Here is a 56,094-nt window from a genome sequence, read left to right as displayed (position 1 = left end):
ACGACGTGGGCGCCGATGCGCTCGTACAGGGCGCGGCGCCAGGCGGAGGAGAGCTGCAGGGCGCGCAACTCCTTGTCGTAGTGGGCGTACCAGCCCACGGCGACGGCGCCGGCGAGCGGCAGGAGCCACCAACCAGCCTCGCCGGTACGGCCGTTGAGCAGGGTGGACAGGAGCGGCACGAGCAATCCGAAGGCGGCGCCCTCGCTGATCGCGTAGAGGGCGGTGGCCAGCAGGAAGCGGATCAGCAGCGGACGCCCGGCGCCGCCGACGATCCGCAGGAGCGCAGTGGTCATGCGTGGCTGCTTCCGTGTTGGGCGCGCCACATGCGCGCGTAGGTTCCGTCGGCGGCGAGCAGTTCCTCGTGCCGCCCGCGTTCGGCGATCCGTCCGTCGTCCAGGACCAGGATCTGGTCGGCGGCGGCGACGGTCCGCAGCCGGTGCGCGATGACCAACAGCGTGCGCCCGCCCGCGAGTTCGGCGAGAGCGTCCTGCACGGCGGCCTCGGACTCGGGGTCCGCGAACGCGGTCGCCTCGTCGAGCACCACGATCGGCGTGTCGGCGAGCAGGGTGCGCGCGATGCTCACGCGCTGCGCCTCGCCGCCTGACAGCCGCGCGTCCTCGCCGACGACCGAGTCGTAGCCGCGGGGGAGTGCGGTGATCCGGTCGTGGACGGCGGCGGCCTTCGCCGCGGCCTGTACGGTCTCCTCGCTCGCGTCGGGCCGGGACAGCGCGATGTTGTCGCGGACGGAACGCCGCAGCAGGACGACGTCCTGGAAGAGGAAGCCGATCGCGCGGTACAGCTCGTCGCGGTCCAACTCCCGTATGTCGACGCCGTCGAGGCGGATCGCGCCGTCGGTGACGTCGTAGAAGCGGGCGAGCAGCATGCCGAGCGTGGACTTGCCCGCGCCGGACGGCCCGACCAGCGCGGTGACCGTGCCGGGGGCGAAGCGGGCCTCCAGTCCGTGCAGCACTTCGCGGTCGCGGCCGGTGGAGGGGTAGCCGAAGCGGACACCGTCCAGCTCCAGCAGCGGGGCAGTACCCGGCGCGCGCGGTGGCAGGGCCGTCGGCCGGGACGCGGCCTCCTGGACAGGCTCGCGCAGCAGGGCGCCGACGCGGTGTGCCGCGCCCAGGGCCGTACGACGCAGACCGCGCGCCGCGTAGATGGGGGTGATCTGCTCGAACAGCCCCAGCCCGAGCAGGGTGAACGCCAGGATGTCGACCGGGTCCGTCCAGCCGAGGGCGACCAGTCCCACCCCGCAGCCGGTGATCAGCAGCAGGATCGTGGCCGGCGCCACCGTGGCCCGCGTAAGACTGCGCTGGCGGATGAAGAGGCGCTGCGCCTCGTCGTTGACGTCCGCGTAGGCGGCGGCCGCCTCGCTGAAGCGCTGCGGCGTCCGGCCTCCGCCGAAGGCCTTGGCGACGCTGATCCCGCGCACCAACTCGATGGAGGCGGCAGTGAGTTCGAGCTGCGCGGCGGCGATGCGCCGCACCGGCTCGGCGGACCGGGCGGCCATCCGCATCCGCACGCTCTGGGCGCCGGCGATGACGACGAAGGTGAGCAGGGCCAGGCGCCAGTCGGCCCACAGCAGGTAGACGCCGATGACCGCGGGCCCGGCCACGGCGGCGGCGAGATCACCGCGGGCGTGCGCGACGGCGTGGTGCAGCGCGCCCACGTCGTCCTGCACGGTCGTCTTCACCTTCGCCGAGACGCCCCCGGCGAACCAGCCCAGCGGCAGCACCGCGAGATGATCCGCCAGCCTCCGCCGCAGCCCCAGGGCGAGGTCGGCGTCGGCGAGATGACTGAGGGTGCCCGCGAACAGATAGAGCAGAAGACGTACGGCGAGCAGGGCCACGGCGGTCCAGGCGATGGCCCACAAGTGGTCGTCGCGACCGTCGAGGAGGCGGCGGCCGATCTCCACGACGGCGACCATGGGCGCGATGGACAGGGCTGCCGCGAAGGCTTGGAGAGCGGCGGCGGTCGTGACCCGGCCGAGGACAGGAGCCTGCAACTCGGCGAGATCGCGGGCGTCCTCGTCCTGCCCGGTACGCGGTTCAGGCATTGCGCTTCGCCGCCTCGGAGAGCTCGGGCACGACCGCGTCGAGGCCGTACGGGAGACTCAGCACCGACGGAAACCCGAGGGCGATCGCGGTGGCCATGTCGAGCCCGATGTAGGACCCGCGCCGAACGGCCTTGAGCTCCTTGAAGAGCGGTTGTGCCTCGAACTCCTCGCGCCCCTGAGGGGTGTCGAAGGCGAGGATGACCACGTCGGCGTCGAGGAGATCGAGCCGTTCCTTCGCGACGGCGGCGCGGCCCGCGGTGGCGCTGTCCTCCAGCGAGGTGACCTTCGGGGACAGGGTCATGCCCAACTGGCCGAAGAACTGGGCGCCGGCGTCGTCGGCGCTCTTGATGGTGAACACGTCGCCGCCGACCACGGGCCCGAACGTGAAGGTCCTGCCGCGGAGTTCGGGGTGTTGCTCGCGGACATCCGTGATCTTCTCGCGCACGTCCGCGACCAGGGCGTCGGCCTGCTCCCGCCGGCCGAGAGTGTCACCCGCACGCCGGGCCATCTCGTCCCAGCTGTCCTGCCCGACACCCTTGCGGTAGCTGAGGGTGGGCGCCAGATGCGCGAACTTCGCGTAGTGGTCGTGGAGTTGGTAGTCGTCGCCGGCGAGGATGAGGTCGGGTCGGGCGGCGGCGATCTTCTCGAACGGCATACCCGCCGCCGTACCCACGAGCACCGGCTGTGACGCGGGCTTCTGCCAAGGTGCCAGACCGCTGGGGAAGACGGCGTTCTTGGTGGCGAGGACGAGCGGGGCGCCGAGGGCGAGAGCGAGGTCGGTGTCGCGGAGATAGCCGCAGGCGGCGACCCGCTTGGGCGGCGAAGTGACCTTGGCGGCGCCCTCCTTGCCGCTCACGGTGACGGGAAAGCTCGCGGCCGCGGCCTGCGCCGTCCTGCCGGAGCCACCGCTCTTCCCGTCACCACTACTGGCGCCGCCATCGCCCGACGAGCAGCCACTGAGCGCCAGAGCGGCACCCACCGCTCCGAACATAAAGCCGCGCCGCCCGAGCGTTGGGCTGTCGGCGGCGGAACGCATGCGTGGAGTCACGGGGTTGGGCCTCTCCGGACGTGATGCCTGTACGTTCCAGCAGTGTAGGTAAGGTAAGGCTAACCATGGAACCCGGCCCACCGGTCCCGTCAGTCCGCCTGCGTCGCACCGCCGGAAGTGCCGGCGCGCTCCGCGGTGCGCGCGATCGAGCGGGCCATGCCGTTGAACACGGTGGCGTGGAAGGGTGCCACGCTCCACCAGTAGAGGTGTCCCGCCAGTCCGCGGGGATGGAAGAGCGCACGCTGCCGGTAGCGCACGCCGTCGTCGTCCCGTTCCGCGCGCATCTCCAGCCAGGCGAGTCCGGGCAGGCGCATCTCCGCGCGCAGTCTGAGCAGTTGGCCTCGCTCGATCTCCTCGACGCGCCAGAAGTCCAGCGCGTCACCGACCCGCAGCCGGTTCGCGTCACGGCGGCCGCGACGCAGGCCCACCCCGCCCACGAGCCGGTCGAGCCAGCCGCGTACGGCCCATGCGAGCGGGAAGGAGTACCAGCCGTTCTCGCCGCCGATTCCCTCGATCACCCGCCACAGCGCGTCGAGATCGGCATGGACGTCCTGTGTCCGTTCGTCCGTGTAGAGGCTGCCGCCCGCCCAGTCGGGGTCGGTGGGGAGCGGGTCGCTGGGGGCTCCGGGCAGTGACGCCGAGGACCAGCGAGTGGTGACCTGGGTCTGACGCACGCGCTGGAGAGCCAGAGTGAGAGCCCGGTCGAAGGGCAGCGGGGTCCCGGGCGGGTCGGGTACGTGGTCGGAGATGTCGTGCTCGGCGCACACCACCTCGTGGCGCAGGGACTCGGCCAGCGGCCGCGCGAGCGCGGCGGGCACGGGGGTGACCAACCCGATCCAGTGGCTGGACAGCCGTGGCGTGAGCATGGGCACGGGCACGATCAGGCGCCGGGGCAACCCGGCGACCAGCGCGTACCGCTCCATCATCTGCCGGTAGGTGAGGACGTCGGGGCCGCCGATGTCGAAGGTACGGTTCACGTCCTCGGGCATGCGGGCGCTGCCCACGAGATAGCGCAGTACGTCGCGGACGGCGATGGGCTGGACATGGGTGCCGACCCAGCTGGGAGTCACCATGACGGGCAGACGTTCGGTGAGATAGCGCAGCATCTCGAAAGACGCCGAGCCCGACCCGATCACGACGGCGGCGCGCAGCACGGTCGTGGGGACGCCCGAGGCCAGCAGGATGCGACCGACCTCGGCGCGGGAGCGAAGGTGCGGGGAGAGCTCGTGCTCCGGGACGTCGGCCGGGTTGAGGCCCCCGAGATAGACGATTCGGCGCACTCCGGCCTTGCGGCACTCCGTGGCGAAGGTCTCGGCGGCGAGACGGTCCTTCTTCTCGAAATCCCGCCCGGCGTTCATGGAGTGCACCAGGTAGTAGGCCACCTGGACGTCCCGCAGCGCGGTACGCAGGCTCCCGGCATCGGTGACGTCCGCGCGGACCACCTCCACCCGGTCCGCCCACGGATAGTCGCGCAGATTGGCCGGGGTGCGGGCCAGACACCGGACGGTGTATCCGGCGTCCAGCAGCTCCGGCACGAGCCTTCCGCCGATGTAACCGCCGGGACCGGTGACCAGACACCGCACACCGGCCTCGGCGGTACTTCCGTCACTGTCCATGGAATGCCACTCCGATGCCCGACGGATGGTGCGTGCGAGTGCCCAGAAGGAACACGATCATCCACCATTCTGGCATTACGGGTGAATCGGATGCGCTCGGCCGGAGCGCCACGGGGCCGGCTGCCCGGCCGTCAGACGACCGGATCGGGCCGTTCGCAGGTGGTGGTGACCGCGAGGGTCCGCCCCTGGTGTGCCGCGTCCAGCAGCGTGAGCATCACGTCCAGGACGTGCTCGGCGAGTTCGGCGGAGGCCAGGTGGGGACGGCCGGCGGCCAGCGCGACGGCGAGGTCCGCCAGGCCGATCCCGCGTCCGGCGCGGGGGTGACCGGCGGACACGGGAAGCGGCCGCCAGCCGTCGGAGCGGGCCCGCCACACCTCCACCGGGCCGTCGAAGTGATTGGGGTCGGGCAGCGACAACGACCCCTCCGTGCCGTGCACTTCGATCCTGGGCAGGCGGGCGCCGTGGATGTCGAAGCTCATCAGCAGCGTGGACAGTGCGCCGCTCGTGTGATGCAGCACCCCGGTGACGTGTGTGTCCACCTCGACGGCGAAGCGCTGTCCGGCACGGGGACCGGTGGCGATCTCGCGCTCGGCGCGGGGTGCGGAGACCGCGCCGGTGACCGCGGCCACCGGACCGAGCAGGTGGATCAGCGCCGAGACGTAGTAGGGGCCCATGTCGAGCAGCGGTCCGCCGCCGGGGCGGTAGTAGAACTCCGGATCGGGGTGCCACGCCTCGTGGCCGGGGGTGGTCATGAAGGCGGTCGCGGCGACGGGCGTACCGATCAGCCCGTCGTCCACGGCCTTGCGTCCGGTCTGGACGCCGGTGCCGAGGACGGTGTCGGGGGCGCAGCCGACCCGCACTCCCGCGGCGCGAGCGGCGGCCAGCACGGTGGCGGCCTCCTCGCGGGTGGTGGCGAGCGGCTTCTCCCCGTACACGTGCTTGCCGGCCGCGAACGCGGCCAGCGCCACATCGGCGTGTACGGCGGGAATGGTCAGGTTGAGCACGACGTCCACGTCGTCGCGCCCCAGCAGGCCGGCCAGGTCGGCGACGGCCCGTGCGCCGGACGCGGCGGCCGCCTCCTTCGCCCGGGCGCTGTCCAGGTCGGTGACCGCGGTCAGCCGCAGGACATCGGTCGTGGCCAGCGTCGACAGATACTGGCCGCTGATTTTGCCTGCGCCGGCCATGCCGACCCGCAGCGGTGTCACCTGCTCGCCCACAGCAGCCCCCGTTCGGTGAGCGTACGGACCTCGGGTATGTCGAAGTCGTCGGGTTTGTGGCCGATGGCCGACACGAAGACCTTCCCGGCACCGTGTGTCCTGGTCCATACGGTGGGCATGACGACGGGGTGATCCCGCTCCTCGTCGGCCGGGAAGGTGGTCGTGGCGAGCACATCGATGTCGGGGTCGGTCGCGACCCAGTACTGCTCCGTGTGGACGGTGAAGTCGGCCAGGCCCTCGATGACCGGGTGGCTCGCGCGTTCGGGCACGAGCCGGACCGTGTAGTCCAGGAAGTCGGCCGGATGCCACAGGAACTGGCCACCGGTCAGCAGGTGGTAGTCGAGGTCGCCGCGGAAGGAGTCGATGACACCGCCGTGCCAGCCGGCGAACCCGGTGCCCGCCCGCACCGCAGCCGCCAGCGTGCGGGAGAGTTCGGGGGCGATCGTGTCCATGGTCCAGCACTGGACGACGAGGTCGGTGGCGGCGAGCCGGTCCGCGTCACCGTAGACGTCGAGGGACTCGGCGGTCTCGACCGTGAATCCGTGTTCCTTCAGGAAGGGCACGAACCGTTCGGTGATCTCCACCGGTGAATGGCCTTCCCAGCCACCGCGCACAATGAGGGCCCTCCGCCCGGGAGTTGAAGAGGGGTTGGTCATGGACCGTGCACACTCCTGTCCGTGTCGCGGGTGAAGCATTTCCTGTCGAGTACGGCGAACAGCGGCCCGGGCATGACGATGTCAGGTCATGACCAGCCACAAGCAGCGCATGTACCCCATACACTGCCGCTGCGTGTCCGTTGCACACAATCATGTCGGGGGAGAGTTCAGAGATGAGTGCCTGGAATCCGCAGGGTCCACCGCAGCAGCCGCATCACCCGCAGGGCCCTCCGGGTCCTCTTGTCCCGCCGCAGCCGCAGCCCTATCCGTACAACGTCCCACCGCACCAGGGCGGTTATCCGCCCCAGCCCTACCCGTACCCCTACCCGCCGGGTTATCCGCAGCCGGCGCCGCGCGTCGGGGTGTTCCGCAGAATGTGGCGGGCCGGCGGTCCGATCGCCATCGCGCGCAGGGTGTTCAGGCCCTCGCGCCCGGACCGGGTGGAGGACGCGGTGGTCGCCCGGATCCAGAAGATCCGGACGTACGTGGGTCTGGGCGCGGTGCTCTGGGTGACGTACTCCTACAAGCTGGTCGACTCGGCGAGCGGCGCCGCCAGCGATCGGCTCAACGACTCCTGGATCACCATCCTGGTCCTCGCCGTGACCTTCCCGGTCTTCATCGGCTGGTTCGTCCTGCTGGCGCGTCCGCCGGCCCGGCGGCAGTTGCTGCGACGCGCGGCGAAGCCGTCCGGCGCGGTGTTGGCGATCATCGGCGGTGTCGCCGTGTTTCCCGCCGCTGTCCTCTCCGGTCTCGCCGACGGAAAGCTGGCCGTCAATCCCGTGATGGCCGTGGTCAGTTGGCTGCTCACGGTGGCGACTCTGGTGTGGGTCCTGCCGTTCATCATCTACGGCATGGGGTTGTCCCTGCTCCACGTCTTCCGTACCGCGGACATCCACGAGACCGTGCCGCCCGTGCTGACCCTGACCCTGGTGTGGGAGATGGCCCTGGTGAACGTGTTCACCGGCTCCTACACGGGTGTGCCGCTGGGCGTGCGGATCGCCCTCCTCCTCGGCGGCCCGCTGTCGGTCACCGCGGTCTCCTACTGGGAACTGCGCCGACTGCGTACCAACCACGGCCTGACGCTGCGCGGCGCGCTGATGCGCTGAAGCCGTCGGAGGGTGGCGCGGAAGGGGTGGCAGGTACGTGCCCTGCGGCTCACCGCGTCCCCGGGGGACCGCACCGAGCTACTGCGTGCCCCGCGGGTGCCCACGCTGGTCGTTCAGCCGACCTGCGACGGCATCACCACCGGCACGGGCCGCAGTGGCGGACGCACCTGGGTGAAGACCTTCGCCGCCGCCAAGGGGCTCGACGACGGGGGCACCCTCAACGCGGGCCGCAACTACGTCTTCTGCAAGGTCTGGGGGGACGGCGCTCGTTTCCGGGCAGCGCGGCCGGTCGTGCGTGCTCCGGGAGAGGTCACGCGTCGGGCGGCGTGCACTCGATGTCGGCTACCGCCGTGGGCGCCGAGGACGCCCGGCCGGATGCCGAGGCGGGGTCCTCATCGGTGCCGCGGGCGGCGTGGATCCGCAGGAGTCCGTCGATGCCCCGCAGCAGGGTCTCGCCGGCCAGGACGGGGTCGCCGAGGTAGCCGCCGCTCATCGCGCCGTCGCGGACCATGACGAAGTGCCGCCCCGCGTGCTCGGACTCGGCGACCGTGATCTCGGCGAACAGCCCGGTGATCGTCTGCAGGAACCAGGCGCGGTGTTCCACGACGGCACGGTGGACCGGGTGGCCGGGGTCGGGGAATTCGGCCGCCGCGTTGAGGAAGGCGCATCCGCGGTAGCCGGGCGAGCGGATCTGCTCGACCAGGGACGCGCCGATGCCCCGCAGGACGGCGTCCGGCGGCGCGTCCGTGGCCGTCAATGAGTCGATCTGGGTGCGGATCGCCTGGTCGACGCTCGCGATGTAGGCGACGGCAAGCTCTTCCTTGCTGCGGAAATGCCGGTAGAAGGTGGCGTTGGTGACCTTCGACTCGGCGACCAGACGGTCGACGCCCACCGTGTGGATGCCCTCCGCGTAGAAGAGCTGCCCGGCGGTCCTCAGGAGCCGCTCCCGGGCCTCGGAGACTCTCCTGCCGGTGCCTGTGCCTGCTTCCGTCTGTGTCATGACACCCATCGTAGCGGGTAGAACGCTCTCTCTTGTTTTGGCGGGAGTGGTGTGTCAGGCTGCGCGGTAGAGAGACCGTTCTCTCTGTCTCGCCTCCCCGTCCCGTAGTCCCTGGAGAACCTCATGGCATCCGCCACTTCCACCGCGCACGTCGGCACCACGCCCGCCCTGCGCCGGCTGTACGTCATCCGCTTCGTCTTCGCCGCCGCCTGGGCGGTGCTCCTGCTGCTGGCCGGCTCGGACCTCACGGTCGCGGCCAGGGTGCTGCTGTTCCTCTATCCGGCGTTCGACGTGGTCGCGGCTGTCGTCGATGCCAGGTCGGCGCGCGCCGAGGGGCCGGTCAAGGGCCTGTACGTCAACATCGCCGTCAGCTCGCTGGCCGCCGTCGGTGTCGCGGTCGCCGGTGCCTCGGGCGTCGCCGACGTGCTGCGCGTCTGGGGTGCGTGGGCGGTCGTGTCCGGGCTGGTGCAACTCCTGGTGGGCGTCGCCCGCCGGCCGATGGGCGGCCAGTGGGCCATGATCGTCAGCGGCGGCATCTCGGTGCTGGCGGGTGCGAGCTTCATCCGGAGCGCCTCGCAGGACGACCCCTCGCTGTCCGCCCTCGCCGGCTACGCCACCCTCGGAGGGATCTTCTTCCTCGTGTCGGCCATCCGCCTGAGCCGCTCCACTCGCAGGGGCTGACCAGGATCACTCCCTGCCAGGGTCGCTTTCCGTGGGAGCTGCCCTGTTAAGCTCCTCTCAATCAAATCGATTTATTATCGGGATGAGGGAGGGGCTGTGCCAGAAAGCCCGAGCGGGGAAACACCCATCCACATCGACACCGACACGGCAGCGGCGGGCGAGCCGCTCGCCCCCTTCTGGCGCCGGGTCGTCGGCGCCGGTCGTGCCAACGAGGGACTGCGCGCGGACTGGCAGCGCCAACTCGTCGCTGCCCGACGCGACTGCGGGTTCGAGTACATCCGCTTCCACGGCCTCTTCCACGACGACATGTTCGTCCACACGGAGCGTGCGGACGGCACGCCGGTCCACAACTTCCAGTACGTCGACGCCCTGTTCGACTTTCTGCTGGACACCGGCGTGCGCCCCTTCGTCGAGTTCGGCTTCAGCCCGCGCGCCCTGGCCCGTGAGACCGGCACCGTCTTCTGGTGGGGAGCCCATGGCTCACCCCCTGTCGACCTCGACAAATGGTCCGGCCTGATCGACGCCACCGTCCGTCACTGGGTGGGGCGTTACGGCATCGAGGAAGTGCGCCGCTGGTACTTCGAGGTGTGGAACGAGGCGAACCTCGACGGCTTCTTCCGCGGTACGCGCTCGGAGTACTTCGAGCTCTACAAGGTCACCGCGCGTGCCGTGAAGGCGGTCGACGCTCAGCTGCGGGTGGGCGGCCCCGCCACCTCCAACTTCGTGCCCGACGACCGGTTCTCGGGCGAGCGCGAGAACGTGGACCTGCGGATCGTCGCGGGCCGCGACGACATCGACGAGCTGGAGTGGCGGCCGGTGTGGGTGGAGGACTTCCTCTCCTACTGCGCGGCCGAGGAACTGCCCGTCGACTTCGTCTCGACCCACCCGTACCCGACCGACTGGGCGTTGGACGAGCACGGCCAGGGCGAGAAGCTGACCCGTGGCAAGAACGCCACGCCCACCGATCTGCGGCTGCTGCGCGACCTGGTCGCCAAGAGCCCCTTCCCCGAGGCCGAGATCCACCTCACGGAGTGGTCGTCGTCGTCCTCGCCGCGCGACCACACCCACGACACCGTGCCCGCGGCCACCTACGTCGTCCGGTCCGTGCTGCACTCCATAGGGACCGTCGACTCCCTCGCCTACTGGACCTTCACCGACGTCTTCGAGGAGGGCGGTGCGGGGGACGAGCTGTTCCACGGCGGGTTCGGCATGCTCACCCTGCCCGGGATCCCCAAGCCGACCTACCACGCCTACCGCATGCTCGGCGCGCTCGGCGACCGGCTCCTCGACCTCGGTGAGGACCACGTCGTCACCAGGGACAACGGCACGGGCCGGATCGTCGTACTGATCCACCACTACCCGCAGGAGGAGCCGAAGTCGGTCCCGGCCTCCTTCGACGACCGGGCGCTCGCCGAGGCCACCCAGGCCAAGGGGCGCCCGCGCCCCCTCCGGGTGCGCCTGACCGGACTGCCGCCCGGGGCCTGTTTCGAGGTGGAGAGCCTCGAACCGGGACACGGGGACGCCCTGGGCGCCTGGCGGGATCTCGGTTCGCCCGGAGCACCCACCCGCGAGCAGCTCGCCCACCTGGACCGGCGCGCGCACGCGACCCGCCTGGAGGCCGTGTGCGCCGACACGGACGGCGTGGTGGACTACAGCGCCCGGGTGCGGCCCTGGTCCGTCATCATGGTCCGGCAGGTGTCGTGATGGCCGCCTGTCGAGCGGGTGTGCGGGGGAGCGCGGGGCTTGAACGGCCGTCGAGTGCCGCGTGCCGCTGTGCGGCGGGCGCGCACCGTCGTGAGGGGGACAGGTAAGACGTGAGCACGAGGAACACGGCGATCCGGCGGGGCACGAACCTGCCGCGCATGGGCGACTTCAACGAGTCCGTCATCCTGGACGCCATCCGCCGCCATCCCGAGGGGCTCAGCCGCGTCGAACTCGCCCAGGCGACCGGCCTGTCCGCGCAGACGGTGTCCAACATCTGCCGTCGGCTGATCGACCAGGGCCTGGCCGAGGAGTCGGGCAAGCAGTGGAGCGGCGGAGGCGGCAAGCCGCGTACTCTCCTGCGGGTCGTGCCCGGGGCCTGCTACGCGCTCGGCGTCCACCTCGATCCGGCCGTCATCACCTACGTCCTGCTCGACCTGCTGGGCACGGTGGTGGCCCAGCACGGCGAGCCCACCCCCCTCGGCGTCGACACCGACCAGGTCATGACCGAGATGGCACGGTCGGTGACGGCGCTGGCGGAGGGTTCGGGCGTCGACCGCGACCGGATTCTGGGGCTCGGCATCGCGGCTCCAGGCCCACTCGACGCGCAGCACGGGTACGTCGTCGATCCGCCCGAACTGCCCGACTGGGGCAGCGTTCCGCTGCGCGAGCGGCTCGCCGCCGAGACCGGGTTCCCCACGCTGCTGGACAAGGACGTGATCGCCGCGGCGGTGGCCGAGCGGTGGGTCGGCGCGGCCAGCCAGACCCGCGACTTCCTGTTCTTCTATCTGGGCACCGGCTCCGGCATGGGCCTGGTGGTGGAGGACTCGGTGCTGCGCGGTGTGTCCGGCAACGCGGGCGAGGTCGGCGGCCTCGGTGCCGCCTGTTCCACCAAGGCCCTGGTCGACGAGGCCATCAAAGAGGGAGCGCTGGGCCACGAGTTCACCCCCATCGGCCCGCAGGACGCCCGCCGCAGCCTCGACGAGCTGGCCCGCCGCGCCAGGGCGGGGGAGGAGCCGGCCGCGAGCGTCGTGCGGCGCTGGGCGATCCGGATCGGGCGGGGCGTGTGCGCGGCCGCGACCCTCGTGGACAGCGACACGATCGTCTTCGGCGGTCCGCTGTGGCCGCAGATGTCCGGGCCGTTCCTGGAGGTCATCGAGCCGATGGTCGCCTCGTCGCCGTTCGTGAAGGCCGTGCACCCGACCGTCGTGACCACCACGACGATCGGTGAGCACGTGGCCGCCGTCGGGGCGGCCTGTCTCGTACTCGACCAGAGCCTTTCCGCGCAGCCGAAGAGCCTGCTTCTGCGCTGACCCGCCGGGAGTCGGGGAGGGACACCCCGGCGGGCGGCAGGTCAGGGGCGATGCGCGCTGCCGTCGGTGGCGCGCAGCAGGGCCCAGCGGTCGTGCTGGAGCGGTGCGGTGACGGGATGGCGGGCGGCCGCCTTCTCGTCGAAGTCCACGCCGAGTCCGGGCGCGCTCCAGCCGTACAAGGCGCCTGACCGGGGCACGGGGGTGCCCGGGAAGACCTCACGGGTGGCCTCGGCGAAGGTGGCCGCTTCCTGCACGCCGAACGCGGGGGAGCTGAGGTCGAGCGCCAGGTTGGCGGCCATGCCGACGGGGCTGACGTCACCGGGGCCGTGCGGTGCCGTACGTACCCCGAACAGCTCGCAGGCGGCGACCAGTTTGCGGGTCGGGGTGAGGCCGCCCAGGGTGGGGATCCTGATCCGGGCGAAGTCGATGAGGCGGTCGGTGAGCAGCGGGAGGTAGGCCTGCGGCTCGCTGTAGAGCTCGCCGACCGCCAGCGGCACGGTGCCGGCCGCACGCAGCTGGGCGAAGTGCGCCGCGTCCTCCGGGGCGAGCGCGTCCTCCAGGAAGAACAGCTGCGCGTCCTCGACGGCTCGGACCAACTCCCGTGCCTGTGAAGGCGTGAGGCGCTCGTGGGCGTCGTGGAGCAGTTCCACACCGGTGCCCACTCGCTCGCGTATGTCCCTGAGCACGGGCGGGACCTGCCGCAGATAGCTCAGCGAGTCCCAGGTGCCCGCGCGCAGTTCACGTCGGCGCGCCTCGACCGGGTCGCCGGGCGCGGTGCCGTAGGTGTCGGTGCCGGGCACCGCGACCTGTACGCGCACGTGTCGCCAGCCCTCCTCCGTCGCGGCCAGGACCCGGTCGGCGATCTCGCCCGCCTCCTGTCCGTCCACGTGGGTGTAGGCGTCGGCGGCGTCGCGGACCTGCCCGCCGAGCAGCGAGTACAGCGGCAGCCCCGCCGTCTTGCCCTTGAGGTCCCACAGGGCGACGTCGATGCCGGCCAGGGCGTTGTGGGCGATCGAACCTCCGCGCCAGTAGCCGCTGTTGAGCAGCAGCCGGTGCAGGTCCTCGATGTCGCCCGGGTCGCGGCCCAGCAGCATGGGGCCCAGGTAGTCGTCGACCACGGCGCGGATCGCCGTGGTGCGCTGCGGATCGCTGGCGCAGCCCAGCCCGTACAGGCCCGGCTGGTTGGTCTCCACCCGGACGATCACGTACGGGCAGCCCTGCGGGGCGCAGGTGAAGGTGCGTACGGCGGTGACGCGCACTCCGTCCGCCGCGGTGGCCGACCAGGGAGCCGGAGCGAGCACGGGTTGCGGTGGGGCGGAAGCCGGAGAAGGAGACACGAGCGAAGTCCTGTTCAGTCGTGGCGGCCGCGGCGGACGGGGACCGTGCGCGGATTCTCAGGTTGTTACAGGCGTTGACACCGTACATCAACTCGATTTAGATACCCGTGGCTGAGCCGCCCCGCCCCTTTGTGCGCAGAGGGCCCAGGCAGAGGGCCCAGCACACTCCGGCACGTCAGCGGGCAGCGATTCGCCAGCGCGGACCGCGAGCCCCCTCGAGAAAGGGCCGCTTGCGTGAGTCACAGCCCTCCCTTCCGGCGCGACCGCCGCCGTCTCCTCGCCCTCGCGCCGGCCCTCGCCCTGGCCGCCGCGGGCTGCGGGCGCGGCCAGGGAGCCGGGGACGGCAACTCCCTGACGATGTGGACCTTCAAGCAGTCCCACGTCAAGGCGCTCCAGAACGCCGCCACCCGCTTCACCGCCGCCACCGGCACCAAGGTCAGCGTGCAGGCCATCACCCCCGACGACGCGTTCCTGACCAAGGTGCAGGCCGCGGCGCGGACCAACGACCTGCCCGACGTCATGGAGGTCCACGCCAACGGCGACGACCTCTCCTTCGGCGGCGCGGGCCTGCTGGAGGACCTTCAGGACACCGTCGACGACACCTGGCTGGCCCGCTATCTGCCGCAGGTGCGCACGGACGGCACCGTCACCAGGCAGCAGTACGAGAACTCCCTCGTGGAGGGCGCCAAGACCATGGGCGTCAAGGAGGGCCAGCGCTTCAGCGTGCCCCTGACCGTCGGCACCTTCGGCATCGTCTACGCCGACCGCGCCCGCCTGTCCGCCGCCGGAATCACCGAACCGCCTTCCACCTGGGAGGAGTTCATGGACGCGCTGGCCGCCGTGCACCGCACGGACCCGCGCACCGGCGGCATCACCATCGGCGTCAAACAGCCCTCCACCGCGCTGGAATGGCTGATGCAGCCGATGGCGTACGGAATGCTCGGCAAGCAGCGCTTCGAGGCGCTCTTCGGGCGCGACGCGTCCAAGGGGTTCACCTCCGACGACGGACAACGCGTCCTGGAGACCTACGGGCAGATCACGCCGTACTGGATGCCGGGCACCGCGGCCAAGGCCATCGACGAGGCCGACCTCTCCTTCGCCCAGAACAAGTCGTCGTTCCTGGTGGGAGGCACCTTCACGCTCGCCTTCCTCGCGGAGAACGGCCGCGACACCAAAGGCATCATGACCTTCCCGGTGCCCTCGCCCCGGCGGGCGGTGATCCCCGGCCTCCAGCTCGCGCCGTTCGCCCTGACCGGCCTGTCGGTCACCCGCACCTCCCCGCGCAAGCGGGAGGCCCTGGAGTGGCTGCGCTTCCTCTCCCGGCCCGACACCGCCGCCGCCTTCGGCCGCACCGCGCTCGACGTGCCGCCCAACACCCTCACCGGCGCCGACCGCACCGCCCTCGGCCCCCTGCTGACCGGCATGCTCGACACCTTCGGCACCGGCGACAACGCCTACAACGCCGGATACACCGCCTACCGGCCGAGCCTGTACGACGCGGGCAAGGTCGGCGCGGTCCTCGCCGAGTTCACCCCGCTGAAGGAGGCGAACGCCCGGCAGACCGGCAACCGCATGGGCTCCATGATCAAGTCGAACTGGGCGGAGCAGTAGCCATGACCCTCGACCTCCCGGCCTCCACGACCGGAGACCTGCCCGGCCCCACACCCGCACGCACCCGCCGCCTCACCGCCAGGACCGACGGACCCCGCCGGCCGGCCCACCTGCGCGAGATCGCCTGGGGCTACGCCTTCATCGCCCCGGCACTGGTGCTCTTCGGCGTCATGGGCGTCTACACGATCGTCTACGGCTTCTCGCTCAGCTTCGCCCAGTGGAACGGCTTCTGGCCGCACTGGCGCTGGGTGGGCCTGAAGAACTACACCGACCTCCTCGGCAACAGCCCCACCTACGCCCCCATCGTCAGGACAGCGGCGGTCAACACCCTGTACGTGATGGTGGCCGTACCCGTCCTGACCGTCCTCGTCAGCTACCCGCTGGCACTGGTCCTCAACTCGGTGCGGCGCCTGCAGGGCATCCTGCGCTCCATCTACTTCCTGCCCTACGTCACCAGCGGCATCGCCGTGTACTTCGCCTGGCAGTACATCCTCCAACCGGACGGCGCCGTCAACCTGTTGCTCAAGTCGGTCGGCATGGGCTCCCTGTCCCAGCCGCAGGGCTGGCTCGGCAACCCCGACACGGCCCTGCCCACCCTCATCGTCGTCATGGTGTGGTCCGCCGTACCCGTCGCCACCCTCCTCTACCTCACCGGCCTGCAGTCTTTGGACGGTTCGCTCCTGGAGGCCGCCGCCCTCGACGGGGCCGGAGCACTGCGCGTGGCCACGCACGTCGTCTGGCCGCTGATGCGCCCCATCACGCTTGTCATCACCCTGCTCAACCTGCGCGACGCGCTCCAGGGATTCCAGCTGTTCCTGATCATGACCAACGGCGGACCCGGCAACGCCACGGACGTCCTCGGCCTGGAGACCTACCGGCTCGCCTTCCTGTCCGAACTGTCGCCGACGCTGGGGCTGGCCAGCGCCCTGGGCTGGCTGCTGTTCGTCGCCGCCCTCATCGTCGCCTTCATCAACCAGCGGGCCCTGCGGAGGCTGGGATGACCCTCACTGTGACCCCACGACCGGCCACCGCGCCCCGGACCCCGGCACCCCGACGCGGAAAACCTGCCGGCGCCCTCGCCGCGCGTACCGTCGTGGTCCTGGTCCTCGCCGCCTACGCCGCGATCAGCCTCTACCCGTTCCTGTGGATGGTGTCGGCCGCGTTCAAGACCAACGCCGAGGTCGTCTCCGGCGGCCACCTCATCCCGCACCACCCCACCGGCAGGACGCTCGCCGACACCTGGAACAAGCTCGACTTCTTCCACTACTTCACCAACAGCGTCAAGGTCACGGTGCTGACCACGGTCCTGGTCGTGGTCGTGTACGCCGCCGCCTCCTACGCCTTCGCCGTGCTGCGCTTCCCCGGCAAGCGCATGTTCTACCGGCTGTTCCTGGCCCTGCTGTTCGTGCCCGGAGTCGTCACCCTGCTGCCGATCGTGCTGCTGGAGAGCAAGCTCGACATCCTCGGCACCCACTGGGGGCTGGTCCTGCCCTTCGTGAACGGCAGCGCACCCCTGGCCGTGCTGATGCTGACCAACGCCTTCACCACGGTCCCCACCGAACTGCGCGAAGCCGCGCGCATGGACGGAGCCGGAGAACTGCGCATCTTCGCCCGCATCTACCTCCCGCTGGCCCGCCCCGCCCTGGTCACCATCGCCCTGCTCACCGCGATCCCGACCTGGAACGAGTACCAGCTCACCCGGATCTCGCTGAACGACCCGCACACCTACACCCTGCCGATCGCCCTCCAGGCCATGCAGTCGGAGAACGTCGTGCAGTACAACTCGCTGATGGCCGCCGCCCTGATCATGGTCGTCCCGGTGATCGCCATCTTCCTGTGCGCCCAGCGCTACTTCGTGAACGGACTGATGGGAGCGGTCAAGGGATGACCTCGCAGCACAGGACCGACGGTGACGTCCCCCGAACCGTTCTCGTCACCGGAGCCGCGGGCGGCCTCGGCACCGCGGTCACCGCCCATCTCGCCGCCCGCGGCTGGACCGTGGTCGGCACGGACGCCCGTCCGGTCGCGGACACCACGCACCTCGCGGCCACCACCGAGGGCGACCTCACCGACCCTGCAGCCGTACAGGCCGCCTTCGACGCCGCCGTCGAACTCATCGAGCCCGGCGACCGGTTGGACGTCGTCCACCTGGCCGCCATCCCCGCACCGGGCATCGTCGACGAGTACGAGACGCTCCGCATCAACACCATGAGCGCCTACACGGTCTTCCAGGAGGCCGGCCGGCGCACGGCCCACCGGATCGTCGGAGCCTCCAGCGCGGCCGCGGTCGGCCTGGCCTGGGCCGACCGCGACCAGGCCCCCCGCTATCTGCCGATCGACGAGAACCACCCGGACCTGACCATCGACTCCTACGGACTGTCGAAACAACTCAGCGAACAGGCAGCCGCGTTCACCACCCGCCGCTGGGGCACCACCACCGTCATGCTCCGGTTCCCGTTCGTCGGCGAGGGACCCCGCCTTGAGGAACGGCTCGCGGAAGTCGCCGACGACCCCGCCGCCAACCGCCGTGAACTGTGGGCCTGGCTGCACACCAAGGACGCCGCCGAAGCCGTACGAGCCGCCCTCACAGCCCCACTGACCGGACACCACGTGGTGAACGCCGCCGCACCGGACACCTCCGCCCGCCTGCCCACGGGCGAACTGCTCCTGGCCCACTACCCCGACACCGCGATCCTGGCCGGCATCGGCCGCCACGGCTCCCTCTTCGACAGCACGCGCGCCCAGCGACTGCTGGGCTTCACCCCTGGCCACAGCTGGCGAACTCCGGTGCGCAGCGCACCGGGTACGCCCGGCAACGGGCATCCCTGACCGACGTACATCCGACTCCGGCCTCACTCCCCCCACAGCACCGAGAGGACCCCACCCATGGCCATCACCCGCCGCCAGGCACTCGCCCTGGCCGCAGCAACCGTCTCAACGGCCGCCCTGTCGACGGCCGTTGCCCGCGCCGCCACCCAGACCGCACCGCGGACCGACGCCAGCCCGGTCGGTGACGTGGTCGGCAAGGTCACCGTCGGCTACCAGGGCTGGTTCGCCTGCGCCGGCGACGGCGCCCCCATCAACGGCTGGTGGCACTGGAGCCCCGACATGTCCAAGGCCCCGGCCCCGGGCGCCAACAGCGCCAAGTCCTGGCCGGACGTGCGTGACTACACGGCCACGTACCGGACCGGCATGCCGAATCTGAACGGCGGTTCACCCGCCGCGCTCTTCTCCTCCTGGGACCAGCAGACGGTCGACACCCACTTCCGCTGGATGCGGGAGAACGCCATCGACACCGCTGCCCTCCAGCGCTTCAACCCGTTCGGCTCCGAAGGCCCCACCCGCGACGCCATGGCGCAGAAGGTCCGCTCCGCCGCCGAGGCCAACGGCCGCAAGTTCTACATCATGTACGACGTCACCAACTGGACCGCGATGGCGAGCCAGATCAAGGACGACTGGACGAGCAAGATGTCCGCGCACACCCAGTCCTCCGCCTACGCCCGGCAGAACGGCAGGCCCGTGGTGTGCGTCTGGGGCTTCGGCTTCAGCGACGACGCCCGGCCGTTCGGCGCCGCCGAGTGCCTCGACGTCGTCAACTGGTTCAAGGAGCAGGGCTGTTACGTCATCGGAGGCGTCCCCACCCACTGGCGCACCGGCACGGAGGACTCACGGCCCGGCTTCACCGACGTCTACCACGCCTTCCACATGCTGTCCCCGTGGATGGTCGGCCGGATCGGCACCGCCGCCGACTCCGACAACTTCTACCAGAACGTCAACCAGCCCGACCTCGCCGACTGCGCGGCCCATGGCATCGACTACCAGCCCTGTGTCCTCCCGGGCGACCTGCAGGACCGCCAGCGTGCCCACGGCGACTTCATGTGGCGGCAGTTCTACAACATGGTCCGCCTCGGCGCCCAGGGCATCTACATCTCCATGTTCGACGAGTTCAACGAGGCCAACCAGATCGCCAAGACCGCCGAAACCGCGGCCGACGTACCCGCCGGGTCGGGCATCTACGCCCTCGACGAGGACGGCACGTCCTGCTCCGCGGACTACTACCTCCGCCTGACCGGAGACGGTGGACGGATGCTCAAGGGGGAGATCGCCCTGACATCGCAACGCCCCACACCCGTCCGGGTCTGAACCCGCGAGGGCTCGTCCCGCCGGGACCGACCGGAGCCTGACATCCGACGATCCGGGTAACGTGCGACCGAGCCGTCACGGGGGAGATGCCAGCACATGAACGCGCCACGATCGGTACCCGGCACGGAGCCGACCGACGGATCCGTCGTCAGGATCGGAGCACTCGTTCCGCTCACCCGCCCCGGCTGGGTCGAGGCGGGCCGGCACCTGCTCGCCGGACTCGAGCTTGCCGTCGGCGAGGTCAACGACGCCGGAGGCATCGCCGGCAGCCCGATCGAGTTGGTGGTCCGGGACACCGCGGCGGATCCGCGGCGGGCCACGGCGGCCGTCGACGAACTGACTCGCCTGGGCGTCGCGGCCCTGGCGGGGGAGTACCACAGCGTCGTCGCCCGCGCCGCCGCCGCCAGGGCCGACGCCCTCGTCGTGCCGTTCCTGTGCTCGTCCGCGGTTCTCGACGCCCTCACCGACGAACCGACGGAATGGGTCGCGCGCCTGGCCCCGCCACAGTCGCGCGGCTGGCAGACCTACGCCGACTTCCTCCTCGGCGCGGGGCACAGCCGTATCGCGGTGGCAGCCCAGCCGAGCGTCTACTGGGCGTCCGGAATCCGCATCCTGCGCGACCACCTCGCTCCACGAGGCGCCACCGTCACCGAATTCGACATGAGCGCGCTCACCCCGGCGAAGGTGTGCGACGCGCTCGTCGATCACCGCGCGACAGCCCTTCTGATTCTGGCCGGGTATCCGGAGCCCGCCGTGTCGATCGTCAAGGCGGTCCGCGGCGATCAGCGCCTGGCCGACGTGATGATCGGTGCTCCGGCCGGACAACCGGAGTTCGGGGAGTGGGCGAGGCTGCTGGGCGACGACGGCGCAGGTGTTCCGTTCCTGCGCTACCTGCCCGAGCACCTCAGCCCTCTCGGCACCCGCGTCGAGAAGGCCCTGGGCGAGCGACTGGGGGAAGCGCCCTCCTTCGTCGCCTTCGAGGGCTACGACACGATCACCGTCCTCGCCGAGTCACTGCGCTCGCACGGCCCGGACCGGGCGCGTATCGCCGAGTCCTGGGCGCGCGTCGTGGTCGAAGGGACGCGCGGGCAGATCCGGTTCTCCCGCATGGCAGACATCAGTGTGTGGCAGTGGGGCTCGGCGCCGGTGCGGGTCGTCGACCGTGATCCGGCGGAACCGGGTCTCTTTCGGATCCTGCACGCCGGCTGAGGGATCCGGTACTGGCGATCCGGTGTGCTGATCAACAGGGTGCACGGGCAGTCCAGGTCCTGCCAGGCGTACATGAAGCCGTTGCCCGGCCCCCCTTTGCTGTTGCAGCCGGGGCCCGGGACGCCGTTCTCGGCCGGCTGCGCGGCGGTGGCGGGTACGGCGAGGCCGAGGGCGATGAGCGCCGGGACAGCGGCGGTGAATGTGAACTTGCGCAGGCTGATCAAATGGGCCGTCGTGACGGATCCCCTGGCGTCCCTGCTCGGGTCTTGACGCGCGGTCCAGGGGTCTGTACCTACACAGTCAAGGCTTTGGTATGGACCAATTCGATGCAGTCTCTTGCGCCGACCCGGCGCCTTACCCCCTGGAGACAGCAATGCGCAGACCCTCGGCACTCCTCGCCCTGTTCGTAGGGGTGCTGCTCATGGTTGTGGCCCCACCTGCCTCCGCCGCGACCACGCCCACGGCAACCTTCGCCCAGACCTCGACCTGGTCCGGCGGCTACCAGGGCGCGTACACCGTCACGAACTCCGGCAGTACCACACTGTCCGGCTGGACGGTCGAATTCGACCTCCCCTCCGGCACGACGGTCGGCTCCTACTGGGACGCGCTGCTCACCCAGAGCGGCAGCCACTACACCTTCAAGAACCGTGAGTACAACGGCACCTTGGCACCGGGCGCCTCCGCCGCCTTCGGCTGGGTGTCGGCCGGCACCGGCACACCGACGAACTGCAGGCTCAACGGCGGGTCGTGCACCGGCAGCAGCGGCACCGACACCACGGCGCCCAGCGTGCCGGGCGGAGTGACCGTCGGCTCGGCGACCGGCTCCTCGCTGACCGTGCGGTGGACGGCGTCCACCGACAACTCCGGGTCCGTCGCCGGATACGAGGTCTCGCGCGACGGCGGAACGCCCGTCGCCGTGACCGGCACGTCGTACACGGCGACCGGGCTCCAGGCGAGCACGGCGTACGCGTTCCGTGTGCGGGCCCGGGACGCGGCGGGCAATCTTTCCGCCTACAGCACGGCAGTCACGGGTACGACCACTAACGGCGGCGGCCAGCAGCCGAGCGGCGGTCTGTCCACCGCGCCGTACGTCGACATGGGCGCGTGGCCCACCCCGAGCATGCCGGCCATGGCCTCGGCGAGCGGGATCAAGAACTACACGATGGCCTTCATCACCGCCTCGGCCTGCAAGGCGATGTGGTTCAACGCCTATGACCCGCGGGCCGGTTGGGCCAAGGACCAGATCGACGCCATCCGAGCCGGCGGCGGTGACGTCAAGGTCTCCTTCGGCGGCGCCAGCGGCATCGAACTGGCACAGGCCTGCTCCACCGTGGACGCGCTCTACACCGAGTACAACGCGGTCGTGAACGCCTACGGACTGAAGTACGTCGACTTCGACATCGAAGGCTCCGCCACCGCCGACCCCACCTCCGTCGCGCGTCGTTCCCAGGCCATTGCCCGTCTCCAGCAGGCCCACCCCGACCTGCGGGTGTCGCTGACCCTGCCGGCGCTCCCGGAGGGACTGACGACGGACGGCCTGAACGTGGTGCGGTCGGCACGCGACGCGGGTGTGAATCTCGACGTCGTCAACGTGATGGCCATGGACTACTACCGAAACGTCGACTACGGCGATGCCGCCGTCCAGGCCGCACAGAGCACCTTCGCCCAGCTCAAGACGCTCTACCCCGGCAGCGGTGACGCCCAGATCTGGGCGAAGGTCGGCGTGACGCCGATGCTCGGGCAGAACGACGACGGTCACATCTACGACCAGGCCGACGCCCGCCAACTGGTCGCCTTCGCGAAGAGCACACACCTCGGGGAGCTCGCCTTCTGGGAAGCGACCCGTGACCGCAACGCCTGCACGGGTGCGCTGTACATGTGCACCAACATCGCGCAGTCGCCCTACGAGTTCGCGAAGATCTTCGCGGGCTACACCGGCTGACGAGGCGGACACCCCGTGCGCGGTGCGACGACTCGTTCCGCGCACGGGGGAGGGTGCCGTGAACGGAGACCCTCGCGAGGCACTTCGGCTCCGGCCTTCGCCGTCCAAGGCCAGGCGGCGGTCACTTGTCCGAAAGGTCCTGGGTGGCGAGGCGTCCCGCGTCCGCGGTGCGGCGGAGGAAGTCGGCGAGCAGTGCGAGTTCGGCGTCGTCGTAGTCGGCGCAGATCCGGTCCACCGAGGAGTTCATCCCGGCGAAGAGCGCCAGCAGTTCGCCGTTGCGCTCGCGCAGGGCGCGGACCAGGAAGGCCCTGCGGTCGGTCGGGTCGCGGTCGCGGGCTACCCAGCCTGCGCGTTCGAGCCGGTCGAGCACGCCGGTGGTCGTGGCGGCGTGGAGGCCGGCTCGCTGTGCAAGGGCGGTCGGGCTCAGCGGGCCGTGCGCGTTGAGCAGGTCGAGGCAGTCCAAATCCACGTCCTTGAGGCCCAGTCGGGTGCCGACCTTGCGGTTGAGCAGAGCCAGTTCGGCGCTCAGCTTCCGCAGTCCCTGCTTCACCTCGACCGTGGACTGCCGGCGTCGGCGGGCTCCATCCTCAGGTGGTACGGGATCCATAATATACGCCTCTCGAAATAACATGCTACGGTTCTCGTATATTACGGCACTCGAATGATGATGGCGATCAAGGAGGACCGGGCATGTTCGTGGTGATCGGGGCGACGGGGATCGTCGGACGTGAAACCGTGGGCCTCTTACGGAAGTTGGGCGAGGAGGTGGCGGCGGTCACCCGCAATCCCGCCGCCGACCTGCCGGACGGGGTGCGCCTGGTGCAGGGTGATCCATCCAAACCGGACAGCATCACAGCCTGGCCCCCTGACGCCGAAGCGGTACTGCTCAGTCCGCGCGCGGCCGGCGGAGCCACCGCTGAGCTGCTGGCACTGGCTGCCCGCGGTGCTCGGCGGGTAGTGCTGCTGTCGGCGGCAACGGTGGAGTACCCGGCCGGACACCGGCGCTTCGCGGATGAGTTCAAGGCGGCGGAAGAGGCCGTCAGGGAGTCCGGCCTGCAGTGGACGTTCCTGCGGTGCGCCGACTTCCAGGCCAACGCGTTGGCCTGGGCGCCGCAGATCCGCTCGACCGGCGTCGTGCGCGGCGCCTACGCCGGCGCGGCGACCTCGCCGATTCACCAGCGCGACATCGCGGAAGTAGCCGTCCGGGCACTGGTCGACCCCCAGCACGCGGGACGTGCCTACGTCCTGACCGGCCCGCAGTCACTCGACCAGCGCGACAAGGTCCGCCTCATCGGGGAAGCCCTGGGCCGGCGTCTGGCCTTCGAGGAAGTCGCCCCTGAACAGGTCCGCGAGGCCATGCTCGGTCAAGGCCTGCCCGACGATGTTCCCGACCGGCTCCTCGGCTCCCTGGCCCATTACGCGAAAACGCCGGGCCCGACCACGGACACCGTCGAGCAACTCCTGGGCCGCCCGGGACTTCCCTTCGCCGCGTGGGCCGCCGACAACACCGCCGCCTTCGTGACCCCGGCCGGCTCATGAGCTCCCGCCGCGAAGAAGCGAGCGCACCATGCTGAACAGTCCCCTCGCCACGGCCACGCGGTGGGCGAGCCGCTTCTTCTCGGGCATCTTCGCCGGCTTCCTCATCGCCGTACTGGTCTTCGAGTGGTCCCTGCGCAGCTTCGACCGCCATGTCTACACCCAGGTCCGGCAGGTCGAACTGGACTCGCTGGACAAGCTCGCGGTCGTCACGCTCATTCCGGCGATGATCGCCACAGCGCTCCTCATAGCCGTCACGCTCAAGGCGACGGGAAGCGTTCCCTGGCTGCTGCCGACCGCGCTCGCCCTGCTGATCGCGATCCTCGCGCTGACGCTGGCGGTCAATCTCCCCATCAACGCAGACCAGCTCGGATGGAGTGTGCAGGGGCCTCCCGCGAACTGGGCAGCCGTGCGTGATCACTGGCAGATCGCCCACGCGGTGCGATCAGGCGCTGCGGTGCTCGCCTACGCGGCTTTGAGTGCCGACGCGACGACAGTGCGGCGTGCCGTCCCCGGCGCCGCGTCGGCTGACCGTGAACTCCCCGCTGTGCCAACGAAATGAGGGAGACCGACATGGCAGAGATCGAACTGTCGGCCGGCACCGTCGAATACCAGGACACCGGTGGAGACGGCCCCGTGGTCGTGCTGCTGCACGGACTGATGATGGACGCCTCGCTCTGGGACGGACCGATGGCCGACCTGTCCGCCGACCACCGGTGCGTGGCCCCGACCCTTCCACTCGGTGCACACCGTCGCGCGATGCACCCTGACGCGGACCTTTCGCTGCCCGGAGTGGCGCGGCTGGTCGCGGAGTTCCTCGACCGACTCGATCTGCGGGAGGTGACCCTTGTCGGCAACGACACCGGTGGAGCCCTCGTCCAGTTGCTCGTGGGTGACGACATCGACCGCGTAGGGCGAGCCGTTCTCGTCTCCTGCGATGCCTTCGACAATTTCCCGCCGGGTCTGACGGGCAGGACGCTCGTGCTCGCGGGCAAGCTCTCGCCCCGGATGTTCGGGCTGTTCATGCAGCAGATGAGGCTGAAGACGATCCGGCGGCTGCCGGTCGCGTTCGGGTGGCTGACCCGGCGCGGAGACGCCGCCACTCTTCGATGGTCGAGGCCGGTCATGGAGCAGACCGACATCCGCCGGGACACCGTACGAGCGCTACGAGCCGCAGCGGCGGACACCAAGATCCTGTCGCGGGCCGCCGAACGCCTGCCGGCCTTCAAACGACCCGCGTTGGTGGTCTGGGCGAGCGAGGACCGGGTGATGCCACCCGAACACGGTCGGCGCCTGGCCGAACTCCTTCCGCAGGGACGGCTGGTCGAGGTCGAAGACAGCTACACACTGATCCCCCTCGACCAGCCCGACCGACTCGCCCAGCTCATAAGGGAGTTCACGCACACCTCCGAGGTGGCCGGCCGGCTCCCGGAGCCCCCGGAAGGCCCGAGCCGCTCGACGCCATGAAGGTCCGACCCCCGATGTCCCGACGTCCGTTCGTCACTCGGTCCGGGTGCGGAGGTTCCGCGCCAAGGTGGGGATCATCACCGTCGCGGGGACGAGGTGGAGCGCGAGGAGGGCGGTGGTGGTGGCGGTGTTCGCCCCGGTGAGGAGGGGCGGGACCAGCGAGATCGCGGTCAGCGACACCGCCGTCCACACGAAGTGCTTGGCGGGTTGAGCACTCCACCGAAGTAGAGCGACGGCAAGGGCGATGCCCACGACCGAGAAGAAGCCGGTCACCACGGCGAACCCGGACAACGGGATCGTCTCGCCCCCATCGGGCACCTCGAAGTCGACGCGGGCGGCCTGAGCGAGGGCCGCCGCGAGGGTGGTGGCCACGATCGCGGCGAGGGTGGCGATGAAGCCGGCGCCGACGAGCCTGCGGAGTTGGTGGGTGCGGTTGGTCCGGCCCGAAGCCGGGCGCGCGACGACTCCGGTGTCATGCGTGCTGTTCATGTCGTTCCTCCGTCAATCGGCAACTGTCGTAAGGGTTGTTGGCTGGCGGTGACCGTCTGGGCCTGGGGGATGCGCGGCCCGCCTTCGTGCAGCGCGAGCTTCCGCGCCGGGACTACTCCGTGCCGTCCGCCGGCAGGCGCTCCGGCAGTTCCAGGCACGGGAACCGGTCGTCGTGGAAGGTGACGATCTCGGTGATCGCCCCACCGGTGACGCGCAGGACGTCGATCGTGAGCGGCAGGTACGCGCCCTCCGGCTGCCGCCAGAGGTAGAAGGCCACGGCGGGCTGACGGTTCACGGACGTGGGGACGGCTCGCAGGCCCTTCATGCCCTCGAAGCCGCTCTCGACCCAGTCGTTCACCACCGCGTCGCGGCCGACGTACAGGCCAGGCGTGGGCGGCATCGAGCTACGGACGTCGTCCCGCAGCAGTGCGGCGAGGACCTTGACGTCCGTGGCCACGCTGGCGTCGGTGTAGCGGCGCACCAACGCGCGCGTCCCGGCGTCCTGTTCGCCGCCGGTCCAGTCCTGCCGCTCGGCGGGCAGATGCTCGCGCAGGCCGGAACGGGCCCGCTGCAGCGCGCTGTTGACGGAGTTGACGGAGTCCCCGAGGAGCGCTGCGACCTCCTTCGCAGGCCAACCGAGCACATCGCGCAGGATCAGCACGGCTCGCGGGCGCGGCGCGAGATGCTGGACGGCGACCAGGTACGCCAACTCGATCGTCTCCCGCGCGACGGCGACGGCCTCCGGCTCGTCCGCGTCATCCGCGGGCAGCTCGTCGAGCAGCAGGTCCGGGTAGGGCTGCAGCCACAGCACCTCGCCGCCGGTCGCGGGCTCCGGGCGGCGCTTGGCGAGGAGGTCCAGACAGGCGTTGGTGGCGATTCCGTACAGCCAGGCCCGGAACGTCGACCGCCCCTCGAAGGTCTCCCGCCGCCGCCAGGCACGCAGGAACGTCTCCTGCACGGTGTCCTCGGCGTCCTCGAACGAGCCGAGCATCCGATAGCAGTGCACGTGCAGCTCTCGCCGGTGCCGCTCCACCAGCCCCGAGAACCCCGGCTCGTCGACCTCGCCCAGCCCGCTCACGCCCGGTTCCTCCAGCCGCGTGTCCGCACTCATCACATCCGCCTTCCGCCTCGTCGCGTTCCGTCGTAGGTGTGACGGGTGCGGAGACGAAAACTCATCACCGGGGCGGGTGGGCATGGCTGAGAGTTCCGCAGCTCCGGTCGGCCGCGTCTCGCTGTCGTGGAGTCGGTACAAGTCGGCGATGGCGGGCCCAGGCTGCGCGACCGGCATGTCGCCGCCGGCCTCGTCCCACGTCACACAAGCGCGTCAGACGTCAGTGCTGCGCCGGGACAGCGAGGTCGCCGAGAAGGCTGCGGACCCGGCGCTCGATCTCGTCGCGGATGGGGCGAACGACCTCGACACCCTGACCTGCCGGGTCGTCGAGCTGCCAGTCGAGGTAGCGCTTGCCGGGGAAGACCGGACAGGTGTCGCCGCAGCCCATGGTGATACAGACGTCCGACTCCCTGACGGCGTCGACGGTGAGCAGCTTCGGGACCTCGGCGGAGATGTCGATGCCGACCTCTGCCATCGCCTCGACGGCGGCCGGATTGACCCCCGCGCCGGGGTTGGAGCCGGCGGAGCGGACCTCGACGCGATCCCCGGCCAGGTGGGTCAGCCATGCGGCGGCCATCTGGGAGCGGCCGGCGTTGTGGACGCAGACGAACAGGACGGACGGCTTGTCGGGCATCGGAGGTCTCTCTTGTTCACGTCGACATCAGGTGCGAATGGCATCAGCACCTGGTGGTATCAGCCACCACTGATATGAAAGTATCAGCCCATGCTGACATCAGTCGACACTGATCTGATCCGGGTTCTGGCCGATCCGCTCAGGCTCCGGATCGTGACCTTGCTCGCCGAAGAGACGCTGTGCACCACTCACCTGGTGGAGGAGACCGGTGCTCGGCAGACCAACCTCTCCAACCACATGAAGGTGCTGCGCGAAGCCGGCGTCGTCGAGACAGAGCCATGCGGCAGGTACACCTACTACCGGCTCAAGCCCGATGTACTCGCCTCACTCGCCGGCAAGTTCGCGGAGCTGGCCGAGTCCGCGCGCTCCGCCGCCGGGAACAAGAGGTCCTGTCCGTGACCCCTGCCGAAGCCGCCGAGGAGTCCGCGTCGGCCACTCCGGCGAGTGTGTCCATCGCGCCTGCCCCGGGTGCCACCCCGCCCCGCGCCCCGCTGGTCGCGCGTGCCGCCGCCGAACTCATAGGCACCGCGCTCCTGGTGGCCATCGTGGTCGGCTCCGGCATCCAGGCCACCCAACTGACCAAGGACGTCGGCCTGCAACTACTCGCCAACTCCACGGCCACCGTGTTCGGCCTCGGCATCCTGATCCTGCTGTTCGGTCCGGTCTCCGGCGCGCACTTCAATCCGGTCGTGACGCTGGCGGAGTGGTGGACCGCGCGACGTGGCGGCGCCGGCGTCACCATGCGTGAAGCAGCCGTGTACGTCCCGGTTCAGATGGCCGGCGCCATCGGCGGTGCGATTCTGGCGGACGCGATGTTCGGCCGGCCGCTGGTGAAGTGGTCGACCCACGACCGCTCCGCCGGACACCTGCTGCTTGGCGAGGTGGTCGCGACCGCCGGTCTGATCCTCCTGATCTTCGGTCTGGCCCGCACCGACCGCCTGCGGTTCGCGCCGGTTGCCGTCGCCTCGTACATCGGCGCCGCGTACTGGTTCACATCCTCCACGTCGTTCGCCAATCCGGCAGTGACCGTCGGCCGTGCCTTCACCGACACCTTCGCGGGTATCGCACCCGGGGCGGTCGCCGGTTTCGTCGGCATGCAGCTCGTCGGGGCAGCGGTTGGGCTGTCCCTCGTCGCACTCGTCTTCATACCCGGACGATCAGACGGCTGACCGGCATCGCGCGGTCGGTCGTGTGATCGGCGGAGGCCAAGCTGCTCGTTGGAGGCCGAGCTGCCCGTTGGAGGCCGAGCTGCTCGTTCGGCGCCGATGCGGGAGGGGTCTCACTTCAGGGTCTGGGCCGCGTACAGGACGCCGAGAGCAGTGGCGAGAGTGCCGAGCAGCAGCCGCAAGGCTCGATCGGGCAGGCGGGGTTGGAGACGGGCGCCAAGGTAGCCGCCGATCAGACCTCCGACCCCGCAGGCGAGCCCGAGCCGCCACTCAGGAGCGACATCCCCCGAAGTCACCAGCGAAAGCAGGGCATAAGCGGCGGCGCCGACAAGGGAGGTGGCGAAGGTGGCGGCGAGTGCGGCGGGAGCGACACGGGCAACGCGCAGGCCGCGTCCGGCGAGGATCGGCCCCAGAAGCGAGCCGCCGCCGATGCCGTAGATGCCGCTGACCACTCCGACCACCAGGGCGAGGCCGGTGAGCTTGCGCGGCGACAACTCTCCCACGGGGGACGGCTGATCACGGGCCGGTACGAGGGCGCGTAGGCACAGCCACAGACCGAGTGGCAGCAACAGGACGGCGATCAGGAGACGGAAGACGCCTGGACCGGGCAGGGCGAAGACACGGACGGTTGCGCCGAGGACGACTCCGGGCAACGTGCCCAGCACCAGACGCCGGGCAAGGTCGCCCCGCAGGGCGTTGTCGTGGCGGTAGCGCCATAGGGCGCCGGGTCCGGCAACGACGTTGAAAAGCAGATTAGTCGGGGTCACCGCAGGGTTGGGCACGCCGAAGACACTCAGTTGGAACGGAAGGAGGAAGACCGCACCGGATACGCCCACGGGAGCGGTCACAGTCGCGATCAGCAGGCCGATGACCAGTCCGCCCAGCAGTGTCCAGTCCACGAATGCTCCGTTTCCGCGGCGTCCTGTTGAGGATCTTCGAGAATCCCCAGGCCCGATCATGGTCCCTGCCGCGGTTCGTCCTCACGGGCGGTGCGGTGTGCCCGACGAACGGCGAGGTGGTGGGCACCGGGTACTGTCGCCGGGCAACGGTGGGAAGGGGGAATGCGCCAGTGAATCCGGCCATGGTCGGGCAGGCGATCGGGCTGTTCGCCGTCACCAACATCGACGACATCCTGATCTTGTCCCTGTTCTTCGCCCGGGGCGCCGGACACCCCGGCTCCGCCCGCCGGATCGTCATCGGCCAGTACCTCGGTTTCGCCGCGATCCTCGCCGTGGCCGTAACCGCCGCCTTCGGCGCGACCTTCCTGCCTGAGTCGGTCATCCCCTATCTGGGGCTGCTGCCGCTGGCACTCGGGCTGAAGGCGGCCTGGCAGGCGTGGAAGCAGCATGGTGACGAGGACGACGAACAGGAAGCGGCAGGTGACGGCCCCGCATCGCTGGAGGTCGCTGCGGTCACCTTCGCCAACGGCGGTGACAACATCGGCGTCTACGTCCCCGTGTTCGCCACCGCCGGCGTCGGCGGAATGAGCGTGTACGCCGTCGTCTTCCTGGTCCTGGTGGGCGTGTGGTGCTTCGCCGGCCGGTACTTCGCCACCCGTCCCATCGTTGCCAAGGCGCTCGGCCGGTGGGGCCACATCCTGTTGCCACTGGTCTTGATCGCCATCGGCCTGCTCATCCTCATCGAGGGCGGCGCCTTCGGCCTGTAGGACCGAGTGGCTTCGGCCTGTAGGACCGAGTGGGGAGTCTCGGCGGACCGGTCCGCAACGAGATGTTCATCATCCGCGCGACTCGGGACCCGTGCCGCCATGCAGGTCAGACCGCGGAAGGGCCGATGGTCAGCAACTGGCCCATCGCACCCAGCACCGACGGCTCGACCCGGTAGTAGACCCAGGTCCCACGCCGCTCGGAGGTGAGCAGTCCGGCCTCTTTCAGCTTCTTCAGGTGGTGGGAGACGGTCGGCTGGGAGACCCCGACGTCGGAGATGTCGCACACGCACGCCTCGCCGCCCTCGTGGGAGGCCACCAACGAGAAGAGCCGCAGCCGTACCGGATCGCCCAGCGCCTTGAACATCCGCGCCGCCGTCTCGGCCTCCTCGGACGTGAAGGGGCGCTCGGTCAGCGGAGGGCAGCAGGGCGCCACAGCCTCGGAGGCCTCGGGCTCCAACAGCGGCAGCACCTTCGTATTCGACATGCATCTATGTTGACACACGTCGAACCAAGCTGGCGAGGACCCCTTTGCCCCCACTGATTAGATAGATGTCTATGTTGACGACCGTCTAATCAGGTGCCATCCTGGCCGGGCAGGTCATCGACGAACGTCGAAACAAAGGGGAGTCCCGTGAACGCGCCCACCAACGACCATCTGCCCGTGGTGGTCATCGGAGCAGGCCCCGTCGGTCTGGCCGCAGCCGCTCATCTCGTCGAGCGCGGTATCGAGGCCCTGGTCCTGGAATCCGGACCGTCCGCCGCAACCGCCGTCCGGGACTGGTCGCACGTGCGGTTGTTTTCTCCCTGGGCGGAAGTCACGGACCCGGCCGCCGAGAAGCTCTTGGCCCCCACCGGCTGGACACGCCCGGACGGCGCCACCTACCCGACCGGGGGCGACTGGGCCGAGAAGTACCTTCAGCCGCTTGCCGATGTCCTCGGTGACAAGGTCCGCCACGGCACCACCGTGACCGGTGTCGCCCGTGCCGGCAGGGACCGTGTCGTCGACTCGGGCCGTGACGAGCAGCCCTTCACCGTCCACGTGCGGCTCGCCGACGGGCGCGAGGAGCGGATCGTCGCGCGCGCTGTCATCGACGCCTCCGGCACATGGTCAACTCCTGGCCCGCTGGGCGCCGATGGCCTGCCTGCCGGCGGTGAGAAGGCTGTCGCCGACCGCGTCTCCTACCGCGTTCCCGATCTCACCGACGCAGCCGTACGCGCCCGCTACGCGGGCAGGCGCACCGCTGTCGTCGGCTCGGGAGCCTCCGCCTTCACCGCCCTGGCCTCTCTCGGGGACCTGGCCAGGGAGGAGAACGGTACGCACGCGGTGTGGATTCTGCGCCGCGCTATCGGCGAGAACACGTACGGTGGTGGCGAGGCCGACCAACTGCCCGCCCGCGGCGCCCTGGGCCTGCGCGCACGGTCGGCCGTCGAGGACGGATACGCGAGCGCCGTCACCGGCTTCCGTACGCAGGCGGTCGAACTCGACAGCGACGGCCGCGTGATCCTGGTCGCCGACGACGGCCGAAGCCTGGACCCGGTGGACGAGGTGATCGTCCTGACCGGCTTCCGCCCCGACCTGTCGTTCCTCTCGGAGCTCCGCCTGGGCCTCGACGAGCGTCTTCAGGCGCCCACCGCCCTCGCCCCACTGATCGACCCGAACGTCCACTCGTGCGGCACCGTCTACCCGCACGGCGTGAACGAGCTCTCCCACCCGGAACGGGACGTCTACCTGGTCGGCATGAAGTCCTACGGCCGTGCCCCGACCTTCCTCGCGATGACCGGCTACGAACAGGTCCGCTCCGTCACCGCCGCCATCGCCGGAGACCGTGAAGCCGCCGAACGCGTGGAACTCACCCTCCCGGAAACCGGAGTCTGCGGCGGTGCGGGCCTGTTCGACGAACCGGGAGACACCGAGCAGTCAGGCGGCGGATGCTGTGCTGCTCCCACAACGCTCCAGATCGGCGCCAACGCCCCACGCTCCACTTCGGGCGGCTGCTGAACTCCCAATCCATACAAGGAGGTTCGCCCATGGCGTCTCGCGTACAGCTCGCCCTCCGCGTCCCCGATCTCGCCGAGTCCGTGGCCTTCTACTCGAAACTCTTCGGCACGGCACCGGCCAAACTCCGCGACGGCTACGCCAACTTCGCCATCGCTGATCCGCCGCTCAAACTGGTGCTCATCGAGGGTGCTTCAGGCGAGGCCACACGCATGGATCACCTCGGCGTCGAGGTCGACAGCACCGAAGCGGTCCTGACTGCCGCCACGCGCCTGAGCGAAGCCGGCCTGGTCACGGCCGAGGAGATCGACACCACCTGTTGCTACGCCCTCCAGGACAAGGTCTGGGCCCACGGTCCGGGCCAGGAACCCTGGGAGGTGTACGTGGTCAAGGCCGACGCCGATTCCCTCACCAAGCAACAGAGCAGCACCTGTTGCACACGTCCAGCCGAGACCGACATCCAGGAACCGGTCACCGGGGGCGGCTGTTGCTGATCCGCCGATGACCCATGCCCATTCCAGCGAGGCCGTGACCGGAACGGGGGACCGGTCACGGCCTCGTGCTGCCCTGCCCGCGCTGTGCGCCACCCAGATCACCAGCTGGGGAGTCGTCTACTACGCCTTCCCCGTCCTCAATCCGCAGATCACCACGGCTACGGGATGGTCCGCGACCGCCACAACCGGCGCCTTCTCCGGCGCGCTCCTCGTATCCGCCGTCGTCGGCATCTTCGTCGGCCGCGTCCTCGACCGCCGCGGACCGCGCGCGGTGATGACCTCCGGATCCGTCCTGGGCGTCGTCGCCATGCTGGCCATCGCCTACGCGCCCAACCTCTGGGTTTTCACCGCTGCTTGGCTGTTGGCCGGCGTCGCGATGGCCTCCACGTTCTACCAGCCCGCCTTCGCCGCCCTCACGCGCTGGTGGGGCGCGGACCGCGTGCGGGCCCTGACCGTGGTCACCCTCGCCGGCGGCCTGGCCTCCACGGTCTTCGCTCCACTGACAGCGACGCTCGCGGGTCACTTCGGCTGGCGCATCGCGTACGCGGTTCTCGCCGCGATCCTGGCGGTGGTCACCATTCCCGCTCACGCCCTGGCGCTACGAGCACCCTGGCCTCTTGCGTCCGCGCCACCCCCTCAACAGGGCCCCCACGGCGGCTCCGTGGCGCGCACCCGACCGTTCTTCATGCTCGCCACCGCGCTCACGCTGAACAGTTTCGCGATGTACGCGGTCGTCGTCGCCCTCGTACCTCTGCTGATGGAACGGGGTGCCAGTCCTACGGCTGCCGCGTGGGCCCTGGGACTGGGCGGCGCGGGACAGACGCTCGGCCGCACTCTGTACGCCACGCTCGCCCGCAGCACCGGTGTCACCACACGCACCTTCGCCCTGATGCTCGCGGGCGGAATCACCACCGCCACGTTTGCCATGGTGCCGGGTCCCTTCCCCCTGCTCGTCGGTATCGCGATCGCGGCCGGCATGGTGCGGGGCAACCTCACCCTCCTCCAAGCCACTGCCGTCACCGACCGCTGGGGGACTGCGCACTACGGCCGTCTGTCCGGACTGCTCGTAGCCCCCGCCACGGTCGCCTCCGCCCTCGCACCATTCGCCGGAGCCTCGTTGGCCGGACAACTCGGGGGCTACCCGGGCCTGTTCGTCCTCCTGGCTCTTGTCTCGGCAGCCGCAGCGGTCGTCGCTCTAGGAGGCACACCGCCTCGCCACCACGACGGCACGATCACGAGCGAATGGAGCTGACCCGTGACCGCGCTGTCCAGGACGCGTGTGCGCGGGCGACTTTGATCAGGGATATCAGCCGGTGGGCCGCTTGTCCTCGACGTGGACGACGTGGAGTTCGGTGCCATCGCGATGGCGCTTGGCACGTCCCAACATCCCGACGGCGATCTCCGACGGATCCTGGACCTCCTCGGGGCCGACATAGGTCAGGACGTCGTTGTGATGCCCGGTGACCACCCACCCCTCGGCATCCTTGAGGTCGATCACCCCGAAGTCCCCCGCCGACGATCCGACATGCACCGGGCCGAACTTCTTGAGGATGTCCGTGGCCTGTTCGGCGAGTTCTTCATCCGGAGTGGGCAGCACGACACAGGTGCCGTGCTCGAAGAGCACCCACGACTTGTGCGGGTCGGCGAGGAGCCGCTGCCAGACATCTATCAGTGTCTCGATGGTCACGGCGGTCATGATGCCGCAGAGCACTGACACACGGCGGTGTGCCCAGCTCGCACTCGTGGATCGACCACTGGCGGCAGTTGGGCCGACCACTGTCCGAACGCGCACAGACCGCTCCCGGTGCGGGCCGGTACGACGGCCTCTTCCTTCCACGGAGGACTGCGAGTCGCCGGCTGAGCGAGGCCGCCCCAGGCTGTCAGTAGTAGAGATCATCCAGTTCATCAACCATGCGGCGCAGCTCGGAGCGTCGTGGCCGTGACATACCGCGGATCACGGCTTCCAGAAAGTACCGAGCTTCGAAGGGGCTGCCACAGCACTCCCAGACGTCGCAGTTGGACTCGTCATCCTGAGTCCAGGAGTGCCGAGTTGGGCTACGCACGAACCGGCTCCAGATGAGAGCCGCTGACTCTGTGGCACCCGGCCACAGGTACTTGCGACTCAGCTCGATCCTGACGACCTCCGCGGCTGCCGCAGGGGACAAGCCGCTGAACACAGGGAGCGAGGCAGGGGGGCGGCGGTGAAGCCGTTGTTCAGCGCGAACACGCCCGGGCCGCTTACGCGGCATGAGCCTTTCGGGTGAGATCCATGGCCAAATCGTCCCACACACCATGTGCCGGAGGAACCGATCTGGGGCTCACCAAAAGAATCGACGCCTAGCCGATCATGGAAACGGCGTTGACGCTGAGTCGCCGAGTGCAACGCGGCGCTCAGCTTCTGGAAAAGCGAGCCGTGCTGGTTTCCCACGCGATCGACATGGCCGGTTCGCCTGTCGTCGGGTCCGTTGGGCAATTTTTCGTGTGGTTTTCACCCGGGGGAGTGGGGACACGTTTCGCTGTATGGGCTGTGATCGATGCAAGCGTTCAGCCAGTCGCTCCCCTTGCAGCAGCCGTGAGGATTCATGAACGAGACCGAGACCGAGACCGAGCTCATCGTTCCTTCCAAGCCAGGCGTGGCTTCGGGACGTCCGCGTCAACGGGCCGTACGAGTCCGGGCCGTGGGAGTCACCGCCGTGGCGCTGGCCGCCGTCGCACCGTTCGCGCTCTCCGGCTCGGCGTCGGCGCAGGCGGAATCCCGTGGGTCGGTGAGCCCTCAGTGGTCGACGCAGACCCTGGCCCCCGGTGTCCAGGTGCGCACAGGCACGATCCGCGATTCCACAGCCGCGCCCACGTGGACCGTCACCGTGCAGGCTCCGACGACCAGCCGTCTCACCGGTGCCGCGACCTGGGCCGAGGTGGGCCCGCGGTCCTGGGCCGATGAAACCGCCGGGCGGTTGCGCGCCGCTGGATTCGAGCCGCGGACCGAGACCGTTCGGTGGCCGAAGTACGCCGACACCCCGCACGGCACGATGGGCCTGCGCGTACGGGTGGGTTCCTACAGCGGCCGCGCCGCGGCGCAGGCTGTCGCGACCTCCGTCAAGGCGGCCGGGTTCCACGCCGTCGTCGAGTGGACCGGCTACGAGACCGAACAGCCGGCGGACGTGGAGAACATCCATGTCGCGGTCATCGATCCGCGGAAGTTCTCGGGCACCGTGGCGGGCACCCACGACGGCAACGTGGCCCAGCGCGAGACCACCTCGTCGGTGGCCGGAAAGCTCGGTTCGCTCGTCGGCGTCAACGCGGGCTTCTTCGTCACCTCCGACTCCGACGGCGTCCAGGGCACCCAGTCCGGGATCGCCGCGTACGACGGGCAGTTGGAGTCGATGGCCGTGGGATCCCGCGCGGCCCTGATCGTCGAAGACGGAGGGCGGCGCTTGCGGGTGGCGGACCTGACGTCGACCGTCACCGCCCGCTCGGGCGCGTCGAGTTACGCCGTTGAGGGCATCAACCGGGTCCCCGGCACCGTACGGGACTGCGGACGTCCCGGCCTTACGCCGAGTTCGCTGCCCTGGCAGGACGTCACCTGTCACACCAAGGACGACCTGGTGCGGTTCACCTCCGCCTTCGGCGCGAGCCTGCCCAGTGGCGCCGGCACCCAGGTGGTGCTCGACGCGACGGACCGTGTCGTCTCCACCGGCGCCCGGGGTGGCCGTGTCCCGGCCGGTGACACGGTCCTCCAGGGAATCGGCACCGCGGCGGACTGGCTGACCGAGCACGCCACGCTCGGGCAGCGAGTCCCGGTCACCGAGGTCGTACGGGACACCGATGGCCGTCGGGTCCGGCTCGGGCGGGGGGACAGCATCGTCAGCGCCGCGCCCACCCTGGTCGAGGACGGCCGGCTCAGCATCGACGCCGCAACCGAGGGCACGCTCGACCCGAGGGACCTCTCGTTCGGCTACGCCTGGTCCAACATCCGCCAACCGCGCACCATGGCGGGAATCGACGCGCGCGGCCGTCTCCTCCTGGTCACCGTCGACGGCCGCCTCACCGGCGGCAGCGAAGGCTTCACCTTGCAGGAGGGCGCCGAGTTCATGCGCTCGCTCGGCGCCGTCGAGGCCCTCAACCTGGACGGCGGCGGCTCGACGGCGATGGCGGTGAACGGCGAGCTCGTCAACGCCCCGTCGGACGCGACCGGTGAGCGCGCTGTCGGCGACACTCTCCAGGTCCTGCCGCAGCCACGTATCCGCTAGGGGCGGTACGGATGTCGAGAACCGGATGACGACTCCGTCCCAGGGGCAGAGGCGGCCACCGTGGTCGCCCGGCTCTCAGGAGGCCGTCATGACGAACAACAGAATCACCGAGATCCTCCAGCGCCCGCTGAGCCAGGAGTTGCTGGCCCGTGACCTGTGCCGCCTGGCATACGTGGCCAAGGACGGGACACCGCGCAACATCCCGATCGCCTTCGCCTGGAACGGCAGGGAGGTCGTGATGTGCACGTCGAAGAACGCTCCGAAGCTGTCCTCGCTCCGGCACAACCCGGCCGTCGCCATCACCATCGATACGGAGGTGCATCCGCCCAAGATCCTGCTCGTCCGCGGAACGGTCGAACTCGACGAGGTCGAGGGCATTCCCGAGGAGTACCTCGAGATGAACGGCTCCTACGGGATGACGGCCGAGCAGCGGGTCGAGTGGGAGGCCGAGGTCCGCTCGCTGTACGACGGCATGGTGCGCATCGTGATGACACCGACGTGGGCGAAGCTGATCGACTTCGAGACGACCTTGCCCAGCGCCGTCGAGGAACTCGTCCAGCAGCGTGCGGAGCGTCAGCAGCGCGGTGGCAACGGTGTGCGCTCCGACCAGCCGGGAACGTCGACGTCGTGACTCACTCCCGTCGGGCGATGGCGACCCGGCCCGAGTGCAGCGCCGTTCGGCCCCGCACGCTGGACTCCAGGCGACTCGCGATGGCCAGCAGGTCTTCGTCGGAGACGACCCGCAGCCCGTACTCGGCGAGGAGGGCCGCCATCTTCCGCGGCTTCCACAGCGAACGCCACGGCTCGCCCGCCGTGACCGAGTTGTTCAGGAGGCGCGCGACCAGTCGGCCCGCGGACGCCTTTGCCGACGGGCTCTGGTAGTTGAGGACGAGCGTGCTCCCGTGCGCCGAACGGTCCGCGAGGGCACGTACCGTGGCACGCACTTCGGAGCCTGTCAGGTAGGGGACGACCCCCTCCCACAGCCAGGTCGTAGGCGCGGACGCGTCGTGACCGGAGGCCTCGAGTGCGCTGCCGAGGTTGTCGGTTGCGAAATCGACAGGGGTGAAGTGCAGGGAACGGGCCGCGACGGCCGGTGCGCCCGCTTGGGCCAGGCGTTCCTGTTTGTCCAGCTGGGAGGCCGGGTGATCGATCTCCCATACGTCCGTGTCCGCGAGCTCGGGCAGTCGCCACGCACGCGAGTCCAAGCCGGCGCCGAGCACGACCAGTTGGGGAGTGCCATGGCTGCGCAGCGCGTCGTCGATCGCGACCGTGCGCGGCACGACGACCTCGGCGCAGGCCCGCACACCCTCGTAGGTCGCGCGTGCCTTCCAGCCCGTGGGGGGAGTGTCGGCGCGTACCTCGTCAACGGGGACCTGCTCGGGGGGCCGTAGCAGTCGAACCGCCACCGGGTCGGTGAACCGGCCCACCGCGAGCCTGCCGTCGGCTGCCGCCCGTCCCTGGCAGACCAGGATCGCCGTTCGGCTCGCCGTGCGCGCGGTGTCAGTCATGAGCGGTAGTCAATACCATCCTCGTGGGATGCAAGGAGCGCGCATGTTCTACGGGGCCGCCTGGCAGCGGTCGATGGGCAGGCGATGTACTCACCCCTATGGTCTTCACCCCAGAACCTGTCGTTCCGGACTGGCCGAACTGCGGTGACGGTGTCACCGGCGGGGACCGCGCCGGCTGCAACGGGCGCTCTGTCGCCCCGCATTCGGCCTGCCTGGCTCACCTCTCCGACGTCGACCGCGACGCTCACCTGGCGAGCCTCGACGCGGGCGATGACATCGACCACCGGGGTACCACCTTCACCGGCGCCCTGCTCGACCGACTGCTCAACGCCCTCAAGGACCCCGCCACGAACCACCCACGGCTCGGCGAGGTGCGCTTCGCGTCGGCCACGTTCGCCGACGACGCCGATTTCGGCTCGGCCGCATTCACCGGCGACGCCGATTTCGAGGCGGTCACCTTCGCCGGCGTCGCCCGTTTCAACTCGGCCTCTTTCGCCGGCCGCGCCTGGTTCAACCTGGCCACTTTCCACGGCGAGGCGCAGTTCGACTCGGTGAACTTCGCCGCTTACGCAGGGTTCGAGTCGGCCACCTTCGCCGGCCTCGCTCGGTTCCACTCGGCCACCGTCTCCAGCAATGCCGACTTCCTCCTGGCCACCTTCGCCGACGCCGCCGTGTTCATTTCGGCCACCCTCACCGGCGTCGGGTTCCGGGCAGTCACTTTCACCGGCGACGCCTGGTTCCACTCGGCCACGTTCACCGGTGACGCGAGGTTCGGGTCGGCCACCTTCACCGCCACCGCCCATTTCGGGTCGGCCACTTTCGCGGGCGCCGCCGATTTCGGAGGGGCCTCTTTCAGCGGCAAAGCCCGGTTCCACGAGGCGACCTTCGCCGGTGAAGCCCGCTTCGAGTCGGCCACCTTCGCTGAGGACGCCCGGTTCGACTCGGCCACCTTCTCCGGTTTCGCCTGGTTCGAAGCGACGAGCTTCACCGAGGACGTCGACCTCCGTGCGGCGGTGTTCGAGCAAGCGGGGGAGTTGGGGCCGCTGGTCTGCGGGAAGACGGTCCTGCTGTCGGGGGCGAGGTTCAGTGAGCCGGTGACGCTGTCGATCGCGGCCCGGCGCGTGGAGTGTCTCCGGACGCGCTGGGCATCGACCGCCACACTGCGGCTGCGTCATGCTGACGTCGACCTCGCGCACACCGTCTTCGAATACCCCCTGAGCGTCTCTGCCGAGCAAGCCCCCTTCCCCAACTCCCGCGGACATCGCGGTGCGGTCGTACCGGAGGATCACCTCGCTGACACCAACGGACCCGGAGTGCGGATCACTTCCCTGCGTGGGGTGGACGCCGCCCACCTTGTGCTCGCCGACATCGACCTGACCCAGTGCCTGTTCACCGGGACCGTCCATCTCGACCAGATCCGTCTGGAAGGCGACTGCACCTTCGCCACCGTCCCCGCCCGCACGCAGTGGCGACGGCTGCGCCCACAGTGGTTCACCCGGCGCCGGACCCTCGCCGAGGAACACCATTGGCGTTCCCGCCGGCCGACCGCCGCCGCGGGCTGGCAGCAGAGCGTCACCGACACCGGGCACGCCGATCACGTAGGGCCCGCGCAACTCGCCCCGGTCTACCGGGCGTTGCGCAAGGCGTTCGAGGACGGCAGGAACGAGCCGGACGCGGCGGACTTCTACTACGGCGAGATGGAGATGCGCCGTCACGACCAGCACCGGCCACGGGCCGAACGAGCTCTCCTCACCGCGTACTGGACGCTCTCGGGCTACGGGCTGCGCGCCACCCGTGCCATGGTGTGGCTGCTGCTCGCGATGGCCGGCACGCTGCTGGCGATGATGCTCTGGGGTCTGCCCGCCGACAGCTGGAAGCCGGCGACGGTCGCCACCGTGACCGGCCGGCAGGTTCGGCTGCCTGCCGAGAAGCCCGCCCCGGTCAACCCCACCAACGCCCTGCACGACCGGCTCACCACCGAGCGTTTCGAGAAGGGCCTGCGCGTGGTGGTCAACTCGGTGATCTTCCGCTCCTCCGACCAGGACCTCACCACCACCGGCACCTACGCCGAAATGGCCTCCCGCCTGACCGAACCCGTCCTGCTGGGCCTCGCCGCCCTCGCCGTCCGCGGACGCATCAAGCGGTAGGCGCAACCGGCCAGTGCACAGTCCGCACGGTGACCGTCGATGTGAAGGCCACCGTGCGGCGCTGAGTCCCGTTGGGCCTGTCAGCAGTAGAGGTTGGCGCCGGGAGTGACTCCGAGGATGGAGGTGATGCGGTTGTAGGCGTCGACGCGGCTTTGGACTTGGGCGGGGTTGCGGCCGTCGCATTCGAGGGAGCCGTTGATGGAGCGGATGGTCTGGCCGAAGCCGGCGCCGTTGATCATGGCGTTGTGGGGGGTCATGGTGCCGGGGCCGGTCTGGGTGTTCCAGTACCACAGGCCGGTCTTCCAGGCGACGGCGGAGTCGTTCTGGACCAGCCAGGGGTTGTTGAGGAGGTCGATGCCCAGGGCGTCGCCGGCTGCTTTGTAGTTGAAGTTCCAGGAGAGCTGGATGGGGCCGCGGCCGTAGTAGGCGGCTTGTCCGGCGGGGCAGCCGTAGGGCTGGCCGGCGTCGCAGTAGTGGGGGTAGTTGGCGGTGTTCTGCTCCACCACGTACACCAGCCCGCCGGTTTCGTGGCTGACGTTGGCGAGGAAGGCGGCTGCTTCTTGCTTCTTGGTGGTGTCGGAGCCGGTGTTGGCGAAGCCGGGGTAGGCGGAGAGGGCGGCGGTGAGGCCGCTGTAGCTGTAGAAGGAGTTGCGGCTGGGGAAGATCTGGTTGAACTGTGCTTCGCTCACCACGAAGCCGGTGGGGTTGGTGCCGCCGCCTCCGCCGGCGGGGGCGGTCCATTTCTGGTTCGCGGCGCCGGTGCAGGTCCAGATCTGCAGGCGGGTGGTGTTGGCGCTGTTGTTGCCGGTGACGTCGAGGCACTTGTTGGCTTGGGGGTTGACGATGTCGTTGGCGGAGCTGATGGCCCATTGCTGGGCGGCGGTGCCGTTGCAGTCGTAGAGCTGGACGGTGGTGCCGTCCGCGGTGCCGGCGGCGGTGACGTCGAGGCACTTGCCGAGGGCGCGGAGGGTGCCGTCGCCGGGGTTGGACCAGGTTTGTGCGGTGGTGCCGTTGCAGTCGTAGAGCTGGATGGCGGTGCCGTTGGCGGTGTTGGCGCCGGCGACGTCGACGCACTTGCCGGCCAGGCCGGTGATCCGGCCGTCCGCGGCATGGGCCGGTGTGACGCTGAACAACGTTGTCATCGCGGCGGTCAGGAGGAAGGTGAGGACGAGCCAGACCAGAGATCTGTGTCCGTGACGGACGCTCGCGAGGTGGGGAGTGAACACGAGAATGAGCTCCTGGGGGTGAGGGGACAAGCGGGGGTCTTGGGGTCGTGCAGAGGGCGAACCGAGGTGTCAGTTCAGGACGGTCTGCGTGACGACGATGTGACCGGCATCGGGATTGAGGACCCCGCCGAGGCGGCCGAACGCGCCGTCGGTCAGGTCGAGGCACTTGGGTTCCTGCGGGGTCTGGGCGAACGTGCCGCGGTCGTTGATCCGTACGGTCAGGGTGCGGCCGTTGGCGACATTGGTGACCAGAACGCGGGTGCCGAACGGCAGTTGGGGCTGCCGTGAGAGCGAGGTGGCCGCGGTGTCGGCGTTGTTGTCGAAGACCTCACCGCTGGCCGTCAGGGCGCCTGCGGGCTGCGGGCCGTAGTGCGTGGCCCAGCACTGCTCCTGGCCGCCCGAGGAGGCGGGGGCGTTCCACTTCTGGTTCGCCGCGCCCGTGCACGTCCAGATCTGGGCTCTGGCGCCGTTGGCCGACGAATTGTCGCTGACGTCCAGGCACTTGTTCGCCGCGGGATTGACGATGTCGTGGGCCGCTGTCACGGTCCACCGCTGGTTCGACCCGCCCGTGCACGTCCACAGCTGGAGTTTGGCGCCGTCGGCGGTCGAGTTGCCGGTGACGTCAAGGCACTTGCCCAGAGCGCGAATTGATCCGTCCGCATTGACGTCCCACTGCTGGGCGCCGGTTCCGTTGCAGTCGTAGAGCTGGACCGCGGTGCCGTCGGCGGAGCTCGCGCCGGCGACATCGAGGCACTTGTTCGCGAGACCGGTGATCTGTCCCGTGGCCGCCGCTGCCGGCACGGTGGCCAGCGTGGTGGCGAACAGGGTCAGCAGTGCACCGAGGGAGAGACTTCGCAGGACGAGAAGCAGAGAGGTACGACGAGCGGCCATAGGTGGGGTAGCTGCCTTTCGTGCCGGACTGCGCGCATGCCGGTTGGAGCCTCAACTGGCAGCGCACGAGCGGAACTTGACGCCCGTAACGTAAAGGTCTATACCAACCCCGTCAAGCGTTGAACATCACGATGGCCGACAGCGGCTCACACCGACGCCGAAGGCATAGAGGGCAAACGGCTCAGGAAGGGTCGTACTCGCCGCGGGGTGGCAGACCGGCCGCGCGGTAGATGTCGTCGACGATGCCCATGGTCACGACGGCGTCCCTGGCCGAAGTGAGCACCGGGCCGCCATCGAGGACCGCTGCGGCGAACGCGGCCAACTGGCAGGCGTAGCTGGACGGTTGCCTGGCCACCCGCTCGCGCCGAAGGGTGCGCCCGCCGGTGTCGCGTGGACCGCGGATCGTCATCCGGTGGTAGAGCTGCGGCATCAGGAAGTTGGTGACCGTCAGCTCGCCCTTCGAGCCGATCGCCCGGGCCCGGATCGACAACACGCGCCTTGACCACATGGATGCGCGCAGCCGCCCGGTCGCTCCGGCGGGAAAGGCGAGATCGGCCTGCATGGCGCGGTCGACCCGGTGGTCCCTTCGCAGGGTCAGCATGCGTGCGGCCGTCACCACCGGCGTCTCACCGCCGAGGAGCCGCGCCACGTGCACGGTGTAGCAACCCGCGTCCATGGTGGCGCCGCCTGCCAGACCATAGTCGTAGCGGATGTCGCTGAAGCGGGGGAGCGGGAAGCACACCTCCGCTTCGACATGGCGCAGTTCGCCCAGCTCCCCGCTCCGCACGATCTCCCGCATCCGCGCGGCCAGGGCGTGGTGACGGTAGTGGAAGGCCTCCATCACCACCAGGCCGGTGCGCGCGTGGGCGGCGTCAGCGGCATCGGCGACACGTTCGGCCTCGGCGCGGTTGGCGGTGAAGGGCTTCTCGCACAGGACGTGCTTGCCAGCGTCGATGGCTTTGAGCATCCATTCCGCGTGCAAGCCGTTCGGCAACGGCACGTAGACGGCGTCGATCTGCGGATCGGCAAGCAGGGCCTCGTAGTTGGCGTGCACCACGGGAACGTCGTGCTTCCGCGCGAAGGTCTCCGCACGTTTCCGGCTCCGGGCCGCGACAGCCGTCACGGTGACTCGGGGATTGCGGTTCGCCGGCTTGATCAGCGCGGTCGGCGCGATCGCTGCTGCTCCGAGGAGGCCGACACGGAGAGTGGTGGTCATGGGGTGAGTGTGGCGTACAGCGTGGGCCCGCACGGCGGCGGGCCCACGAGTCGCAGTGGACCGACGTGACCTGCGCGGTCCCTACGGTGTGATGCGCAGTGCGTCCACCATCCCCACCGAGGTACTGCGGTTGACGATACGGATGGTGTGCGTGCCCCGCGGCAGCCCGGCACGCTGCCAGACGGTCTGCTGCACCTGGCGCGCGCCGGTCACCCGCAGGTCGACCGTCGCTTGGAGGACGTCGTCCAGATACACGTCCACGGGTCCCATGTCCCCGTTGCGTTCGGAGAGGTAGGCGACTCCCGTCCCGGTGAACGTGTACTGGGCCACGGCGTTCACCGTCGTGCTGTGGTGGGTGTCGTCGTTGTAGTCGCCGTATCCGCGCCCGCTGGTGGCGTGCCAGTTGCTGTCGTAGGTCAACTGGGTGTTGTTCACCATGGGGTTGGGGGCCTGGGACATGCCCAGCGTGGAGCTGGTGCCGCTGAGGCTCTTCTCGCTCTGGTTCGCGGAGCCGGTGAGTCGTACGGGGGTGTAGGAGGACAGGGGCTTTGCGGTGCGCTCCACCACGTACACCACGCCGGAGGTCGTCGCGAGGTCGAACTCGGCCGCGCTGGTGGTGAGTACGATCGCGCCGTCGGAGACCCGGCGGACCCTGAGCTGCTGGGTGCCCCACGGGTTCACGACGCGCGTCGAGTTGCCGTACTGGCTCTTGATGCCGATGTACTTCACCTCGCCGGCCTCGCGCTCCGAACTGACGGTGAAGCCGCCCTTGGCCAGCAGGGTGAACCGTCCTACGAACGAGGAGTCGCTCGGCGGTGCGGGAAAGACCCGGATCTTGTCGTTGTAGGACTGCAGCAGCGACTCGTTGAGGGCCGTGAGATGCACGCCGAGGTACTCGAAGACGCCGTTGGTGTTGTCGGTCATGCCGTTGGGATACGTCTGGTACTTGCGGAGCATCGTCTTCATGCCCTGGTAGGCCTGGTCACCGAGTCCCAACCGGGCTGCCTGCACAGCGTCGTTGGCCCACACGTTGTCGTAGGGGAAGGGGCGGGCGTTGAAGGTGTTCACGGCCTTCTGCTGGTCAGGGAAGCCGATGCCGGTCCGGTCGTAGGGCCAGATGATCTCGCTGGCGACGTTCTCATCGTTGCGGGTCTGCGCGAGGGGCGGGGTGTGCGGAAGGTAGACGTCAGCGGTGGACGGATAGGCGATCAGGTTGTCCAGGATCCGCTGCCACTGCGGGCGCAGGTCGGCGTCCACTCCGAGGGACTGGGACGTGCGGATGGCGAGGGGGAACAGGGTGCGCACGGCCGCGAGGTCGGTGATCGCGTTCGGCACGTTCCAGTACGTCTCGTGCGCGTTAGACGTCGCCACGTAGTACTTGCCCGCCGCATCGACGGAGAGTTTCGCCGCGTAGAACTTCACGACGTCCCGCATGAAGGGGTAGACGGTGTCCCGCAGGTAGGCGGCGTCATTGGTGTACGCGTACTGGAGATACATGTTGTACGCGGCCTCGGTGCCCGTCGACCAGATGTTCTTGGTGTAGTCGCTGTTGACGGTGCCGCGGGCGTTGCCGTCCCAGCCCATGGTCTCCGGCACCCACAGTCCGTCGACGTTGTACCGGGTTCGCGTGTACGCCTTGAGCGCCGCCGCGTTGCGGCTGTAGAGCCGGTTGAAGCCGGCCAGCAGATCGGCGTGGTTGGAGGCGAGGAAGGAGTTGTACACATCGCGCTGGTTCCAGTACCAGTAGGCGTTGCTCCACTTGGTCTGGTCACCGGTCGCGCGGAAGACGCCGTTGATGAAGTGGAACGGGTTCGTCCCGTATCCGCCGGCGGCGATCATGTAGGTGCTCAGGTAGTAGACGTTCTCCAGGTAGTCCGCGTCGCCGGACAACCCTGAGTACTGGACGAACGACTTGCCCCAGAAGTCGTGCCACCAGGAGCGGAAGTCGCCCAGCGTCGCGCTGTAGCCACGGCTCTTGGCCGATGCCAGTGCGCGTTTGGCCTGGGCCACCGAGTCGTGGGAGGGCGCGTTGAGCCGGCTGCTCGCGGTGAACCAGACGGTGTAGCTGCTGGAGGGGGTGATCGTCAGCCGGACCGTGCGGCCGTCGACGACCCGCGCGGTGTAGGGCGTGCCTTCCACCGTCGCGGCCAGGGTGTAGCCGAAGTTCTGTGCGTCGGTCTGTCCGCGGCTGAGTCCGGCGCCCGTGGAGTCGGCGTAAGTCGCCACCGTCTTCCAGGTGTTGAGGTCGGGAACGTCCCCGCTGTTGCCCAGTTGGGAGGTGTCCCACAGGTTCAGGTCGAGGGTGACCGCGGAGACCCCCGAGCGTGAGTCCTCGACGTGGACGCCCATGACCTCGGAGTTCGGCGCGCCCATCACGGTCACCGTGCGGTTGCTGTCGTACTTGGTGGTCAACGTGCCGTCGTACAGCGACAGGCGTTGCTGGTAGGTGCTGTAGCCGCTCTCCAGGGCGGGGGAGGTGGAGAGGTTGAGCAACCCCGCGCCGAACGCCGTCTGTTGGGAGGTGTCCACTCCGGACACCTGCATGGTCAGCCCGTTGTTCTGCCACGCCATGGCCCCCGTGCGGCCGTTGCCCACGGTCAGCCCGTGGAGGGGGTTGGTGGTGGGCCGGTTGTAGACGAGGTCGTGCTTGGACAGGTAGGCGGCGCGGTCCACGTTCAGTTCTCCGGTGGCGGAGTTGAACGCGGCATCGGTCGGTGCCGCCACGGCGGGGGACGAGAGGCCGACGGTCGTCCCGGTCATGATGCAGACGGCTGCGAGTACGGCTCGCACGAGTCTGCGCTGTCTCATCGAATGCCCTCCCTGTTGGTCATGGGTCTTGAATGATCCGATGACTTGCGGCGGAACAGGCCGATGAGCCCGCAGACCTTCGATGCCCCAGAAGCTGCGCCAGGCAGGGATAAACTGTTGTCGACATGTCCGCGTCACTTGCAGTGAACATCGGATGTCTGGCTCGGTCAACACTCCTTGCGCGATCGGGTCGGCAGGGGTTGCCGCAGGATCCGTACATGCGGATTCCCGGGCCGGTGGGGGTCGGCCCGGGAGGCTCTCACTGAACGTACGTGTAGTGCGGACTGTCGTACTGAGGGCCGTTCTTCTCGTAGGTGAACCAGTACGTCAGGGTGGAGCCGGTGGAGATGGCGACGTTCTGCGTCCAGGTGCCGCCGTTGTTGGTCATGCGGAAGTTCTGCTGGCCGGCGCCGTTGATGAGGTAGTGCACATCGACGTAGGCCGCGGGCGTGGTCGGCTGGAAGGTGATCTGCGCCTGACTGGCGCTCAGGCGCGTCACACCGGCGGTGTAGTCCGGAGTCTGAGTGCTACCGCCGGTGGTGCCGCCCGTCGTCGTGCTGCCGGTGGTGCCGCCCGTCGTCGTGCCGCCGGTCGTGCTCCCGCCCGGACTCTTCTGGTAGACCGCGAACCAGTCGACGCTCATGGCGGCACCGGACGTGATGCTGCCCGCCTGGGCCGCCGAACTGCAGCCGCAGACCTTGTCGGGGTAGGAACCGGCGATCGCGAGGTCGAAGATGGCCATGAAGCCGTGGTCGATCGCGGCCTGCCAGGTGGGGACGGAGACCTGGTTCTCATTGACGGTAAAGGTCAGATTGCCGTCGAGGTAGAAGCGCAGCTGCTCCGCGGAGGTGTTGGTGCGGTCGATGATCGCGGAGTAGGTGTGGTAGGTGGTCTGGCAGCCCGCGCACGGCTGAAGATCGCTGGTGATGCCGTCGGGGTCGTGGCACTCGCCCGCCCACACTCCGCAGTGGAAGGTCGTGGAGTGCTTGCTCAGGGCGTTGACGTCCTCCATGATGTCGAACTCGCCGATGCTGGGCCAGTTGGTCGCGCCGACCGGTCGCGCGGCGCCGCCCATCGCCCAGAACGCCGGCCAATACCCCAGTCCGTTCTGCGGGTTGGGCTGCAGGATGGACGCGCTCATCTGGAGCTGTCCGCCGGCGGGGGCGGCGAAGTCGGTGCGCTGGGTCTCGATGCGCCCGGAGGTCCAGTGGCCGGACCCGTCCCGGATCGCGCGGATGACCAGGTGGCCCTGCCCGTCCTGGTACACGTTGTTGGTGGAGTCGGTGGCCGATTCGATTTCGCCCGTCCCCCAGTTGGGAGCTCCTCCGGCGTATCCGGTGCCCAGGTCGTACAGCCAGTTGGCCCGGTTCAGCGCGCTGCCGGACGCGCCGGTGAAGTCGTCCGAGAAGAGGGTGGTCCAGCCTGCGGGCGGAGCCGGTACGGCCGCCGAGGCGGTGCCGCCGGATCCGACCAGGCCTACGAGGGCGCCGATCACCAGCAGCAGTGCGCTGCCCAGGGTGAAGAGGACGGTTCTCTGGTTGCCTGCCGGCGTACTGGCCGGCGGTGAGGTGCTACTCATCGCATGGTTCTCCCTGTCGACGTTCTTGGAACGCGGGGACCAGCTGCCCGGAGAGCGGCTGGATGAGAGCGCTCTCAGGGCGTGTCGCATGCAGGAGTGTCCGGCGCGACCTTTCATGCGTCAATGGCTTCAACGTGATCGACTGAGGACGGGCGATCTGACGACGCTAGATGGAGCCTCCAAAAAGGTCCGAACCAAAGGCAGTTGAGCTGTGAACACTCCTCCGGCGAGCGCACGGACGCAGCCTCGCCGCCGCTGAGCTGTGGTTCTGCGATGAGGGCGACAGAACGGAACCTCACTCGCCACGAGTGCGGTTCTGGATGTCTGTCGCCGAACTCGCGCGCCGACTTCAGGAGTTGAAGGCCCCGAGCGCCGGCGCCGCGCGGGCCGGATGCGGCCGTCGGCCACCCGGGCAGTCCTGCCCGCACCGGGGGCGGCAGCCGCTCGCCTACTGGTGAGTGCGGATGCTCTCCACGGCGAGGTCGAGCAGGCGCTGTGCCTGGTCCTTGCCTGCGGAGTCCTTGGGTACGCGCCAGACGCTGCTCATCAGCATGAGGACGTCGTCCGGGTCAAGGCCCGGACGAATGGTGCCGTCCGCCTGTCCGGCCTCCAGCAATGTGCGGATGGCGCCGGTCACCGGGCCGTGGGACTCCCTGGTCACGGCGTCGTGGACGGTCGACGTCAGGGCGTCGCCGAGGCCCTGCTTGATGGTGATGTGCGCGGCCAGCCGCTCGAACCAGAGGCGCAGTGCCTGCAGGGGCGGTTCGGTGAGCAGCAACTCCGAAGCCCAGTCGACGAGTTTCTGCACTTCGGTGCGGAACACTTCGAGAACGAGTGCCTCGCGGTTGGGGAAGTGCCTGTAGAGGGTCCCCGGTCCGACACCGGCCCGCTTGGCAATGGAGTTCAAGGATGCGGAGTCGTCCTCGGTGAGCACCTCGCGAGCGACGTTGACGATCCGGATGCGGTTCAGCTGCGCGTCGCTTCGCTGGCCCATGACATCCCCCAATCTGTCGCCCGAACTTACAGCAGATTCAAACATGAGATATGCGGCGACTGTTAACCGGCGTGAACCGTGACTGCGACAAGTCGTCTCGCGGAAGTGGACGCCGCTGGGGCCGTCGCGCAGGGAGCCGGTGTGTACTCGGGCTCATCGACACCCCTGTTGAGGTGGCCAAATCCCCGAAGCGGAGAGCTCTCCATTTTCCCTTGACTAGCCGGAGAGCTCTCCGTTACGTTGTGTCCGTCGACGTGGGCGGCGCATGTCGCCGGTGTGCGGGTCGCCGTCGAAGGGATGGCGTTGTCGAAGTGCGTGCAGCCGCCCGCCCCTCATTCCTCCGGTCCTGGAATACGTCAGTGACCGGACGGGCGTAACTCCTGATTTCATTGATCACCTGAGGAGAGTCATGTCTGTTTTCGGCACCGTGCGGCCTGGCTACGAAACCGTGCGTGAGGCATTCGCCATCGGCCAGGAAGAAGACGAGGGTGACGCCCAACTGGCTGTGTACCGCGATGGCCGGCTCGTCGTCGATTTGTGGAGTGGATCCTGGTCGGGGGAGTCAGCGGTAATCCTCATGTCGTGCACGAAGGGCCTGATGGCCACCTGCGTGCACATGCTGGCACAGCAGGGACGGCTCGACATCGACGTCGCAGTTCAGGCGTACTGGCCGGAATTCTCTTCACCGGACGTCACTGTTCGCCATCTCCTGACGCATTCGGCCGGTCTGCCCGGGTTCGCCAAATCGACGGGCATCGACGCTCGGAAGATTCTGGACTGGGAAGCGTGCACGGACGTCCTCGCCGCGTCCGAGCCCCTGTGGAAGCCGGGCACGGCCTACCGTTATCACGCGCTGACCTTCGGCCACCTGGTCGGCGAGGTCATCCGGCGCGTCACCGGCCAGACGCCCGGTGAATTCTTCCGTTCCTCGGTGGCCGAGCCGCTCGGACTCGCGCTGTGGGTGGGCCTGCCGGCCGATGAGGAACACCGGGTTGCACCGATCTTCAGTACCAACCCGCTGCCCGGTGCCGACGAGACTCTCGCCCAGCTCGCCTCGTTGGGGATCGATGTCAACGAGCCGGTGCTGCGTACCGTGATGGAGGACCGCCAGGCCGGCGAAGGGGCCGAGTCGCTGTTCAACCGCCGGGAGGGGCATGCCGCCGAGATCCCGGCCGCCAATGGCATCGGCAACGCACGATCGCTTGCGCGCATGTACGCCGCGCTGATCGGCGAGGTGGACGGAGTCCGTCTCCTCGGTGCGGACCGGGTCGCGGTCGCCGCCACGCCCCAGACCGATGGCCTCCCCGCCGCGGGCGCGTTCGCCGCGATCCCCACTCCCCATCCCCTTCGTTTCTCCCTCGGCTACGAGGCACCCCGCCCCGGCAACCCGATGCTGGGCTCCACCAGTTTCGGGCACTCCGGCCTGGGGGGCAGGCTGGCGTTCGGTGACCCCGCGAGCGGCATCGCCGTCGGCTACACCTGCACGAACGGGTCGTGGAACGTCTACGAGGGGGCGGACCCGCGCTGGCTGCCTTGGCTGGCTGCCCTGGGCGACCTCTGACGGACGGGCGTGGACTCCGAGGGGCCGCCGAAGCCGCCCACGGGGTCGACACGGAAGCTTTCCTCTTGCGATACGGGCAGGGGGTGGCCGCGGTTGCGAAGAGGAGAGCTCTCCGTTACGGTCGGCACTAGACGGAGAGCTCTCCGTTTATCGCCTGGACGGCTTGGCCGACATGGCCTTCTCCCACGAAACGCCAGAGATCCGAGGACGCAACCCATGCAACTCGACAACTACCGCACCCTTGGCCGCTCCGGACTCCGCGTCAGCCCGATCACGCTCGGCACGATGGCCTTCGGCGACCCGGCCTGGGGGTCGGACGACAAGACGTCCGCCGACCTCATCAGGGCCTACCTGGAGGCCGGCGGCAACGTGATCGACACGGCCAACGGATACACCGAGGGCGCCTCCGAGCGAATCATCGGCGCCTATCTTGCCGCGCACTCGGATCTGCGGGACCGGGTGGTGATCTCCACGAAGTTCGCCCGTGGAATGTTCCCCGGTGACCCGAACGGCGGAGGAGCGGGACGTAAGGCGGTGATCCAGCAGGCGGAGGCGTCCCTGCGGCGTCTCCGTACCGACTACATCGACCTGTACTGGCAGCACTGCTGGGACCGGCACACACCGCTGGAGGAGACCCTCACCGCGCTCGACGACCTCGTCCGCAGCGGCAAGGTCCGCTATGTCGGCCTGTCCAACACCCCGGCATGGGCCGTCGCCCGCATGGCGACGATCGCGGAATACCGGCACCTGGCTCCCGTCGTCGCGCTGCAGGTCGAGTACTCCCTGGTCCGCCGCACCGTCGAGGGCGAACTCTTCGGCGCCGCCCGTGAGCTCGGCCTGGGTGTGCTCGCCTACAGTCCGCTGGCCAGCGGCGTGCTCTCCGGCAAGTACTCCCGTGAGGACCGCAACCCGCAGGACTCGGGACGGGGCGCCCTGGCGGAGGCCCAGCTCGGCGACCGGACCTTCGACATCATCGACGTCCTGCGCCGGGTGGCCGACGCCAGTGAGTGCAGCGTCGCCGCGGCCGCTCTCGCCTGGGTGAGGCAACGGCCGACACTGACCTCGACCATCCTGGGCGTCCGCTCGCTCAAGCAGCTTCAGGCCAACCTCGACTCACTGGCCGTGACGCTGCCGGACGAAGCGCTCCAGGAACTCGACAAAGTCAGCGCACCCGACCTCAACTACCCCTTCCCGTGGCTGGCCACGATCGCCACTCCGCTGCAACAGGGTGGAACCGAGATCAACGGCATCGGTGCGGCCGTGTACCGACGCAAGGTGAAGTAGCCGAAGGCGGGCCGGGTGCGGAGTGCGGCATCGGGTGACGCCGTTTCGCCACCGTCGCTTCGTGGGCGGTATCTGCGCGAGGGCGGCGGCCGCTCCGGTTCCGGGCTCCGGGTTTGCTAAGCGGAGAGCTCTCCGGTAGCTTGAATTAAACGGAGATCTCTCCGATTCGTTGAGAGCAGAAGGCAGGGATCATGGCAGAAGTACTGGTGACAGGCGGGTCCGGATACATAGGGAGCTGGTGCATCCTCGCACTGCTGGAGGCCGGACACTCGGTGCGCACCACGGTGCGCAACCTGTCCCGCGAACCCGAACTCCGGGCGATGCTCCAGCGCGGCGGCGCCGCCTCCGACGCGCCGCTGCAGGTGGTGGCCGCCGACCTCACCAAGGACGAGGGCTGGCCGGAGGCGGTACGGGGCTGCGACTTCGTCCTGCACGTCGCGTCACCCACCCTCACCAGCGTCCCGCAGTCCGACGACGACATGGTCAAGCCGGCCCGCGACGGAGTCCTGCGGGTCCTGCGCGCCGCCCGCGACGCAGGCGTCCGCCGTGTCGTCCTGACCTCCGCCATCGGGGCCATCGCCTACGGCCACCCCGACCGCGACACCCCCTTCACCGAGGACGACTGGACCAATGTCGACGACGCCGGCATCCAGCCCTACCAGAAGTCCAAGACCCTCGCCGAACGTGCCGCCTGGGACTTCATCAAGACCGAGGGCGCCGGCATGGAACTGGCCACCGTCAACCCCACCGGGGTTCTCGGCCCGGTCCTGGGGCCCGACTACTCCCCCTCTCTCGGCCTCATCCAGCGCATGCTCGAAGGCAAGATGCCCGTCTCGCTCAAATTCGCCTCCGGGTACGTCGACGTGCGCGACGTCGCCGACCTCCACCTGCGCGCCATGACCCACCCCGCTGCGGCGGGTGAACGCTTCATCGCCACCTCCGGACACAGCCTCTGGGTCCGTGACGTCGCCGCGATCCTCCGTGACCACCTCGGCGAACGCGCTCACAACGTACCCACCCGCGAAATGCCCGTCTGGGCCTCCCGGGGCATCTCCTTCGTCAACCCCGACATGCGGATGCTGCGCAAGCTCCTGGGCAAGAACCTCGACGCCACCTCCGCGAAGGCCCAACGCCTCCTCGACTGGCACCCCCGCCCCGTCGAAACCACCATCACGGAAACCGCCGAGAGCCTCCTCGGCCTGGACGCCACCCAGGCCGCCTGACCATCACCGGACACCACCTCTCCGGCCCCGGCGGATCACCCGCGGCCGTGGCCGGACGAGACACACGGAGCATGGAGTGGATTCCATATGACCGAGCCCATCGGACGCCTGGGATCAGTAGCCCTGGACTGCGACGATCCCCGCGCGCTGGCAGCGTTCTGGGCGACGGTGCTCGGCGGCACCATCCGCATCGAGACCGACTCCTTCTGCGGGGTCGCACTCGACGGTCTGCTGCTGGTCACCGTGCGCGTCCCCAACTACCAGCCGCCGCAATGGCCCGACGGCGAACCGAAGCAGTTCCACCTCGACGTGGCGGTGGATGACCTGGACAAGGCCGAGACCCTGACGCTGGCCGCCGGTGCGACCAAGGCCTCCCGCCAGCCGAGTCCGGAGAGTTGGCGGGTGCTCCTGGACCCCGCCGGCCACCCGTTCTGCCTGACGACACTCATCCCCGACTGACCAGATCGCGCGGTGCTCATCGGCTGAGGGTCACGTGCTCTTCTCCGGCCGGCCCGCGGCGCCACAGTGGCCCTATTCGTGGTCGGTCGTGAGCGCCAGTCGCACCGCGGCGAGGAGTTGGTCGTCACTCGCGGCCAGACCGCGTCCGGTGGTGACGAAGACGCGGGCGGCCTGGGCGAGTTGTTCGTCCAGGGCCGGCGTGTTCCGCGCGGCGAACGTCACACGGGTTCCAGCTCCACGTCGACTGGTGACAAGGCCGGCCGCTTCGAGCTCTCTGTAGGACCGCGCCACAGTGGCAACCGCCAGACCGAGGTCCGCTGCGAGTTGCCGCACGGTGGGCAGCCTCTCGTCCTGCGGCAGTTGGCCGCTCAGGATCAGGTCGGCGATCTGGATGCGTACCTGTTCGTAGGGAGGAACGGCACTGGAGACATCCACACGCACCAGGACGGGCGTCACGCGGTGGCCCCCTGATGGGACTTGGCAAGATTCGCGAGGCGCGCGAGCAGGTAGACGAGCGCGATGCCTGCAGCGACAGCCAGAGTGAAAGTGGCGACTTGCAAGGGCTCCATCCACCAGGTCGGACAGGAGTCGTCCAGGCCGCTGTTGAAGAGCGAGAGGGGGAAGCTGCCGGGTAGGGAAGTGCTCGTGTGGAGAGCGGAGGTGAACAGGGACGCCGACATCATGCAGCCCCAGGCGTAGGTCACCGCACTGGCGGATGTCATGCGTTGTGCCTGGTCAAGCCCGTACCCATCGGGGCCGTCCGTGAGGGCGGGGCGAGAAACGACCTTCCGCAGAACCAGCAGGCAGGCCCCGGATCCGACGATGACCGTGGCCACCGTGGCGACGGAGGCAGGCAGGCCGATCCAGCCCGAATCCGTCGAGACGCTGTCTCCGCAGACGAGCCGGACCCCTCGCGGGCTCATCCGCGAAGAGGCGATGGCGGTCGTGATGGCGAGCAGTCCGATGAGCGTGAACAGAAGTGTGGCGAGCAACGGGTTGTGCGTGCGGGAAAGGTAGTTCGGGATCCTGCGCGGTGAGAGAGAAGCCGTGCGTACGGTGCCGGCCGGAGGGACGGTGAGGATTTCTCCGGCGAGCACCCCCGTGAGCAGACACAGGCCGAACGCGGTTCCGGCGAACATCACTCCGTGCCGGACCGGCAGATACACGAGCAGGACGGCGACCACGAGACCGAGGGTCAATCCGCCCATCCTCCATCTCGTGGCTCCATGGGCGTACCAATGAGGCCGCCTGGCAACGAGGTTGGGGACCAGGAGCAGGAGTCCGATGACAAAGGGAGTACCCACGAGCAGGCTGTAGATGAGGTTCATGACATCTCCGGCAGCGGAAGCACGACCGTGTCACCATGTCACGCACTGTGAAGTTGTGTCAATGTGTTAGAACAAGTGCTCATGTTGGACGCTGTCGAACCCGCCGGGCGCAGCCGCATCGGCGGCCTTGGTCGAATCGGTGTGTTCAGAAGGACAGTTGGGCGGCGCTGGTGTGGATGGACTTGCCGTCGAGGTCTCACTGGACCTCCGACGGCTCGCCGATTCGAATTCCGTGCGGCGGCTCGCGAGGAACGCGTATGCGTCCCTGCGCTACGCCGAGTCGCGCACCACCAGTTCCGGGTCGAAGATGACCGACGTCGCCTCGGTGCGTACGCCGTGAATGTGCTCGTCGAGGAGGCGGGCCATCTCCGTCGCCATCTCCTCGACCGGCTGGCGGACCGTGGTCAGCCGGGGCCGGCAGG

General features: G+C 69.4%; 52 protein-coding genes (2 of these 52 cut by a window edge). 27 read left to right on the top strand and 25 right to left on the bottom strand.

Translation table 11 applies throughout. From position 1 onward, the window contains the following. The 6 genes from ACIQI8_RS00780 to ACIQI8_RS00755 all read right to left on the bottom strand — a co-directional run. A protein-coding gene (locus ACIQI8_RS00780) for an ABC transporter ATP-binding protein (protein ID WP_402342915.1) crosses the window boundary here: on the bottom strand, positions 1 to 293 show its 5' portion. The gene continues 1,447 nt to the left of window position 1, outside the view; the window shows 293 of its 1,740 coding nt (coding positions 1–293); its start codon is at positions 291 to 293; its stop codon lies beyond the left edge, outside the window. Next, on the bottom strand, positions 290 to 2,059 hold the full coding sequence (locus ACIQI8_RS00775) for an ABC transporter ATP-binding protein (protein ID WP_402342912.1): 1,770 nt from the start codon (positions 2,057 to 2,059) through the stop codon (positions 290 to 292). The genes ACIQI8_RS00780 and ACIQI8_RS00775 overlap by 4 nt, the downstream gene beginning before the upstream one ends. After that, positions 2,052 to 3,038 carry an ABC transporter substrate-binding protein gene (locus tag ACIQI8_RS00770; RefSeq protein ID WP_402342909.1) on the bottom strand — a complete coding sequence of 329 codons (987 nt, stop codon included), beginning with the start codon at positions 3,036 to 3,038 and terminating at the stop codon, positions 2,052 to 2,054. The genes ACIQI8_RS00775 and ACIQI8_RS00770 overlap by 8 nt, the downstream gene beginning before the upstream one ends. Positions 3,039 to 3,196: 158 nt before the next feature. Further along, positions 3,197 to 4,723: an SDR family oxidoreductase gene (locus ACIQI8_RS00765; protein ID WP_402342906.1), complete on the bottom strand. Its 1,527-nt coding sequence runs from the start codon at positions 4,721 to 4,723 to the stop codon at positions 3,197 to 3,199. A gap of 131 nt (positions 4,724 to 4,854) precedes the next feature. Further along, positions 4,855 to 5,940: a Gfo/Idh/MocA family protein gene (locus tag ACIQI8_RS00760; RefSeq protein WP_402342903.1), complete on the bottom strand. Its 1,086-nt coding sequence runs from the start codon at positions 5,938 to 5,940 to the stop codon at positions 4,855 to 4,857. Further along, positions 5,925 to 6,596, bottom strand: a complete 672-nt coding sequence (locus ACIQI8_RS00755; protein ID WP_402342900.1) for a ThuA domain-containing protein — start codon at positions 6,594 to 6,596, stop codon at positions 5,925 to 5,927. The genes ACIQI8_RS00760 and ACIQI8_RS00755 overlap by 16 nt, the downstream gene beginning before the upstream one ends. Before the next feature lie 173 nt (positions 6,597 to 6,769). On the opposite strand from ACIQI8_RS00755, the gene ACIQI8_RS00750 reads away from it, so the two are divergent. Next, complete coding sequence (locus ACIQI8_RS00750; protein ID WP_402342897.1) at positions 6,770 to 7,702, top strand: hypothetical protein; 933 nt, start codon at positions 6,770 to 6,772, stop codon at positions 7,700 to 7,702. A gap of 310 nt (positions 7,703 to 8,012) precedes the next feature. On the opposite strand, the gene ACIQI8_RS00745 is transcribed toward ACIQI8_RS00750, so the two are convergent. Then, a complete protein-coding gene (locus tag ACIQI8_RS00745; RefSeq protein ID WP_402342894.1) occupies positions 8,013 to 8,711 on the bottom strand; it encodes a TetR/AcrR family transcriptional regulator in 699 nt (232 codons plus the stop codon). Between the two features lie 114 nt (positions 8,712 to 8,825). Here ACIQI8_RS00745 and ACIQI8_RS00740 point away from each other — a divergent pair, with 114 nt between their 5' ends. The 3 genes from ACIQI8_RS00740 (at position 8,826) to ACIQI8_RS00730 (ending at position 12,397) form a co-directional block, all read left to right on the top strand. Next, entirely contained in the window at positions 8,826 to 9,383 is a 558-nt protein-coding gene (locus ACIQI8_RS00740; RefSeq protein ID WP_402342891.1) for a hypothetical protein, read from the top strand. Positions 9,384 to 9,479: 96 nt separating this feature from the next. Beyond that, positions 9,480 to 11,087: a beta-xylosidase gene (locus ACIQI8_RS00735; RefSeq protein ID WP_402342889.1), complete on the top strand. Its 1,608-nt coding sequence runs from the start codon at positions 9,480 to 9,482 to the stop codon at positions 11,085 to 11,087. A 158-nt stretch (positions 11,088 to 11,245) separates the two neighbouring features. Beyond that, positions 11,246 to 12,397 carry an ROK family transcriptional regulator gene (locus ACIQI8_RS00730; RefSeq protein WP_402346601.1) on the top strand — a complete coding sequence of 384 codons (1,152 nt, stop codon included), beginning with the start codon at positions 11,246 to 11,248 and terminating at the stop codon, positions 12,395 to 12,397. A gap of 41 nt (positions 12,398 to 12,438) precedes the next feature. On the opposite strand, the gene ACIQI8_RS00725 is transcribed toward ACIQI8_RS00730, so the two are convergent. After that, a complete protein-coding gene (locus ACIQI8_RS00725; protein WP_402342886.1) occupies positions 12,439 to 13,734 on the bottom strand; it encodes an enolase C-terminal domain-like protein in 1,296 nt (431 codons plus the stop codon). Positions 13,735 to 13,968: 234 nt separating this feature from the next. Between ACIQI8_RS00725 and ACIQI8_RS00720 the strand changes: the two genes are divergently transcribed. The 7 genes from ACIQI8_RS00720 (at position 13,969) to ACIQI8_RS00690 (ending at position 22,639) form a co-directional block, all read left to right on the top strand. Beyond that, a complete protein-coding gene (locus ACIQI8_RS00720) occupies positions 13,969 to 15,345 on the top strand; it encodes an ABC transporter substrate-binding protein (RefSeq protein WP_402342883.1) in 1,377 nt (458 codons plus the stop codon). 2 nt (positions 15,346 to 15,347) lie between these two features. Further along, positions 15,348 to 16,346 (top strand): carbohydrate ABC transporter permease, encoded by a 999-nt coding sequence (locus tag ACIQI8_RS00715; RefSeq protein ID WP_402342880.1) that lies wholly within the window; start codon positions 15,348 to 15,350, stop codon positions 16,344 to 16,346. Beyond that, positions 16,343 to 17,233 (top strand): carbohydrate ABC transporter permease, encoded by an 891-nt coding sequence (locus ACIQI8_RS00710; RefSeq protein WP_402342877.1) that lies wholly within the window; start codon positions 16,343 to 16,345, stop codon positions 17,231 to 17,233. The genes ACIQI8_RS00715 and ACIQI8_RS00710 overlap by 4 nt, the downstream gene beginning before the upstream one ends. Next, positions 17,230 to 18,174: an NAD-dependent epimerase/dehydratase family protein gene (locus ACIQI8_RS00705; RefSeq protein ID WP_402342874.1), complete on the top strand. Its 945-nt coding sequence runs from the start codon at positions 17,230 to 17,232 to the stop codon at positions 18,172 to 18,174. Before ACIQI8_RS00710 ends, ACIQI8_RS00705 begins: the two co-directional genes overlap by 4 nt. Positions 18,175 to 18,231: 57 nt before the next feature. Then, entirely contained in the window at positions 18,232 to 19,488 is a 1,257-nt protein-coding gene (locus ACIQI8_RS00700) for a glycoside hydrolase family 71/99-like protein (RefSeq protein WP_402342872.1), read from the top strand. Positions 19,489 to 19,584: 96 nt separating this feature from the next. Further along, positions 19,585 to 20,697, top strand: a complete 1,113-nt coding sequence (locus tag ACIQI8_RS00695; RefSeq protein ID WP_402342870.1) for an ABC transporter substrate-binding protein — start codon at positions 19,585 to 19,587, stop codon at positions 20,695 to 20,697. Between the two features lie 373 nt (positions 20,698 to 21,070). After that, the gene (locus ACIQI8_RS00690) at positions 21,071 to 22,639 is read left to right on the top strand and encodes a cellulose binding domain-containing protein (RefSeq protein WP_402342867.1); all 1,569 of its coding nucleotides are present in this window, start codon (positions 21,071 to 21,073) and stop codon (positions 22,637 to 22,639) included. A 121-nt stretch (positions 22,640 to 22,760) separates the two neighbouring features. Here ACIQI8_RS00690 and ACIQI8_RS00685 read toward each other — a convergent pair whose 3' ends face one another. Next, a complete protein-coding gene (locus ACIQI8_RS00685) occupies positions 22,761 to 23,189 on the bottom strand; it encodes a MarR family transcriptional regulator (RefSeq protein WP_402342864.1) in 429 nt (142 codons plus the stop codon). A 140-nt stretch (positions 23,190 to 23,329) separates the two neighbouring features. On the opposite strand from ACIQI8_RS00685, the gene ACIQI8_RS00680 reads away from it, so the two are divergent. The 3 genes from ACIQI8_RS00680 to ACIQI8_RS00670 are packed head-to-tail and all read left to right on the top strand — an operon-like array spanning position 23,330 to position 25,642. Further along, positions 23,330 to 24,178, top strand: a complete 849-nt coding sequence (locus tag ACIQI8_RS00680) for an NAD(P)H-binding protein (protein WP_402342861.1) — start codon at positions 23,330 to 23,332, stop codon at positions 24,176 to 24,178. Positions 24,179 to 24,206: 28 nt separating this feature from the next. Beyond that, entirely contained in the window at positions 24,207 to 24,737 is a 531-nt protein-coding gene (locus ACIQI8_RS00675) for an anthrone oxygenase family protein (protein ID WP_402342858.1), read from the top strand. An 11-nt stretch (positions 24,738 to 24,748) separates the two neighbouring features. After that, complete coding sequence (locus tag ACIQI8_RS00670) at positions 24,749 to 25,642, top strand: alpha/beta fold hydrolase (protein WP_402342855.1); 894 nt, start codon at positions 24,749 to 24,751, stop codon at positions 25,640 to 25,642. Positions 25,643 to 25,675: 33 nt separating this feature from the next. Here ACIQI8_RS00670 and ACIQI8_RS00665 read toward each other — a convergent pair whose 3' ends face one another. The 3 genes from ACIQI8_RS00665 to ACIQI8_RS00655 form a co-directional block, all read right to left on the bottom strand. Then, complete coding sequence (locus ACIQI8_RS00665; protein ID WP_402342852.1) at positions 25,676 to 26,131, bottom strand: DUF6069 family protein; 456 nt, start codon at positions 26,129 to 26,131, stop codon at positions 25,676 to 25,678. A 112-nt stretch (positions 26,132 to 26,243) separates the two neighbouring features. Then, positions 26,244 to 27,242, bottom strand: a complete 999-nt coding sequence (locus ACIQI8_RS00660; RefSeq protein ID WP_402342849.1) for an RNA polymerase subunit sigma-70 — start codon at positions 27,240 to 27,242, stop codon at positions 26,244 to 26,246. A gap of 220 nt (positions 27,243 to 27,462) precedes the next feature. Next, positions 27,463 to 27,876: an arsenate reductase ArsC gene (locus ACIQI8_RS00655; RefSeq protein ID WP_402342846.1), complete on the bottom strand. Its 414-nt coding sequence runs from the start codon at positions 27,874 to 27,876 to the stop codon at positions 27,463 to 27,465. A gap of 90 nt (positions 27,877 to 27,966) precedes the next feature. Between ACIQI8_RS00655 and ACIQI8_RS00650 the strand changes: the two genes are divergently transcribed. Then, positions 27,967 to 28,275 (top strand): ArsR/SmtB family transcription factor, encoded by a 309-nt coding sequence (locus ACIQI8_RS00650; RefSeq protein WP_402342843.1) that lies wholly within the window; start codon positions 27,967 to 27,969, stop codon positions 28,273 to 28,275. Next, on the top strand, positions 28,272 to 29,045 hold the full coding sequence (locus ACIQI8_RS00645; RefSeq protein ID WP_402342840.1) for an aquaporin: 774 nt from the start codon (positions 28,272 to 28,274) through the stop codon (positions 29,043 to 29,045). Before ACIQI8_RS00650 ends, ACIQI8_RS00645 begins: the two co-directional genes overlap by 4 nt. Positions 29,046 to 29,155: 110 nt before the next feature. On the opposite strand, the gene ACIQI8_RS00640 is transcribed toward ACIQI8_RS00645, so the two are convergent. After that, positions 29,156 to 29,941 (bottom strand): sulfite exporter TauE/SafE family protein, encoded by a 786-nt coding sequence (locus ACIQI8_RS00640; protein ID WP_402342837.1) that lies wholly within the window; start codon positions 29,939 to 29,941, stop codon positions 29,156 to 29,158. A 182-nt stretch (positions 29,942 to 30,123) separates the two neighbouring features. Between ACIQI8_RS00640 and ACIQI8_RS00635 the strand changes: the two genes are divergently transcribed. Further along, positions 30,124 to 30,708: a cadmium resistance transporter gene (locus ACIQI8_RS00635; RefSeq protein ID WP_402346599.1), complete on the top strand. Its 585-nt coding sequence runs from the start codon at positions 30,124 to 30,126 to the stop codon at positions 30,706 to 30,708. 106 nt (positions 30,709 to 30,814) lie between these two features. Here the strand turns inward: ACIQI8_RS00635 and ACIQI8_RS00630 are convergent, their stop codons facing one another. Next, entirely contained in the window at positions 30,815 to 31,192 is a 378-nt protein-coding gene (locus ACIQI8_RS00630; protein ID WP_402342835.1) for an ArsR/SmtB family transcription factor, read from the bottom strand. A gap of 147 nt (positions 31,193 to 31,339) precedes the next feature. On the opposite strand from ACIQI8_RS00630, the gene ACIQI8_RS00625 reads away from it, so the two are divergent. From ACIQI8_RS00625 to ACIQI8_RS00615, 3 genes are read left to right on the top strand one after another with little or no spacing between them, the layout of a single operon-like run. Continuing rightward, positions 31,340 to 32,707: an NAD(P)-binding domain-containing protein gene (locus ACIQI8_RS00625; RefSeq protein ID WP_402342832.1), complete on the top strand. Its 1,368-nt coding sequence runs from the start codon at positions 31,340 to 31,342 to the stop codon at positions 32,705 to 32,707. 29 nt (positions 32,708 to 32,736) lie between these two features. Continuing rightward, a complete protein-coding gene (locus ACIQI8_RS00620; protein ID WP_402342829.1) occupies positions 32,737 to 33,198 on the top strand; it encodes an ArsI/CadI family heavy metal resistance metalloenzyme in 462 nt (153 codons plus the stop codon). 7 nt (positions 33,199 to 33,205) lie between these two features. Then, a complete protein-coding gene (locus tag ACIQI8_RS00615; RefSeq protein WP_402342827.1) occupies positions 33,206 to 34,450 on the top strand; it encodes an MFS transporter in 1,245 nt (414 codons plus the stop codon). Positions 34,451 to 34,504: 54 nt separating this feature from the next. Here ACIQI8_RS00615 and ACIQI8_RS00610 read toward each other — a convergent pair whose 3' ends face one another. Further along, the gene (locus tag ACIQI8_RS00610) at positions 34,505 to 34,894 is read right to left on the bottom strand and encodes a hypothetical protein (RefSeq protein ID WP_402342824.1); all 390 of its coding nucleotides are present in this window, start codon (positions 34,892 to 34,894) and stop codon (positions 34,505 to 34,507) included. Between the two features lie 886 nt (positions 34,895 to 35,780). Here ACIQI8_RS00610 and ACIQI8_RS00605 point away from each other — a divergent pair. Both ACIQI8_RS00605 and ACIQI8_RS00600 read left to right on the top strand, forming a co-directional pair. After that, the gene (locus tag ACIQI8_RS00605) at positions 35,781 to 37,448 is read left to right on the top strand and encodes a phosphodiester glycosidase family protein (protein WP_402342821.1); all 1,668 of its coding nucleotides are present in this window, start codon (positions 35,781 to 35,783) and stop codon (positions 37,446 to 37,448) included. Between the two features lie 88 nt (positions 37,449 to 37,536). Beyond that, entirely contained in the window at positions 37,537 to 38,079 is a 543-nt protein-coding gene (locus tag ACIQI8_RS00600) for a pyridoxamine 5'-phosphate oxidase family protein (RefSeq protein ID WP_402342818.1), read from the top strand. Position 38,080: 1 nt separating this feature from the next. On the opposite strand, the gene ACIQI8_RS00595 is transcribed toward ACIQI8_RS00600, so the two are convergent. Further along, entirely contained in the window at positions 38,081 to 38,956 is an 876-nt protein-coding gene (locus ACIQI8_RS00595) for a class I SAM-dependent methyltransferase (protein WP_402342815.1), read from the bottom strand. Between the two features lie 98 nt (positions 38,957 to 39,054). Between ACIQI8_RS00595 and ACIQI8_RS00590 the strand changes: the two genes are divergently transcribed. Further along, positions 39,055 to 41,103 (top strand): pentapeptide repeat-containing protein, encoded by a 2,049-nt coding sequence (locus ACIQI8_RS00590; protein WP_402342812.1) that lies wholly within the window; start codon positions 39,055 to 39,057, stop codon positions 41,101 to 41,103. Positions 41,104 to 41,183: 80 nt separating this feature from the next. Here ACIQI8_RS00590 and ACIQI8_RS00585 read toward each other — a convergent pair whose 3' ends face one another. The 6 genes from ACIQI8_RS00585 to ACIQI8_RS00560 form a co-directional block, all read right to left on the bottom strand. Beyond that, the gene (locus ACIQI8_RS00585) at positions 41,184 to 42,245 is read right to left on the bottom strand and encodes a glycoside hydrolase family 19 protein (protein WP_402346597.1); all 1,062 of its coding nucleotides are present in this window, start codon (positions 42,243 to 42,245) and stop codon (positions 41,184 to 41,186) included. A gap of 153 nt (positions 42,246 to 42,398) precedes the next feature. Beyond that, positions 42,399 to 43,220 carry a lectin gene (locus ACIQI8_RS00580; protein ID WP_402342809.1) on the bottom strand — a complete coding sequence of 274 codons (822 nt, stop codon included), beginning with the start codon at positions 43,218 to 43,220 and terminating at the stop codon, positions 42,399 to 42,401. A gap of 181 nt (positions 43,221 to 43,401) precedes the next feature. Continuing rightward, complete coding sequence (locus tag ACIQI8_RS00575) at positions 43,402 to 44,436, bottom strand: Gfo/Idh/MocA family protein (protein ID WP_402342806.1); 1,035 nt, start codon at positions 44,434 to 44,436, stop codon at positions 43,402 to 43,404. Positions 44,437 to 44,517: 81 nt separating this feature from the next. After that, positions 44,518 to 47,244 (bottom strand): glycosyl hydrolase family 95 catalytic domain-containing protein, encoded by a 2,727-nt coding sequence (locus ACIQI8_RS00570; RefSeq protein ID WP_402342803.1) that lies wholly within the window; start codon positions 47,242 to 47,244, stop codon positions 44,518 to 44,520. 259 nt (positions 47,245 to 47,503) lie between these two features. After that, entirely contained in the window at positions 47,504 to 48,823 is a 1,320-nt protein-coding gene (locus ACIQI8_RS00565; RefSeq protein ID WP_402342800.1) for a glycoside hydrolase family 16 protein, read from the bottom strand. A 448-nt stretch (positions 48,824 to 49,271) separates the two neighbouring features. Then, positions 49,272 to 49,817, bottom strand: a complete 546-nt coding sequence (locus ACIQI8_RS00560; protein WP_402342797.1) for a TetR/AcrR family transcriptional regulator — start codon at positions 49,815 to 49,817, stop codon at positions 49,272 to 49,274. 409 nt (positions 49,818 to 50,226) lie between these two features. On the opposite strand from ACIQI8_RS00560, the gene ACIQI8_RS00555 reads away from it, so the two are divergent. The 4 genes from ACIQI8_RS00555 (at position 50,227) to ACIQI8_RS00540 (ending at position 54,344) form a co-directional block, all read left to right on the top strand. Next, on the top strand, positions 50,227 to 51,378 hold the full coding sequence (locus ACIQI8_RS00555; protein WP_402342794.1) for a serine hydrolase domain-containing protein: 1,152 nt from the start codon (positions 50,227 to 50,229) through the stop codon (positions 51,376 to 51,378). A 216-nt stretch (positions 51,379 to 51,594) separates the two neighbouring features. Further along, the gene (locus ACIQI8_RS00550) at positions 51,595 to 52,662 is read left to right on the top strand and encodes an aldo/keto reductase (protein ID WP_402342791.1); all 1,068 of its coding nucleotides are present in this window, start codon (positions 51,595 to 51,597) and stop codon (positions 52,660 to 52,662) included. Between the two features lie 191 nt (positions 52,663 to 52,853). After that, complete coding sequence (locus ACIQI8_RS00545) at positions 52,854 to 53,885, top strand: SDR family oxidoreductase (protein WP_402342788.1); 1,032 nt, start codon at positions 52,854 to 52,856, stop codon at positions 53,883 to 53,885. Positions 53,886 to 53,972: 87 nt separating this feature from the next. Next, complete coding sequence (locus tag ACIQI8_RS00540) at positions 53,973 to 54,344, top strand: VOC family protein (protein WP_402342785.1); 372 nt, start codon at positions 53,973 to 53,975, stop codon at positions 54,342 to 54,344. Positions 54,345 to 54,416: 72 nt separating this feature from the next. On the opposite strand, the gene ACIQI8_RS00535 is transcribed toward ACIQI8_RS00540, so the two are convergent. The 3 genes from ACIQI8_RS00535 to ACIQI8_RS00525 all read right to left on the bottom strand — a co-directional run. Further along, the gene (locus ACIQI8_RS00535; protein ID WP_401714822.1) at positions 54,417 to 54,800 is read right to left on the bottom strand and encodes a GntR family transcriptional regulator; all 384 of its coding nucleotides are present in this window, start codon (positions 54,798 to 54,800) and stop codon (positions 54,417 to 54,419) included. Next, positions 54,797 to 55,552: a hypothetical protein gene (locus tag ACIQI8_RS00530; protein WP_402342782.1), complete on the bottom strand. Its 756-nt coding sequence runs from the start codon at positions 55,550 to 55,552 to the stop codon at positions 54,797 to 54,799. Before ACIQI8_RS00530 ends, ACIQI8_RS00535 begins: the two co-directional genes overlap by 4 nt. A 390-nt stretch (positions 55,553 to 55,942) precedes the next feature. Then, positions 55,943 to 56,094, bottom strand: the 3' end of a protein-coding gene (locus ACIQI8_RS00525) for a LacI family DNA-binding transcriptional regulator (RefSeq protein WP_402342779.1). 889 nt of this gene lie beyond the right edge of the window; 152 of the gene's 1,041 nt are visible here — the last part of the coding sequence; its start codon lies beyond the right edge, outside the window; its stop codon occupies positions 55,943 to 55,945.

Origin of the sequence: Streptomyces sp. NPDC092369 (assembly GCF_044755245.1) — a bacterium.
GTDB lineage: Bacteria > Actinomycetota > Actinomycetes > Streptomycetales > Streptomycetaceae > Streptomyces.
This window is presented reverse-complemented; position numbering and strand designations above follow the sequence as displayed.

Coding starts and splice junctions, on each gene's coding strand:
- ACIQI8_RS00695 (WP_402342870.1), top strand. CDS start 19,585: ATGAACGCGCCACGATCGGTACCCGGCACGGAGCCGACCGACGGATCC.
- ACIQI8_RS00775 (WP_402342912.1), bottom strand. CDS start 2,059: ATGCCTGAACCGCGTACCGGGCAGGACGAGGACGCCCGCGATCTCGCC.
- ACIQI8_RS00715 (WP_402342880.1), top strand. CDS start 15,348: ATGACCCTCGACCTCCCGGCCTCCACGACCGGAGACCTGCCCGGCCCC.
- ACIQI8_RS00755 (WP_402342900.1), bottom strand. CDS start 6,596: ATGACCAACCCCTCTTCAACTCCCGGGCGGAGGGCCCTCATTGTGCGC.
- ACIQI8_RS00635 (WP_402346599.1), top strand. CDS start 30,124: ATGGTCGGGCAGGCGATCGGGCTGTTCGCCGTCACCAACATCGACGAC.
- ACIQI8_RS00750 (WP_402342897.1), top strand. CDS start 6,770: ATGAGTGCCTGGAATCCGCAGGGTCCACCGCAGCAGCCGCATCACCCG.
- ACIQI8_RS00610 (WP_402342824.1), bottom strand. CDS start 34,894: ATGACCGCCGTGACCATCGAGACACTGATAGATGTCTGGCAGCGGCTC.
- ACIQI8_RS00570 (WP_402342803.1), bottom strand. CDS start 47,244: ATGAGACAGCGCAGACTCGTGCGAGCCGTACTCGCAGCCGTCTGCATC.
- ACIQI8_RS00655 (WP_402342846.1), bottom strand. CDS start 27,876: ATGCCCGACAAGCCGTCCGTCCTGTTCGTCTGCGTCCACAACGCCGGC.
- ACIQI8_RS00575 (WP_402342806.1), bottom strand. CDS start 44,436: ATGACCACCACTCTCCGTGTCGGCCTCCTCGGAGCAGCAGCGATCGCG.
- ACIQI8_RS00545 (WP_402342788.1), top strand. CDS start 52,854: ATGGCAGAAGTACTGGTGACAGGCGGGTCCGGATACATAGGGAGCTGG.
- ACIQI8_RS00555 (WP_402342794.1), top strand. CDS start 50,227: ATGTCTGTTTTCGGCACCGTGCGGCCTGGCTACGAAACCGTGCGTGAG.
- ACIQI8_RS00675 (WP_402342858.1), top strand. CDS start 24,207: ATGCTGAACAGTCCCCTCGCCACGGCCACGCGGTGGGCGAGCCGCTTC.
- ACIQI8_RS00585 (WP_402346597.1), bottom strand. CDS start 42,245: ATGACAACGTTGTTCAGCGTCACACCGGCCCATGCCGCGGACGGCCGG.
- ACIQI8_RS00560 (WP_402342797.1), bottom strand. CDS start 49,817: ATGGGCCAGCGAAGCGACGCGCAGCTGAACCGCATCCGGATCGTCAAC.
- ACIQI8_RS00590 (WP_402342812.1), top strand. CDS start 39,055: ATGGTCTTCACCCCAGAACCTGTCGTTCCGGACTGGCCGAACTGCGGT.
- ACIQI8_RS00615 (WP_402342827.1), top strand. CDS start 33,206: ATGACCCATGCCCATTCCAGCGAGGCCGTGACCGGAACGGGGGACCGG.
- ACIQI8_RS00660 (WP_402342849.1), bottom strand. CDS start 27,242: ATGAGTGCGGACACGCGGCTGGAGGAACCGGGCGTGAGCGGGCTGGGC.
- ACIQI8_RS00580 (WP_402342809.1), bottom strand. CDS start 43,220: ATGGCCGCTCGTCGTACCTCTCTGCTTCTCGTCCTGCGAAGTCTCTCC.
- ACIQI8_RS00530 (WP_402342782.1), bottom strand. CDS start 55,552: ATGGGCGGATTGACCCTCGGTCTCGTGGTCGCCGTCCTGCTCGTGTAT.
- ACIQI8_RS00740 (WP_402342891.1), top strand. CDS start 8,826: ATGGCATCCGCCACTTCCACCGCGCACGTCGGCACCACGCCCGCCCTG.
- ACIQI8_RS00630 (WP_402342835.1), bottom strand. CDS start 31,192: ATGTCGAATACGAAGGTGCTGCCGCTGTTGGAGCCCGAGGCCTCCGAG.
- ACIQI8_RS00620 (WP_402342829.1), top strand. CDS start 32,737: ATGGCGTCTCGCGTACAGCTCGCCCTCCGCGTCCCCGATCTCGCCGAG.
- ACIQI8_RS00540 (WP_402342785.1), top strand. CDS start 53,973: ATGACCGAGCCCATCGGACGCCTGGGATCAGTAGCCCTGGACTGCGAC.
- ACIQI8_RS00605 (WP_402342821.1), top strand. CDS start 35,781: ATGAACGAGACCGAGACCGAGACCGAGCTCATCGTTCCTTCCAAGCCA.
- ACIQI8_RS00700 (WP_402342872.1), top strand. CDS start 18,232: ATGGCCATCACCCGCCGCCAGGCACTCGCCCTGGCCGCAGCAACCGTC.
- ACIQI8_RS00710 (WP_402342877.1), top strand. CDS start 16,343: ATGACCCTCACTGTGACCCCACGACCGGCCACCGCGCCCCGGACCCCG.
- ACIQI8_RS00765 (WP_402342906.1), bottom strand. CDS start 4,723: ATGGACAGTGACGGAAGTACCGCCGAGGCCGGTGTGCGGTGTCTGGTC.
- ACIQI8_RS00705 (WP_402342874.1), top strand. CDS start 17,230: ATGACCTCGCAGCACAGGACCGACGGTGACGTCCCCCGAACCGTTCTC.
- ACIQI8_RS00680 (WP_402342861.1), top strand. CDS start 23,330: ATGTTCGTGGTGATCGGGGCGACGGGGATCGTCGGACGTGAAACCGTG.
- ACIQI8_RS00600 (WP_402342818.1), top strand. CDS start 37,537: ATGACGAACAACAGAATCACCGAGATCCTCCAGCGCCCGCTGAGCCAG.
- ACIQI8_RS00565 (WP_402342800.1), bottom strand. CDS start 48,823: ATGAGTAGCACCTCACCGCCGGCCAGTACGCCGGCAGGCAACCAGAGA.
- ACIQI8_RS00690 (WP_402342867.1), top strand. CDS start 21,071: ATGCGCAGACCCTCGGCACTCCTCGCCCTGTTCGTAGGGGTGCTGCTC.
- ACIQI8_RS00550 (WP_402342791.1), top strand. CDS start 51,595: ATGCAACTCGACAACTACCGCACCCTTGGCCGCTCCGGACTCCGCGTC.
- ACIQI8_RS00650 (WP_402342843.1), top strand. CDS start 27,967: ATGCTGACATCAGTCGACACTGATCTGATCCGGGTTCTGGCCGATCCG.
- ACIQI8_RS00595 (WP_402342815.1), bottom strand. CDS start 38,956: ATGACTGACACCGCGCGCACGGCGAGCCGAACGGCGATCCTGGTCTGC.
- ACIQI8_RS00730 (WP_402346601.1), top strand. CDS start 11,246: ATGGGCGACTTCAACGAGTCCGTCATCCTGGACGCCATCCGCCGCCAT.
- ACIQI8_RS00670 (WP_402342855.1), top strand. CDS start 24,749: ATGGCAGAGATCGAACTGTCGGCCGGCACCGTCGAATACCAGGACACC.
- ACIQI8_RS00665 (WP_402342852.1), bottom strand. CDS start 26,131: ATGAACAGCACGCATGACACCGGAGTCGTCGCGCGCCCGGCTTCGGGC.
- ACIQI8_RS00745 (WP_402342894.1), bottom strand. CDS start 8,711: ATGGGTGTCATGACACAGACGGAAGCAGGCACAGGCACCGGCAGGAGA.